Raw genomic sequence first — 55,489 nt, 5'->3', positions numbered from 1 at the left:
CAGCTCAAAGCCCCTGTGGAGCCTTTAGCCTGCGGGATATGTCAGATTCGCTCACGTTCGCGAACCTCCTCGACGACGCGGCTCTGCTCTCCCTGGAGCACCAGTTGCACCTTGAAGAGGTCCTCGCCGACCATAACTGGAACGTCGACCTCCAGAGGCGGCACTTCGAGTTCGCCACCCCCGGCCGCACGATCGTCTGCACCCGCTTCCACCTGCTCGGCAGCGCCGCCCCCGGCCCGGGCTCGTGGTTGTGGGCCTGGGCGAACCCATCCGGCTTCCCCGAGGAGCTCACCGAGGCGTCCGCGCGGCTGCGCGACTTCGGCCAGCAGTACGGCATCCCCGAACTGGCCTCCGCCGAAGTCCCGTTCAGGGCCCTGCCCGGCTCCCCGTCGGAGCCGCACCTGGCCGCCGGGCTCATCACGGAGGCGGCCAAGGCCGTGACCGGTGGCTGGACGTCGTACAACGGCGACGCCGGCGGCGGCACCCGCGCGGCGTTCCTGGTGGAGCACCCGGACTTCCAGCTCCCGCCGCCCGAGCCGGCCCGCGTCATGCGCGTCATCCAGCAGGCCCTCACCGGCCTGCTCCTGACCGACCACCGGCGCGCCCTGTCCAGCTACGCCGCCAAACGCGGCCTCGGCGCGACATTCGACCGCGATCACGCCCGGCTCACGGGGCCGGGCTTCGAGGCCATGATCGAGTTCGACGAGTACGGCCGGGTGGCCGGCATCAAGGCGAGCCTGTCTGGCGGGTAAATCATCAGAGGTTCGCGTCCCGGCCCTGGACGAGATCCGGGGCGCAACGCAAGATCCTCACATTGAGACTGCCTCCCGGCTTCGACCCCGCGAACGCGCGGTCGACGCCGACGCTCGGGCTCGGGGCTCCCGTCCCGAGCCCCATGCGAGAGGGCTTCCAACGGGACGGCACGCCCGGTCGTTGACCGCATCTGGGCCGAGCACGCCGGCCAGTGGCAGCGTCCGGATGTGCCACACCGGCCGGCGGCCGTACCCGGGCCGACGAAACTCGGCCGCCGGACCGGCAGCGGCGCCCGGAACCGGGTGTTGGAGCCGCCGTGCATGGCCACGCCCTCATGCGGAGGAATCACCCGAGGCCGCGCCACCCACCCGCGTCAGAAACGTTCCACGGCGGCTATTCCGCGTACGGCTGATCCGCACCCTGAGCGCTGTAGCCGAGACTCCAGACGTACCCGTCCAGGTCCGCGAAGGAGCCACCATACCCACCCCACGGCAAAGCGCCCGCAGGGTTGAGAATCGTGGCGCCCGCCTTCCCGGCCTCCGCCATGATCTCGTCGACCCGCGCCTCACTACGGACGACGTAGGTAAGGACCATCCCGCTGAAGCCGCTGCCCTCGGGGCTCGTACCCACCTGGTCGGCCAGGCCGTCGCGGCCGTAGAAGCCGACGAGCGAGCCCCCGTCCGGCTCGAAGAACACCGAGACGCCGTAGTCGTCCTTGACCTTCCACCCGAGCCCCTCGATGTAGAACCGCTTGGCCCGGTCCAGGTCCCGGACGCCGAGGAGGATCGAGCTCACGTGCGCTTTCATTCTGTGTCTCCCTGTGTACGTACTGTCTGAGCCGGCCAGGCCGCCTGTCACATTGCCGTGAGTGCGCCGGTCAATTGATATGACCGCCGAAATGGAGGAATGTGACACATGGCCGAGCAAGACTGGGTGAGCGAGCGGTTCGCCGAGCACCAAGACCGCTTGCACGCGGTGGCCTACCGGATGCTCGGTTCACCCGGTGAGGCCGAGGACGCGGTGCAGGAGGCGTGGCTGCGGGTCACCCGCGCCGACACCGGCCAGGTGGAGAATCCGGGCGGGTGGCTGACCACGGTCGTCGCCCGGGTCTGCCTGAACATGCTCGAAGCCCGCAGGAACCGGCACGAGGAGCCGGCCGGCGCGCTGCCGCCCGAACCGGCCGTGCCGCACGCGAGCATCCGCCCCACCGGCCAGGCCGGTCCCGAGGACGAGGCGCTGCTGGCCGATTCGGTCGGTGTCGCGCTGATGGTGGTACTGGACGAGCTGACTCCCGCCGAACGGCTCGCGTTCGTCCTGCACGACGTCTTCGCCGTGTCGTTCGGCGAGATCGGCACCGTCATCGACCGCTCACCGGCGGCGGCCCGGCAACTCGCCAGCCGGGCCCGGCGCCGGGTACAGGGAGCGGCCGAGGCCTCCGATGCCGCACGATCGCGCAAGCGGGAGATCGTCGCCGCCTTCCTGGCCGCCTCCCGCAACGGGGATTTCGCCGCCCTGCTCGACCTGCTCGATCCGGACGCCGTGTTCGGCGAGGTTCACGGCGGCCACGCGGTGGCGACGTTCTTCTCCGGACGCGCCCAAGCCGCCCGGCTCGCCCTGGTCGACGGCGTTCCGGCGGCCGTCTGGGTCCACCACGGCCGGCCGAAGGCCGTCTTCAGGTTCGCCATCAGCGACGAGAAGATCACCGGCATCGTCATCGACACCGACCCGGAGGGGCTCCGCGACCTCGACATCGTCTATCTTCCCCGCCGGCGGCAAGGAGCGGCATCGACCGGCACGGATCTCAGGCTCTCGTCCTGCACTCTCGCCGTCCACGATCTCGACGAGGCGCTTGGTTTCTACCGTGACGTGCTCGGTTTCGAGGTACGCGATGACGTCGCGTACGAGGGGACGCGGTGGGTGAGCGTCGGCCCGCCGTCACAGCCGCACGTACGGATCCTCCTCGAATCGCCCGGCGCGGACCCGGGCGTCTCGCCGGCCGACCGGCGGTCGATCGCGGACCTGATGGCCAAGGGCCTGCTCGACCGTCTCGTCTTCGTCACCGACGACTGCGACGCCATCTTCGAGCACATCGAGGCCACGGGCGCCGAAGTGATGCAGGAGCCGATCAACCGGTCCGGCGGCGTCCGCGACTGCGCCTTTCTCGACCCCTCCGGCAACATGGTGCGATTCACCCAGCGCAGCCGATAGTCGGGCTGTCACATTTCTCCGTTTCGGCGGTCATATCCATTGACTCGGAAAACCCCGAAATCATCAGGAGAGAATGGTGACACTGCAGGTGAACGCCATCATGCTCGGCGTCAAGGACCTGGCCCGCGCCAAGAAGTTCTATGCCGAGGGCCTGGGCTGCGAGATCGACAAGGACACCCGTCATTTCGTCTCGCTCCGCCTGGGAGCGGGATTTCCGCAATTGGCGCTCTACGAATGGGAGGCGGCGGCTCAGGACGCCGGCGTCTCCCCGGAGGGATCCGGCTTCCGCGGCGCCTCATTCCACATCCACCCCGACTCGCGGGAGGCGGTGGACGAGATCATGCGCGGTGCGGTGGCCGCCGGCGGCAGCGTGGTCAAGGAGGCGGCTCCCGCCCAGTGGGGCGGCTACTTCGGCTACTTCAGCGACCCGGACGGCTACCTGTGGAAAGTCGCCACCTACGCCGCCTGACCCACGTACCTCATTTCTCGAAAGTTCGTGAAAGTTCTTGGAAGGACAGACGTATGCCCGCCCGAGTTTGGCCACGGCGCTTGATGACCGCCGTGTACTGGTTCCTGGCCTTGCAGTTCGCGCTGGGCGCCATCACCAAGTACTGGCCCGGCGAAACGTTCTTCGGCCCGCCCTATTCGGTGCAGTTCGTCGAATGGGGTTACCCGTCCTGGATGCGCTTCGTCATCGGCACGCTGGAAGGCGTCAGCGCCGTCCTGCTGGTGATCCCCAGAAGACGAACCCGTTTCCTGGGCGCCACCATGCTGGCGTTCGTACTCACCGGAGCGGTCACCACGCACATCATCAACCACGACGTGTTGAGTGAAAGCTGGGCCGCGCCGACGCACCTCGTCATCGCCTGCGTCATCGCGCTGGCCAACTGGCCCGCCGACTGGCGAGACCTCCTGCGGGCCGCCACCCCGCGCGCCGCGACCGACGGAGTGCCCCGCCCGGTCCGGCGCTGAGTACCCGTGCTCGCGTCAGCGGCGACAATAGAGCCGTGCAGGACTTATCGACCAAAGCCATCCTGGGGCGTGCGACCCTCGTCGGGTTGGTGACGGCCATCCTCCCGGCCGCCATCTGGGCGAAGACGCAAGGGGAAGACCTCGACGGGGCCGACCTCCAGCCGCCCTTGTTCCTCCTGGCGATAGTCCTGAGCACGGTGGGCGCGCGGCTGGCCGGGCTGCCCCGCTGGGGCGGGGCCGGTCTGGTCGGGGGCTCGGCGACCTGGTTGCTCATTGCCGCCCTCGCGGTCTGGGTGCCGGTGCCGGATTCGGAGCTGCTCGGCCCTCTACCGGCCCTTGTCGTCCCGGTCTACGTGGTCGGTGGTGCCGTCGGCTTCGCCCTGTCGGCGTGGTCGTTCATGGCGCCCCTTCGCTGGTGGGCGGTGGCCCTGGCCGTGGTCGTGCCCCTTGGGCCCTGGGGCGCGGCGCAGTACAAGCCGCAGATCCTGGCCTGGCTCGAAATCCGCAGCTTCGATAGGTCCGGCGTGCCGCTGATCGCCCCAGTGATCGAGGGCTACGAGCTGGTCCACGTGGATCTCAATCCCGCCGGGCAGAACGAGCCGGAACCGTCCACCTGGCTGGAGTACTGGCGGGACGCCACGCCGAAGCGGGAATTCTCCGAGATCCAGGTCACGGTCTGGCCCGCCGCGGCCGGTAAGCCGCGGGATTCCTGCCTGGCGGTCACCGAGAACCTCGGAGTTCCGCTGCGCTGCAAATCGCTCCCGGGCGACCGGTGGGTCCGGACCGGCGCCGGTTCCTCGTGGGTCACCGTCTTCGCCAGGTCGGGCGACGCGCTGGTCATGCTCAACGGTTCGAGTGTCGCCGAGGCCGACCTGGTGGCGGTGCTGTCCACCTTCCGTCCCATCTCGGCCGCCGAACTTGCCATGGCCACGTGACCAGGCTCGGTGATTCCGCGGTGGGCCGGTTGCGTCACCTGGCCTCCCGGCTGCCGATCGAACGTGATCGGCACCATCCAACTGGCAGGAACGTCTTACGCGCCAACCCGGTGATCGTTTCCGGTCACTGGGCGCCCGGTATGGGGGGTGTTACCTCGTCATGTCTCGGGAGAGCGGGAGAGGGCTGGAAGCCCTCTCACCCGGGGCTCGGGACGGGAGCCCCGAGCCCGATGGGCACGCCCGAGCGTCAGCGAGGACCGCAGAACGAGTCAGGTGCCGACGGGTTCGGCGCGGAGGCGGGCCGAGTGTTTGACCAGGGCGATCAGGACCTCTCTGCTCGACTCCCGCTTCCTGGCGTCGCACATGATGATCGGTATCGACGGGTTGAGCTGCAGGGCCAGGCGGACCTCGTCCAGTTCGAACGTGGGTGAGCCCTCGAAGCAGTTCACCGCCACCACGAACGGCGTACCCCGTCGTTCGAAGTAGTCCACCGAGGGAAAGCAGTCCGCCAGCCGGCGCGTGTCGGCGAGGATGACGGCGCCCAGGGAGCCCTCGGCCAGTTCGTCCCACACGAACCAGAACCGTTCCTGGCCGGGCGTGCCGAACAGGTACAGGACGTAGTCGGTGCCCAGGGTGATCCGGCCGAAGTCCATGGCGACGGTGGTGGTCCGTTTGGCCTCCACCGACGAGATGTCGTCGACGCCGATCCCGCGGTCGGTCAGCACCTCCTCGGTACGCAGGGGCCGGGTCTCGGAGACCGCTCCCACCATCGTCGTCTTGCCCGCGCCGAACCCGCCGGCGACCAGGATTTTGATCGCCGTCGGCAGGCGGGGGCGCTCAGAGCGAGCGAAGACCATCGAGCACCGCCCTGTACATCTTTATGTCGTGCATGTCCACCTCGGATTGTGGTTCCTGGGCAGAGACGAGTTCGCGGTCGAACAGGTCGCCGAGCAGTACCCGGATCGTGCCGGCCGGCAGGTCCAGGTAGGCGGCGATCTCGGCGACGGACTTGGGTTCGCGGCAGAGCTGGATGATCCGCAGGTGCTCCGGGTCCAGCCCGGCGTCCGGGCCCGGTGGCGGGCCCACCGCCAACGCCATGGAGATCAGGTCGAACCTGCCGTGGGCAGGCTGGGTACGGCCACGGGTCACGACATAGGGCCGGATGATCTCCGGATCCACCCAGTGTTCGTCCGTGGGCTCGTCGGCCCCTCTCACCGGTCGCTCCTCGCGACGGCCTCGGTGTTGCGGGCGCCGGAGGTGAGGTATTGGCCCACCCGGGCGACCATCATGGCCATCTCGTACGCGATCAGCCCGATATCGGCGTTCTGCGCGCACAGGACGGCCAGGCAGGCCCGCTCCCCGGCGTTGGTCACGATGAGGAACTGGTTCTTCCACTCCACGACCGTCTGCCGCACCGGGCCGCCGGAAATGTGCTCCGAAATGCCCTTGGCCAGGCTCTGCAACCCGGAGGCCACCGCGGAAAGGTGCTCTCCGTCGGTCCGCTGCAACCCGCCGGACGAGGCCATCAGCAAGCCGTCCGACGACAGCACGATGGCGTGGTCGGCCTCTTTGACCCGGCCGACAAGGTCATCGAGCAGCCAGTTGAGGTCGGTGCCTGAGGTGGGGGTCATGCCTCGCCTCCCGATTGCTCGTCCAGCATCTTGGCCGCTTCGGTGCGGCCGAGCCGGGTGCCTGACTGCAGAGATCCCATCATCGCGCGGATCTCCTCCGGCGAGCGCTCGTCATCGTCCTCCTCGAGGTCGGGCTGCGTGGGCATGTCGTCACGCAGCGCTGGCGCCAGATTGGCCTGGGGCACGCGAAGCGGCAGCCCTGAGGGTGTGAATTCGGCCACGGGTTGCTGCTCCGGTCCGGCCGGGGTTTCGGTTGGTGGTTCCGGGGCGGGCTCGGGGGCCCGCACAGGAGTGGGTATGCGCGTCGGTCCTGACAGCGGGGTGGGCGCCGGAACCGGGGTGGGGCGGGCGGGCTTGAGCGTGCGCACGTTCTCGGCCGTGGCGGGGCGCGTCGCCGTGGCGACGGCCGTGGGCCTGCGCGGCAGCCGTTCCCTGGTGTCGCCGTCCTGCGGCTCGGGCGTGGGGTCGAGCTGGACGAGCTCCTGCGGCAGCAGGACCACGACCGTCGTGCCGCCGTACGGGGACGGCTTGAGCACCACCTGGATCTCGTGCCGCCTGGCGAGCTGGCTGACCACGTAGAGCCCCAGGCGGGCGGTGCCGGTGATGCGGAACTCGGGCGGGTCCGCGATGCGCTCGTTGGCCGCGTCGAGGTCTTCGGGCTTCATGCCCAGGCCGCGGTCCTCGATCTCGATCACGTACCCGTTGGCCACGAGCTGGCCGCTGACCTGCACGTTCGTGTAGGGCGGGGAGAACGACACGGCGTTCTCGATCAGCTCGGCGAGCAGGTGGATGACGTCACCGACGGCGCGGCCGACGAGCACGACGTCGCCCATCGGCATGAGCGTGACGCGCGTGTAGTCCTCGACCTCGGCCAGCGCGCCGCGGACCACGTCCACCATGGGGACGGAGCGGCGCCACGTACGGGCGGGGGAGGAGCCGGACAGCACGATGAGATTCTCGGCGTTGCGCCGCATGCGGATGGCGAGGTGGTCGAGCCGGAAGAGCTCCTTCAGCTCCTCGGGGTCGGTCTCGCGGCGCTCCATGACGTCGAGGACGGTGAGCTGCCGGTGCACCAGGCCCTGCGTCCGGCGCGCCAGGCTGAGCAGGATGTCGCGGATGCTGCGGCGCAGCTCCGCCTGCTCGGCGGCGACGCTGATCGCGGTGCGCTGCACGGTGTTGAACGCCGTGCCCACCTGGCCGATCTCGTCCTCGCCGAAGTCGAGGTCGGGCACCTCCTTGGCCAGGTTCACCTCTTCGCCGCGGCCGATGCGTTCGACGACGCCGGGCAGGCGGTCGTCCGACAGTTCGTGGGCCGCGTCGCGCAGCTTCTTCAGCTGGGCGAGCAACTGCCTGGTCGTGGTGACGGACAGCACGATCGAGGCGATGACGGCCACCAGGCCGAGTCCGCCGGCCAGGACGAGGCGGCTGATGACGCCGACGGCGCCGGGGATGGCCCGGTCGACCAGCCGGTCACCGCCGTCGAGGATGAGCTTCTCCAGCGAGGCGCGGGCGGGCTCGGTGACGGCGCGCCACTCGGCGCTGGTCACGGCGGGCATGACGCCGACGTCCGACTGCTGCGCGAGCCGCTGCTCCACCGTGCGCAACTGCTGCACCGCGCGGCTCTTGGCCCAGGTCTGGTACGCGACCGCGTCCTCGGGCACGAGGTGGGCCGCCGCCTTCTCCAGCGAGATCCGGTAGAAGCCGGTCAACTGCACGAACTGGGTGTGCTCGGCCCGCGTGAACCCGCCTTTGGCCAGCGCGCCGGCGACGAGGGCGTCCTCGCGGGCCAGGTATTCGCTCGCCTGGCTGATCGACACCATGGTGCGGGCGTCCCTGGCGATCTCCTTGTCGTCCAGCGAGGCCACGGATTCGAACATGCGGTAGAGCGAGTCGACGATCTTGTTGTACGCGTCGGCGGCCTGGGCGCGGTCGAGCCGGCCGCTGTCGATCGTCTTGCGGGCCGCGCGGAGTCCCTTGGAGGTTTCGAGCGCCTCGTCGATGCGGCGCGTCAGCGGGCCGTCGGCCGCGAGCCGGACGCTGGCGCTCGTCGCGGACTCGGCGAGGACGGCCTGTGCCGCGTCGGTCTTGACCCGCTGGTCGCGCAGGGTCTTGTCGGGCAGCCGGGCGGAGCCGCCCAGGGCCTCCACCGTGAGCCGGCGCTCGCGCTGGAGCTCCGCGAGGAACACCTCGCTGGGCTGCACCGCGCCGCTGTCGACCGTGGTGGCTCCCACCAGGTTCACGCCCTCGCGCAGGGTGACCCAGGCGGCGAAACCCCACAGTGCGACCAGTGACACCAGCAGGGCTGTCACCTTTGCCCGCACGCTCGAGTTGCGCAAACGCATATTTAACCGTCCAGGTCAGAGAGGTGCGTTAAGTCGGATGTCAAGACCTACGCGGATATTTCTAGGATTCGGCACCCCGGACACCCTAGCAATGCCGCAAAGCCTGCTCAAGGAGGGTAAATCATAATACGTGGCATTAAGTCCCAATTTACCGGGATTCGATTACCCGTGTCCCCAGGTGCAGCGCCGCCAGGATCGCGGCACGTACGATCGCTATAGGAGTGTAAAGGTCCTTGTCATGCCACAGTGACGGATAATCCGACATTTCGCCCGTATGCTGCAAAGACTCATGCCCTCGGGCCGCCGCCCGCTCGTACCGTTCACCGACCGTGCGCCCCCGCGCCCGCTCGGGCAGCAGCAGCGTCTGCATCGCGTACGCGGTCTCCTCCAGCGTGCCCTCCCAGCGCCCCCACGATCCGTCGGCGCGCTGCGTGTCCAGCACCCACTCGCGCGCCCTGGCCACGGCCCCGGCGTGCTCGGGGCCGCCGTGCTCGCCGAGCGCGAGCACGCAGCTCAGCGTGGCGTAGTACGGCGAGGCGTGCCACCGGTCCTCCCAGCTCCCGCCGGGCTGCTGCCGCTCGGCCAGCAGATCGGCCAGCCGGGTCCTGATCTGCCGGTACGCGCCCGCCCTGGCCGGGCCGGTGGCCGCGTACGAGCCGAACGCGTCGAGGACGTGGGCGTTCACGCTGATGGAGAAGCCGTCCTCGCCCTGCCACGTACAGAAATGTGTGCCCGTGTCGAACGCCAGCAGGCTCTCCGGATCGCGCGCCATCCCGTGCAGCGCCAGCGCGTGCAGCGCGACCGCGGTGGTGTCGGCGTCCGCGGGCAGGCCGGGGCCCGCCGGGGTGCCGCCCGGGCCGATCGCCGCCCTGAGGTCGGCCACCATCTCCGGCGGCACCTCGACGGGGATGCCCGCCCGCGCCAGCCAGGTCAGCACCCAGCCGCGTTCGAACACGGTGATGGGCAGGCCCACGGGGACCGGGCCGCCGTACCGGCTGACGACGGCCTCCAGATGGCTGCGCGCGAAGTCCGCCTCCAGCGTCGCGCCGTTGGCGAGCCAGGCGGCGGTCGCGGCGGGCGAGGCGCCGATGGTGCCGATCACCGTCGGGCGGACGGAACGCGCGCCGCCCGCCGCCAGGCCCGTCACCTCCAGCGCGTGCAGCAGCTTCTCCGGCAGGTCCGCGCCGGTCTCCAGCGCGTGGCGGACCCGTTCGACGCGGCTGTAGTCGAGGCCGGACGGCAAGGGGAGCGGCGCGGCCGCGCCGTGGGCGTTGATGAGGGTGACCAGCGCGGGGACGATCAGGTCGACGGCCGGCATGTCGGGCAGGTCGGCCACCCGGGGCAGGCACAGGTGCAGCGCGGCCAGCCCCCTCCGCGCCGCCTCCGCCGCTCGTTCCACGACATCCGCGGGCAAGTCACCCGCCGCGACGGTGAGCAGGGCCTCCGTGGCGCTGAGCGCCGGGACCAGCCCGTAGCCGTCGGGCGCGCCCCACGAGCCGTCCGGCCGCTGGGTGCGCAGCAGGTAGTCGACCCGCTCGCGGTGCCCCGTCAGCCATGGCGCCAGGGTGACGAGCCGCCCCGTCTCGTAGACCGACGCGGACACCTGCCCCCACGGCTTGAACATCAGCGTGGCCACCAGGCTGCCGGCCTCGCGGGTGACGTTCACAGTTCTCCCCAATAGTCGGAAACGCCGTAGAAGCCGGTGTTGAAGCCCAGTTGCCGCTCCAGGTACAGCGCCGTCCTGGGAGCCGTTTCCCGTAACGGGACGATCAGCGCGGCGGCCGCACGGGCGTGCCGCTCCATGCGCTCGGTCACCTCGGTCCGCCCCGCGCCCAGCGTCAGGGCGTTGGCGTCGCCCCAGCGCGCCTCCCGGTCGGAGGTCGTCAGGTCGTTCAGCAGCCGCAGGTAGCGCTGCACCTCGTCGTCCGCCTCGCGGACCAGGCCCGGGTCGGCGCCGGTGGCCAGCCAGTGCGAGAGGTTGACGAAGGCGGAGCCGCAACTGTCGGCGTTGGCAAGGTATTCGTCCAGCCCTGGGGTGGCCCCGGACTCGCGCCAGGCCCACTCCCGCTCCATTGCGGTCAGCATGCGTTCGAGCCGGTCGCACCACCGGGGGTCGCCGCCCAGGTCGTCGCGGAGCTCGGCGAGGAACGCGGTGAGCGGGCCGTCCGGGTCGTCTCCCCGGGCCACGGCCACGCAGCCGGCGACCAGCGCGGTCACCTCGTCCCGCGACGTGGCGACGTGGTCGATGAGCAGGTCGGCCGCGAACACCCACAGCCCGGCCCGGTTGACCGCCCGCAGCTCCCGCGCCGTGGCCCAGGGCGAGCCGAACGCCCCGACCAGGCCCAGCGAGTGGAAGAAGCCGGCGTCGAAGGGCTTGGCGGGGAACAGCCCGGGATACCGGGCGGCGTGCCGGGCCAGGTCACGGGCGCATTCGACACCCAGCGCGCAGGCCCTGCCGAGGTCCGCCGCCATGAGGACGCTCATCCGGACCTCGTGGGGACGAGCGTCATGGACAGTCCGGTGCCGGGCCGCAGCGTCGAGGCCAGCCGGGGGAGAACGGGGCCGTCGGCGTGCAGGACCGGCCGGTACCTGCTCAGGATCCCGGCGATCAGCAGCAGCGCCTCCATCTGGAACAGGCGCGGCCCCAGGCACGAGTGCGGTCCGGCCGCGAACGGGAAGTACGCGTACCGGTGCCGCCCGCGCCCGTTGCCCGCCGCGAACCGCTCGGGATCGAACTCCAGCGGCCGGTCCCAGAACTCGGGCAGCCGCTGCGTCAGGAACGGGCTCAGCACCACCGTGGACCCGGCCGGGATCCGTACCCCGCCGATCGTGTCGGCCTCTACCACCGTGCGGGGCAGGATCCAGCCGGGCGGGTAGAGGCGTACCAGCTCGTCCACGAACATCCGCAGATAGGCGAGCCGCGGCAGGTGGGCCATGGTGACCGGGCCGGGCCCGACCACCCGCTCGATCTCCTCGTACACCTTCGCGGCGATCTCCGGGTGCGCGTCCAGCGCCGGCCACACCCAGGTCAGCGCGGTGACGGAGGTCTCGGTGGCGGCGCCGTGGATGGCCACCATGTCGTCGCGGATGAGCCGTTCCGCGTCCGTTTCGCCGGCGCGGGCCTGGCAGAGCAGGGAGACGAGGTCGTTGGCGTGCCGGCCGCGCGCCTTGGCGTACCGGATGCGGGGGTAGACGACCTCGTCGATGGTCCTGATCGCCTGCCGGAAGGCGCTGTCGCCGGGCAGGGGGAAGCGCTGGGGTACGAAGGGGAGCAGCAGCCGGATGGAGCGGGCCGTCACGCCCGTGTCGTAGGCGGGGGCCAGCCGCTCGATGTCGGCGTCGGAGATCGTGGCGCCCAGGAACAGCCGCACGATCGTGGGGTGGACCAGGGCGGAGATGGTGTCGGCGACGTCGATGGGCCGGCCGGGCACCACGACGGTGTCGATGAGGTCGGTGACGATCTCGGCCATGCGCTCGGTCAGCGAGTCGACGTAGCGGGCGGTGAAGACCGGCTGCAGGATGCTCCGGCTCGCCGACCAGCCCGCGCCGTCCGACAGGATCCCCGTTCCGAGCAGCGGGCTCAGCGGGTCCCAGAACATGCCCGCGCGGATGTAGTTGGGCTGGTTCGTCTTGAGCACGTGCTGGACGTGGTCCGGGTGGGTGACCAGGTAGGGGCGGAACGGGCCCATGTTGAGCCTGACCAGCTCACCATTGGCCTGGTCGCTCGCCTCTTCGAAGGCGCGTAAGGGGACGCGGGCGTGCCTGGTCAGCGAACGGAGAAAGGGCTGTGTGCGGGCTCGACGGGTGGTCTCGTTGCCGAACGACACCAGACCTCCATCACATCCGTCTCACATGACGGACATTTCCTGACAAAAGTTAAGCTTTCCGTGGAGTATCACACGACTCTCCGTGTAAATTCAAGATCGTACTAACGTAGGAGAGCGCGCATGGACCTCGGCCACCCGGCTCCCGTACGGCCCGGCGGCGAGGCCATCGCCCGCGTCCGGAGACTCTTCGACCCCGCGCTCCGCGACGCCGTCTCCGTCCTGCACCCCTGGGGAGCGCGGATGGCGGCGTTCACTCTCGGGTGGTCCGACGTCGACGGACGGTCGCACGACGACGGCGGTGGCAAGGGCCTGCGGCCCGCGATCGCCCTGCTCAGCGCCGAGGCGGCCGGGGGAGAGGCCGAGCCGGCGCTGCCCGCCGCGGTGGCGGTGGAGCTCGTGCACGCCTTCTCGCTGGTGCACGACGACATCATCGACAACGACGAACGGCGCAGGCACCGCGACGCGCTCTGGAAGGCGTACGGCGTCGGGCCCGCGCTGCTGACCGGCGACGCGCTGCTGGCCCTGGCCGTCAGCCAGCTCGCCGCGCGGCCCGACGCGATGGGCTATCTGTCATCGGCCCTCGTCGAGCTCGTCCAGGGCCAGACCGCCGACATGGCCTTCGAGCACCGCTCGTGGGCCGGGCCCGACCGGGTCTCCACCGCCGAGTACGTCGAGATGGCCGCGGGCAAGACCGGCGGCCTGCTCGGGGCGGCCGCGGCGACGGGCGTCGTCATGGGCGGCGCCCCGGAGCTCGCCGACCGCATGTGGGAGATGGGACGAGATCTCGGCGTGGCGTTCCAGATCGTGGACGACATGCTGGGTGTCTGGGGCGATCCGCACGTCACGGGCAAGCCCGTGCACAACGACCTGCGCCGCGAGAAGAAGACGTTTCCCATCCTCGCCGCCCTGTCCGCGCGGTGCACGGCCGCCCGCGAGCTGTCGGCCATCCTCGTGTCAGGGGCGACGGACGACGACTCGGTACGGCGCGCCGCCCGCCTCGCGGAGGAGGCCGGCGGCCGGGCGGCGGCGCAGGCCCTGGCCGAGCGGCACCTGGCGGCGGCCATGGACGTCATGGACGCGCACCTGCCGGCCGCCGACGACCTCCGCGCGCTGTGCGACTCCCTGGTGCACCGGGTCAACTGACCCCGATGGCCTTCATGAGCATCGGGTACGCCCGGTGCAGCTCCCGCTGCCAGTACGTGTGATTGTGCCCGCCCCGGTAGAAGTGGGTCCGCACCGGAATGTCCAGCTCCTTCAGCCGCCCGGTGAACGCCCTGGCCGCGCGGTTCGCCAGGTCCTCCACCAGGTCGCCCTCACCGGCGGCCACGTACAGGTCGACGCCTTCGAGCCGGTCGGCCAGGTCGTAGGGGTTGTGCGCGCGCCAGACGTCGCGCTGCTCCTCGGGGTCGCCCCAGACGCGTTTCCAGTCGGTGCCGAAACAGCCGATCGTGGTCCCGGCCATCACGGCCTGCGGGACGCCGGGGGCCAGAATGTGCACGGCGCCGCTGAACGAGGCCGCCGCCTCGAAACGGCCCTTGGCCGCGTACAGCATGGCGCCCTGCCCGCCCATCGAGTAGCCCGCCACGGCGCGCCGGTCGCCCGCCCGGTAGCGGGATTCGAGCAGCGGCAGCAGCTCCTTCAGGTGGTAGGTCTCCCAGCGCGGCGGCCCGCCCGCGCCGCCGTTCCACCAGTCGGAGTAACCACCGCATTTGCCGCCGTCCGGCATCACGACGAGCACGCCGCTGTCGCGCGTGAGCGCCTCGACGTCGGTCTTCGCGGTCCAGGACGTCTGATCGTCCAGCCCGCCGTGCAGCAGCCACAACACCGGCCAGCCGGTACGCGACTCCCAGCCGCGCGGCAGCAGCAGGCGGACCTTCGTGGTGGCGCCGAGCGCGGCCGACCTGATCGTCAGCTCCATCCTGCGCTCGTCGAGCCGCCGCTCCGTCACCAGCGGGGACGACGGCCGGGGTTCCGGCCGGGGCTCATCGGGGGTATCGGGCAGGAGCACCACCACGCCGAGCACGAACAGCCCGCCGGCGACCAGCGCTCCGACCAGGCATCCAGGTAACCGGGGCCGCATCGAGCCTCCCTTTTGGCTGCGCGGATAATAGCGGGATGAGATCTATAGGCACCACGGACCTGTCCGTTTTCCCGATATCGCTCGGCACCAACGTCTTCGGCTGGACGGCCGACAAGGAGACCTCGTTCGCGGTCCTGGACGCCTACGTCGAAGGCGGCGGGAACTTCCTCGACACGGCGGACGTGTACCCGTACTGGGCGACCGGCGAGTCGACCTCCGAGACGATCATCGGCGAGTGGATGGCCGAGCGCGGCAACCGCGAGTCGCTCGTGCTGGCCACCAAGGTCGGCATGCTGGAGGGGCTGAAGGGGCTGGCCCCGGCGACGATCAAGACGGCGGTCGAAGACTCGCTGCGGCGGCTGCGTACCGACTACATCGACCTCTACTGGGCGCACGTGGACGACCACGACACGCCGCTGGTGGAGACGCTGACCGCGTTCGACGCGCTGGTCAAGGAGGGCAAGGTGCGTTACGTCGGCGCGTCCAACCATGGCGCGGCGCGGCTGGCGGAGGCGCTCAAGGTCTCCGACGACGAGGGGCTGGTCAGGTATGTGGCGTTGCAGCAGCCGTACAACCTGGTCGAGCGCGACTACGAGGGCGACCTGCGGGACGTGGTGGCCCGGGAGGGGCTGACCAGCACGCCGTACTTCGGGCTGGCGCGCGGGTTCCTGACCGGCAAATACGCGCCCGGCGTCACCGTGGACAGCCCTCGGGCGGGGATGGCGGCCACGTACCTGGAGACCGAGCGCGGGCCGAAGACGCTGGAGGCGCTGGCGAAGGTGGCGGCCGGCCACGAGGCCGCGCCGGCGGCCGTGGCGCTGGCCTGGCTCGCGGCCCAGCCGACGGTCACGGCGCCGATCGCGAGCGCGCGCAACGTGGAGCAGTTGCGGCCGCTGATGGAGGCTTCGGCGCTGACGCTCAGCGCCGAAGAGCTGAGCCTCCTGGACGAGGCTTCGTCCCTCTAGGTCAGGTTGTGTCCCTTGCACCACTCCTCGACGGTCCCGGACGCGCCCTCGGCCGCGCTCACCCAGTGCGGGTCGGCCTTGATCGCGTCCTGGACCGAGGAGTGGGAGGGGAACACCGCCGTGAGCCCGGTGATCCGGAAGATCTTCGTGATCCGGTCCGTGTTCATGACCAGCGCGAGCGAGCCGTCCTGCGAACGGAGCCGCTTCAGGCCCCCGACCAGCACGCCCAGGCCGGTGGAGTCGAGGAACTCCACGCTGCTCAGGTCGGCGACGACGTGCACCACGCCCTTGGCCGCGAGGTCGACGATCTGCTCGCGGAGCTTGGGGGCGGTGAACACGTCGACCTCTCCGCCGACTTTGATCACCGCGCAGTCGCCGGCCGGTCCGAGCACCTCAAGGACGATGTCCTGCATCTCGCGCCTCACCATCGGCCACATGTCATTGGCCATATTGACGGGGAAATCTGTACATTTACACTACTGCCCGGAGCGGCGGCTTGTCAATCGCTGACTGTCGGCGTCATTGTGGGGAATGACACGAGTGGGGGATGGGATGAGGGTCGAAGAGGCCATAGGGCGGCAGATCGCGCGTTTGCGGGCGGAGCGCCGGATGTCGCTGACCGAGCTGGGCGAGGCCCTGGGCGGCTACCTGGACCGGCCGTGGAGCCGTCAGGCCGTGCACCAGGCCGAGCGCGGCCAGCGCTCTTTCACGGCGGCCGAGCTGACCGCCCTCGCCCTGGTCTTGGACACCTCCGTGCCGGCGTTGTTCCGCGCCGAGGACGACCCGATCGAGCTGCCGGGGCGGGCGGTGCCACGTGAGGAATATCGGGGGATTCTGCTCAACCGGGAGCGGGACATGCCGCTCGACGGGGTGGAGGAGCTGATCGTGGCGTTGCACGACATCGGTGAGGTGCTCTCCAGGCCCGCCCTGGCCCGCCTGGCCAGAATCGGCCGCGTGGCGGAACAGGTGGCGGGCCCGGAGGGCTAATGTTCTGAGAGTACGTCGAGGTCGCGTGGGGTGAGAAACCACACCGCCAGCGCGCCCGCCAGCACCAGCGCGGCCCCCGCTCCGCCGGTCAGGACCAGCGAGTCCGTGAACGCCTGCCTGGCCTGCTCGGCCAGCTCTCCGGCGCCCAGCTCCCTGGCCGCGTCGAGCGCCCCGCCCAGACTCTCCTGTACGACGCCGGCCGCCGGACCGGAGTACTCCAGCTCCTGCCGGTAGACGGCCGCCGCGACGCTGCCCAGGACGGCCACGCCGAGCGCGCCGCCGAGCTCGTAACTGGTCTCCTCGAGGGCCGCCGCGCTGCCCGCCTTCGCGGCGGGCGTACCCGACATGATGGCGGCGGAGGCGATCGCCAGCGCGCCGTTCCCGGCGCCGATCAGCACCAGCGCGCCCGCCACCGGCCCGTAGCCCAGCGGGCTCGGCGCCAGATAGAGCAGCAGGAACCCCAGCCCCGTCAGGGCCAGGCCGCCCGCCAGCACCGCGCGGGCGCCGATTCGGGCCGCCAAACCCGGAGCCAGGGGAGAGGCGACGATGGCGGCCAGCGCGGCCGGCAGCAGGCGCACGCCCGTCTCCAGCGGCGCGTACCCCTGCACGAGCTGCATCCACTGGGCGAGCAGCAGCAGCACCGCGGCCATCGCGATCGAGGTGGTCAGCGCCGTGATCACGCCGGCCGTGAAGGGCGCGCTGCGGAACAGCCTGACCTCCAGCAGCGGATCCGGCCTGCGCAGGCACCGCACCACGAACCAGCCCAGCGTCGCCGCCGCCAGCATGGCCGCCAGCAGGGCGCCGGGGGAGGTCAGGCCGTACTTGCCGATGTTCTTGACCGCGTACAGCAGCGCCACCATGCCCGCCATCGACAGCACCGTGCCCAGGACGTCCCAGCGGCCGGGGTTCGGGTTTCTGGACTCCGGCAGCAGGAACAGCCCGGCGGCGATCGCGATCACCATGACGGGCACGTTCACCAGGAATGCCGCGTGCCAGCTGAAATGCTCCAGCAGGAACCCCGCCACGATCGGTCCCAGCGCGGCTCCGACGGCGGCCATCGCCGCCCACACGCCCAGCGCCTTCGCGCGCTCGCCGGGGTCGGTGAACAGGTTTCTGATCATGGACAGCGTGGACGGCATGATCATGGCGCCGCCCACCCCGAGCAGGGCCCGCACGGCGATGACCTCCAGCGGGCTCCCGGCCGCCAGCACCGCCATCGAGGCCACCCCGAACACCGCGAACCCGGCCATCAGCATGCGCTTGCGGCCCCACCGGTCGCCCAGGGCGCTCACGGTGACCAGCAGGCCGGACAGCACCAGCGCGTACGCGTCCACCATCCACAGCAGCTCGATCGAGCCGGGCCGCAGATCCTCGGAGATGGCCGGCAGGGCGACGTTCAGCACGGTCATGTCCATGACCACGACCAGCACGCTGGCCGACAGCACGGCCAGCCCCGCCCATCGCCGCCTCGCCGAGACGGGCGGTGTGGGTGTGTCGGTGATCGTCATGACGTCTCCCTTCTTTCCGCCGTGCCGTGCAGGAAGGTGTCCACGAACAGGCGGGCCACGTCGCGGCGGGCCACGTCGCCGCGTCGCAGGCTGTCTCGTACGCTGACGAGCAGGCCGAACACGACGTTGCCCACCCAGCGGACGGGCAGGTCGGAGCGGAGCAGGCCCGCGCGCTGGGCGGCGGCGTAGAAGGCGAACTCCCGCTCCTCCATGGCGTCGGCGCGGCGTTTCAGGTCGGGGTGGACCGCCATGGTGTGGTCGGTCAGGCCGAAGCCGTACTCGTCGGCCATGTCGGCGAACGCGGCCATCAACGAGGTCATGGCCCGCTCGATCGCCACGGGGTCGCCGGAGGCGGTCGCCTCGTCGAGGCCGCAGGCGATCTGGGCCCGCTCCCACTCGTCGTGGGCGAGGTGCGCGAGGGCCACCATCAGCTCTTCGCGGCTGCTGAAGTGGCGGTGCAGCGTGGCCCGGCTGATCCCCACCGCCTCGGCCAACTGGGCCATGGAGGCGACCGGGTTCTCATTGAGGTGCTGGATCGCCGCCTTCATGATCTGTTCGCGGCTCGTCATGCTGTACACCTTCGTATCGTATGAGACAACTTTGTCTCATACGATACACGAATGAGTCGCCCGTGCGTCGAGAGGGTTCTCTAGCCGGCCACCAGATCTACGCCGGCACCGTCGCGGAACTCGTCGCTCACGCGCTCGTCCAGCAGTTCGTCGAGGGCCGTGCGCAGGTGGCGCATCAGGCTCCACACGTCGTCCACGCGCTCGGGGCAGGCCACGATGCCGAAGTCGAGCATGCCGTCGTAGGAGAAGCAGGTGATGTTGACGCCGCCGCTCAGGTCGGTCAGGACGGACATCGGATAGTACGAGAGCACCCTGCCGCCGCACAGATACAGCGGGAACTGCGGGCCGGGGACATTGCTGATGATCAGGTTGATCGGCGGGCACGCCAGGCCCGCCAGCCGGAAGATCGCCGGCGTGGCCAGACTGGTGACCGGGGCGGGCAGCAGCGAGCACAGCTCGCTCAGCCAGGTCGCCGGGGCCAGCGCGAACCGCCGCTTGGCCTGGCCCATCACGTGGCCGACGGCCTGCAGGCGTTCCATGGGGTCGGGGATGTTCGTGGGCACGGGGGTGACCATGGCGGAGATCTGGTTGCCCACCAGGTCTTTGGCCTTCGCCGTACGGACTGCCACGGGAACGGCCACGATCAGCGGCTCCTCGGGCAGCGCGTCCCGCTCGCGCAACCACGAGCGCAGGGCGGAGGTGCACAGGGTCATGACGACGTCGTTGACACTCATGCCGTTGACCTTGGCGACGGCCTTGACGTCCTTGAGGGACAGCGACCCGAACGACAGGTGACGGCGGGCGCTGATGGGACCGTTGAACGGGGTGCGCGGGACGGCGAGACCGGGCAGTTCGGGACGCCGCTGCCGATCGCCGGCGACCACCCGGGCGGCCCTGGCGATCAGCTTCGCCCCGGGAAGGCCCGCTACCAGGGGGATGGCGTCCAGGTCACCGGCCGCGTTGACGACGGCCCGGACGACGCGCACGGGGTGGGTCACGCTCTGCACGGCGGCCCCGGCCAGCATCCCGATCAAGCCGGGCGCGGCCTCCTCGGGGTCGGCCCCCCTCTCGCACGGACGCCCCTCCTTCCCCCGCTGCCCACCATCCTCCCGACCCAAGCCCTTGGCTCCGCCCTCTGCCCCCACCTCACCCTCTGCCTCCGTCTTAACTGCCGCCCCAGCCGCGCCCTTTCCACACGCTCTGCCCCCAACGTCACCATTCCTCGTGCCGGCCGGGTTGAGATCGAGAAGAGTGGCAAGCGTCTCCGCCCCCGAGATGCCGTCGATGGCGGCGTGATGAACCTTCGTATAGACCGCCACCCGGCCGCCGGGCAGCCCATGGATCACATGCATCTCCCACAGCGGATGCGCCCGGTCGAGCCTGCGGGCGTGGATCTCCGCCACCGCCTCGGCGAGCTGCCAGTCGTTCCCGGGCGCGGGCAGCGTCAGCTCGAACAGGTGGTTGTCGATGTCGAAGCCCGGATCGGCCACCCAGTAGGGCCGGTCGAGCCCGAGCGGCACCTCCGCCAGTCGCAGGCTGAGAGCGGGCGACAGGTGGAGCCGCTCCAGCAGGAGAACCGCCAGCGCGTCCCGGTTGACCGAACCGTCCGCCGAGTCGAGGAGCGCCAGCCCGGCGACGTGCGCGGCGGTGGTCGCCGTCTCGACGTTGAGGAACTGGGCGTCGAGTGCGGTCAGCTGGCGCATCGGCTCTCCTTTTTTCCCGTGGTCTCGGCAGCATCACACGAGGGGATTTCCGGAAGGTTTCCGCGCGAGTCTTCCAGATGAATTCAGGCGTACCGTTCCGCCGATTAGAGAATGGCCAGCTCAGCCGGGATCGGTGACATTTGCCTATCCATTGACCACGTGAATGGGATGTTGCACGACCGCGTCGAAATGATATCCGAAGGGATGCCGGGGCGTGACCAGGGGCTGCGTGGCGCCGGTCTCGTCGGTGGCGCGTGCCATGAGGAAGCGCGGGCCCGTACGCCGGGGCGCCCATGCAATGTGCCATGGCAGCCACGCGCTGACCAGGTGCTGCCCGTGATGTTCGGCCGCGCGCCAGCTCATGCCCTCGTCGAAGCTGACCTCGACCCGGACGATCCTGCCCCGCCCCGACCACGACCGGCCGCGCAGAACGTGCGGCCCCATGACGGGCAGGCGCGCATTCCAGGCGAGCTCGAAAGCGCTCTTCACCGGTTGCGTCGTGACGTCGCGGTAAAAGACCGTGTTCCAGGGAGTGAAGAGCTCTCTCGTTGACACTTCAATGTCGCCGAGCCATTTGATCGACGCAATTCCCACCCATCCCGGCACCACCAGTCTCACCGGAAATCCATGGTCGGGCGGAAGCGGTTCGCCGTTCATTTCGTACGCGACCAGGACGTCGTCCATGGCCTTGGCGATCGGGAGCGGACGGCGTACGTGCCCGTAGCCCTCGAACGGCGCGTCGAGCCCGGTGGGCAGCACGTCCACGGCGCCCGGGAGCACACCGGCCTCCTTGAGCAGATACCGCAGCGGCACCCCACGCCACCGGGCCACCCCGATCGCACCCAGCCCCCATTGCGTACCGGGAGCGCCGTCGTGCTGCTGCGTCCGGTAGAACCGCCGCCCGTTCCCGGCGCACTCGATCGCCACATCGAACGTCCGCGACGGCATGGCCCGCAGATCCTCGTAACCGAACACGCGCGGACATCGCACCCCGTCACCGTGGATCCGCAGTTGCCAGGTGGTCACGTCGATGATGGGGGTGGTGGTGTGGTTCCGTACGAAGAACCGGTCGGCCGGGGTGTGGTACCCGAGCCCCGACATGGCTTCCCAGCGCATCTCGGCACTGTTGCCATGCACCCTGAACAGGTGATCGGGCAGCGGCTTGATGATCGTCGCCATGGCCTGCTTCATGGACATCACCTCCTAGTACCTATTTCCTACCTGTAAACCATTTAATCTCCTCCCACTGCCCCCGCGCACGCTTCCTTGCCGAAATCTGCAAGACCATCAAAGGAACGTTCCAACCTCAGTCCACCCCTACCCACCCCGCCCAACCACCCAACCGCCTGCCATCACCTCACCCACCGACCTGATCGGACGCCTGCTTCTTCCACCGACTGCCGCACCAAGCGAGAGCGCACCCCCAGTCGACCCTCCAACCGCGACCTCCAAGCCCATCGCCCCGACCAGCCGCAACCGCCGCTCACCGGCCCCGAACGGGTCCCGCTTCGCTAACCGATGCCGCACCAGGCGCGACCCCGCCACACACCACCCCCACCAACTGTGACCACCTCACCCACCGCCCCAAGCGGGTTGTCGAGGAGGAAGATGTGGGCTGTGGGTCTCGTGATCGGCTCGGATACCGGGGCGACCCTAACGCCGGTCCCTGCTGGAAGCACGCAGTGAGCGGTGAACTCACTGCTGAAGTGCGCGGCGGTGAGTAGCCAACTCATTGCTGGCGTGCACGGCGGTGGGTGATCAACTCGCTGCTGGAGGTGCAGTAGCGGATGGTCAACTCACTGCGCGGCAGAGGGTGGTCAACCGCTCGTTTGCTCGTGCCCGCGCCATTCCTGGTGGCCGTGGCGTCGCGATTTTGAAGTCCTGGAAAGTATTGCTCACCACGCTGCGCTGCTGCCCACACCATGACTGTGCTCGTGCAGGTGGTGACTATCGTGCCGGCGACCGGCGACCGGCGACCGGCGACCGGCGACCGGCGACCGGCGACCGGCGACCGGCGACCGGCGACCGGCGACCGGCGACCGGCGACCGGCAGTTCGCGGTTCGCGGCTCGTGGTTCGCGGTTCGCGGCTCGTGGCTATCGTGCTGGCGAGTGGCGAGTGGCGGGCGTTTAGTCATGTGGGGAGGCGTGGCCGCCCTCCGCGAGGCTCGGACGTGGGTGGGAGGGGCGTGATGATGCGGTCGAGGATGTGCTCCAGCCTGCACCGGTCACGGTGGTGGGTGGGAGTGGGGTTAGGAGAGGTGGACGATCGAGGAGAAGGGTTCGCCGGCGTTGAGGCGGTCGATCAGGGAGAGGAGGCCGGTGCGGCCCTGGTTGTCGCGGAGCCAGCGGGTCACCTGGCAGGCCGACTTGGCGTAGGTGTTCGTGTCCTTGCTTGCCGTGCTCAGCCACTGCTCCAGGGTCACTGGCAGCGGGTTTGTCGGGGCGGACAGGCAGCGGTCGGAAGCGGACTCGGGGGCGAGGTAGCGGGGGTCGTTGGCGACGACCACGGCCAGGCCCTCGTCGAACCATTGCGGGATCTCTGCGCCTGACGTCAGCCGGGTGTGGAGTTCGACGTGGGACATCTCGTGGGAGGCGATCGCCGCGTTGATGCCCTTGGGGGAGAGCATCACCGAGCGGTTGAGCACTGCTATGCCGCGTTCCTTTCCGCCGCCTATGCGGGTGTAGCAGGGCTCGGTCAGGCAGATTAAGAGGGTGGGGGAGCTGGCGCGGGAGCCGTAGAAGGCTGCGATCAGTTCGCGGGACTGCGTTACGGTCTGTCTGACCTGGGACTTTTGCTGGGCTGACAGGCCGTCCTCTGTGTAGACGCCCTCCTCCAGTTCGGTGAGGCCGTAGCAGCCGGGGCATGTGGTCGCGGCTATGGAGGGATATGCCACGGCGATCCCGGCGACGGTGGCGACCAGCAGGGCCGCCAGCACGGCGGTGATCCGTGCCCACAGTTTGCGTGATCTCGGTGGCTGCATGTTCGGGGGTCTCCTTGGGAGGTGGGTGGCGGGAACACTCTTTCGTATTGTTCGTTGGGGCACATCCACCCTGGGTTTGTCATTCTCGGGGTGGATGGGTGGGGCGTTCGTGTTGGCCCCGTGTGGGTTGATGCCCGTGTGCGTTGATGCCCGTGTGGGTTGATGTCCGGGTGCGGGGTGCGGGGTGCGGGGAGAGGGGAGAGGGGAGAGGGTCGTGGGTTCCGGGGAGTTCAAGGGCAATGGCGCGTCAATGGGTGGCTCTGGTGGGGTGCCGGGGGTCTATGGCAGGGCGGGGCAGGGCCAAGGGTGGGGCAACGTGTGAGGTTATGTGGCGTTAAGTCTGGATTTGGGAGCAGGGGCTTCTTCCCGATGTATGTTCCGCCGGAAGGGGATCTGCTCATGGGAGTCGCCACCACTGTCTCCGCCGCCGCGCTCACCCTCGCCGCTCTCACCCCGGCGAGCGCCCAAGCCGCCGCCCAAGCCACCGGCCTGGCTTTCGCCGGAACTACCAGCGCGGCTTCCGCCGGACCCACTGGCCTGGCCGCCGCTGGAGGTGTGATTCGAGCCTCCGCTGGAGTCGGTGGCCCGGCCGCTGATGCAGGTGTCGCCCAAGCCGCTGCCTCCATCTCCGCTGGAAGCGCCATCCGAGCCTCCGCTGGGGTCGGCGGTCCAGTCGGTGCTGAAGGCGCCGCTCAAGCCGCTGCCCTGATCTCCCCCGAAGGTGCCGTTCGAGCCTCTGCCGGCGTCAGTGGCCCGGCTTCCGCTGGAGGTGGCATCCGAGCCTTCGCCGGAGGCGCCGGTCCGGTTGCTGCCGGAGGTGCCGCCGAAGGCGGTGCCCTGTCCCCGACCTGCCGTTACGTTCTCGCGACGGATCACCCCGCCCCGGTCAGGGAAGGGCCGGGTAAGAAGTACGAGGCGGTGGGTGAGTTGCCCCCGTCCGACGAGCCGGTCCGTGCCACCTGTGCCTCCAGAGGTCGTGGGCCCGAGCACTGGGTGCGGCTCAAGAGCGGGGATCACAAGGGCCACTGGGTCTGGCGTGATCGGCTCCAGCCCTGGAGTGGGTGAGCGTCAGCGGCCCAGGAAGGCCAGAAGCCGGTCGAGGGGCCAGGTGTTGATGACGTCGTCGGTCGTCAGCCACGCCCGCTGCGCGATCCCCACCCCGAACCGCTGGTTGCTGAGGTGCGGGATCGCGTGCGAGTCGCTGTCGATCGAGAACTTGACCCCATGGTGCTTGGCCAGCCGCACCAGGTCGGATGGCAGGTCCGAGCGGTCGGGGAAGGAGTCGATCTCCATCGCGGTGCCCGTACGGGCGGCCGCGCGGAAGACGGCCTCCCAGTCGGCGTCCACGCCGTCGCGTTTGCCGATCTTGCGGGTGGTGGGGTGGCCGATGATGTCGACGTAGGGGTTCTCGCAGGCGGTGATGAAGCGGCGGGTCATCTCGTCGCGTGACATCCCGAAATGGGAGTGCACCGACGCCACGCACACGTCGAACTCCCGCAGGACCTCCCCGGGCCAGTCCACCGAGCCGTCGGGGGCGATGTTGAGCTCGGTGCCGTGCAGGAGGCGCATGTCGGGATATTTCCCTTGGAGCTTGGCCACCTGGGAACGCTGCTCCAGCGCCTTGTCCAGGGTCATGCGCTGCATCGCCAGATCGGGCGCGTGGTCGGTGACCGCGTAGTAGGCGTAGCCACGGGCATGCCCGGCGGCGACCATGTCCTCCAGCGAGGCGATGCCGTCCGTCAGGTCGGTGTGCGTGTGCAGGTCGCCCTTGAGGTCGGACAGCTCCACGAGCGTGGGCAACTCGCCCCGCAGCGCCGCCTTGACCTCTCCGCCGTCCTCACGCATCGGCGGCGGTACGTACTGCATGCCGAGAGCCGCGTAGATCTCCTCCTCGGACTCGGCGGCGATCACCCGATCACCCTCGAACAGCCCGTATTCGGACAGCTTCCAGCCCTTCTTCACCGCCATCTCCCTGATGGCGACGTTGTGCTCCTTGGAGCCGGTGAAGTATTGCATCGCCGCGCCCCACGACCCGGCCGGCACCACGCGCAGGTCCACCTGGATGCCGGACGTGGTGCGGATCGAGGTCTTCTTGTCGCCGGCGGCGATGACCTCGGCGACGTAGGGCTGGGCGCGGAAGTCTTCCATGATGGACTCGGGCGCCACCGCCAGGATGTCGATGTCGCCGATCGTGTCCTTCATCCGCCGCAGCGACCCCGCGTACGCCATCCGCTCGGCCCGCAGCGACCCCATCACCTGCTCGGCCAGCGACATGGCCACGCCGACGTGCACCCGGCGGCCGGCCTGTTCGAGCTGCTCGATGCCCTTGAGCAGGTTGGCCAGCGTCTTGGGGCCGAGGCCCTTGACGCCGTCGAGGCGGCCCGAGGTGATGGCCTCGCTCAGCGCCGTGGTGGAGTCGATGCCGTAGTCTTCGAACAGCATGATCGCCGTCTTCGGACCCAGCGTCGGCACGCGGGTCAGTCGGCGCACGCCCTCGGGCACCCGCCCGCGCAGGTCGTCGAGCTGGCGGAAGCTCCCGCGCTGCAGGAACTCCTCCATCTTCTTGGCGATCGCCTCACCCACGCCGGGCACGCCGCGCACGTCGACGATCGAGATGTCCTCGGGGAACCCGGCGATCGCCTTGGCCGCCTTCTGGTAGCTCCGCACCCGGAAGGCGTCGCCGCCGCAGAGCGCGAACAGCTCCGCGTATTCCTGCAGCGCCGCCGCCGCCTCCTCATTTGCCCGCATGCGAATACCTTAGGGTGTCGCTCCGACAATCCGGCCGACCGGCGGAGGTCGTCTCAAGAGGTCCAGGCCGTAAGAAGCGGAGGCCCTTAGAAGCGCACCTCGCGCGACCGGTACGGAGCCTCCAGGAAGGCCACCTCCTCCTCCGACAGCCGCACCGACACGGCCGCCACCGCGTCGTCCACGTGCCGGTCCTTGGTCGCCCCCACGATCGGCGCGGTGACCCCGGGCTTGTGGAGCAGCCAGGCCAGCGCCACCTGAGCGGCGGGCAGTTCGCGATCCTTGGCCACCTGCGCCACCCGGTCGAGGATGAGCTTGTCGTTCTCGGGGTCGTACAGGTGGTCGATCCGGTCGTCGGACCCGGCCCGGGTGGTCGTGGCGGCACTGCCCGCCCTGGCCAGCACGCCCCGCGCCAGCGGGCTCCACGGGATCACGCCCACCCCCTGGTCGGCGCAGAGCGGCAGCATTTCGCGCTCCTCCTCCCGGTAGAGGAGGTTGAGGTGGTTCTGCATCGAGACGAACCGCGTCCACCCGTTGGCCTCGGCCACGTGCTGCGCCTTGGCGAACTGCCAGGCCCACATGCTCGACGCCCCGATATAGCGGGCCTTGCCCGCCTTGACCACCTCGTGCAGTGCCTCCATGGTCTCCTCGATGGGGGTCTCGTCGTCCCATCGGTGGATCTGGTAGAGGTCGACGTGGTCGGTGCCCAGCCGCCGCAGAGAGGCGTCAATGGCGGCGTGTACGTGCTTGCGCGACAGGCCCCGCTCGTTGGGGCCCCGGCCCATCGGGAAGTAGACCTTGGTGGCCAGCACGTAGTCCTCGCGCCGGGGGAAGATCGCGCGTAGCGCGTCGCCGGTCACGACCTCGCTCTCGCCCTGGCTGTAGACGTCGGCGGTGTCGAAGAACGTCACGCCCGCGTCGGCGGCCCTGCGGATGATGGGCTCGGCCTGCTCCAGCGGCAGCGCCCACTTCTGCCTGCCGGGGTCGCCGTAGCTCATCATGCCCAGGCAGATCCGGGAGACCTTCAAGCCGGTGTTACCAAGTCGCATGTAATCCATGGCGTTCAGCTTATGAGGCGGCCCCTGGCTCGGTCGCGCCGCCCGTCTTGAGCCCCCGGGAGGAGGCACGACCGTGGTGCCGCATGTCAAGGGAGCCGGCATGGCGGCCCACGAAGGCCCACGAAGGCAGGGGCTGAGCCCGCAACCGCCCGGAGGTCCTGTTGACCATGGGGCCGACGGGGAGTCAGGGCTGTCCAAAAGCGGAAACGACCTTTACACGGCAGGGCCGATCGGGTCGATTAGAGGAACGTTGCAAAACGGGATGAGCTTTGGCAACGCGGTGATCCCGTCGATCCGAAGCACACCGGGGGTGAGGTGGAGGACACACGCCGTGGAGTGGTGTCTAGGGCGCGCGCGAAACTCGAAGGCTCCCCATGGGTGGGCGGCCTCGGTCTGGCGGCGGGGATCATCGGCCTGGCGGTGCCGGTGTCCGCCGGGCTGGTGGAGTCGGGGCGGGCGATCGAGGGCACGGTGACGCTGGTCGTCCTGCTGGCGCTGCACCTCAGGTTCGTCACGGAGCTGCCGAAGCGCCGGGCCGGGTCGTGGTGGATCGTGGCCGTGCAGGCGTGGCTGACGTACCTGCCGCTGACGGTGTTCGGGGCGGCGTGGACCCCCGTGTGCGGGCTGCTGGCCGGCGCGCTGCTGGTGATGGCGGGCCGGATCCGCTCGATCGTGCTGGCCCTGCTGGCGCTGGCGTGCGGTCCGGTGGTGCTGGCGGCGCCGGAGGCGTCGATGATCCATCCGCTCTGGGCGATCGCCGCCCCGCTGGTCGGCGCGGCCGAGTTCGCGGTGGTGACGCTCGCGAAGCGGGCCCGTGAGCTGACCGAGGCGCGTACCGAGGTCATGCGCAAGGCCGTCGCGCTCGAACGCCGCCGCTTCACCCGCGACCTGCACGACCTCGTCGGCCATCGGCTCACGGTGCTGGTGCTCAAGGTGCAGCTCCTGGAGCGGCTGGTGGAGGAGGGGGACGACAAGGCGCGCGCCGAGGTGACCGAGACGCTGCTCCTGCTGCGCGATCTGTCCGCCGACGTCCGCGCGGTGGCGCACGGCCTGCGCAGCTCCTCGCTGGCGCCGGAGCTCGGCTCGGCCCGCTCGCTCCTGGAGTCGGTACGCGTCCGCTGCCAGATCAAGGTCTCCTGCCGCGACCTGCCGGAGGAGGTGGAGGAGGCCCTCACCCACGCCCTGCGCGAGGGCGTCACGAACGTGCTGCGGCACGCCGAGGCCCGCCAGTGCTCCATCCACCTGGTCGAACGCGAGCGCCTGGTCCGCCTGACGATCAGGAACGACGGGGTACGCCCCCCGCGCCGCCCAGGCGACGCCGGCCAGGGCCTGCTCAACCTGGCCGAGCGCGTCTCGCCCCTCGGCGGCTGGCTGGAGGCCACCTCGTCGCGGACCGGTCAATTCACCTTCAGCGTGTACGTCCCACGAAAGAAATAAATGTCACCCCAACCATTGTGAGATCATCACAAATGAAAATTGAATAGCCATGTATGGTCCATGCGGTATGTGACTAGTGGCCCGGCCTCCGGCGCGGCAGAGTCAAGGGACACCGCCCAGGAGGTTCCCGCCAAATGGATAAGTACGAGCTCTACTGCCTTGTTGACCCGTGTTTCTACGACTCTCTAGAGCACAGCACGGCCGCTGACGCCGACTTTTCCATATTGCGCACCCCGTTGCCCGCAGGCTGGTCCAGCGCGCTGACCGACACCTGGTGTTATTTCGCGCCGGACAATGAGCCGCCACTTCCCGCACAGGGCTGGAAGATTCACGTGTCGGCCCGGGTGGAAGACGCGGAAAAGGCGATCGCGGCCGTATGGGACTACTGCCTGCCGCGCGGTATCGCCTTCAAGTTCCTGCGCGGTCTCCCCGTGCTCGTCATGGTGAACTCGAAGGCTGCCTCCCGCGCCTCCAGCGGCAAGTTGATCACCATCTACCCGAGGGACGAGGGCCAGCTCGAACTCGTGCTCAAAGAGCTCGACGAGCTCCTGCGCGACGTCCAGGGCCCGTACATCCTCAGCGACCTGCGCTACGGCGACGGCCCCCTGTTCGTCAGGTACGGCGGCTTCGCCGAACGGCACTGCCTGTCCGCCGCCGGCGAGCGGGTGCTGGCCATCGAGGACGGCACCGGCACGCTCATCCCCGACGTCCGGGGCGCCACGTTCTCGGTGCCGCCGTGGACGACGCTGCCCGCGTTCCTGGAGCCACAGCTCGCCGCCCGCAACGCGGTGACGATGGGCGGGCTGCCGTACGAGATCGAGAGTGTCCTGCACTTCTCCAACGGCGGCGGCGTCTACCTGGGCCGCGACCAGCGTACGGGGGAGCGCGTGGTGCTCAAGGAGGCCAGGCCGCACGCCGGGCTCGACGCGGCCGGACGCGACGCCGTCGCCCGCATCGAGCACGAGCGCGACATTCTCGACCGGCTGTCCGGCCTGCCCGCGGCGCCCGCGCTGCGCGACTACTTCACGCTGGGCGAGCACCACTTCCTCGTCATGGAGTTCGTGGACGGCGCGCCGCTCCAGCGGCGGCTCGTGCAGCGCTACCCGCTGACCCGCGCCACCTGCACCGAGCGGGACCTGGCCGAGTACACCGAGTGGGCGGTCGAGACGCTGGAGAGCGTCGCCCAGGCGATCGCCTCGCTGCACGAGCGCGGGGTCGTCTTCGGCGACCTGCATCCGGACAACATCCTGCTGGCCGACGACGGCCGGGTGGCCCTGATCGACTACGAGGTCGCCACGCTCGCCGGTGACCGGGCGCGCGCCGCGCTCGCCCACCCCGCCTTCGCCCCGCCGGCCGACCGGCAGGGCGTGGAGATCGACCGGTACGCGCTGGCCTGCCTGCGCCTGGGCCTGTTCGCGCCGCAGTGCACGATCATGCTGCCGCTGCACCGCGCGAAGGTCACGCACCTCGGCGAGATCGTCAAGGAGACGTTCCCCGTCCCCGCGACCCTGATCGACGACGCCGCCCGGACGATAGCGGGCCGACCGGAACAAGACGATGCCGCCCGGACGACAGCGGGCCGATCGGACCAAGACGAAGCCGCCCCGGTGCCCCTGCCGGGCACGGCGGACTGGCCGGAGCTGCGCGCGGCCATGGGCCGGGCGATCCAGGCCACCGCCACCCCCGACCGGGACGATCGGCTCTTCCCCGGTGACGTGGCCCAGTTCCAGCCCGGTGGCGGGCTCAACCTGGCCTACGGCGCGGCCGGCGTGCTCTTCGCCCTCGCCGGCGCGGGGCTGGGGCCCTTCCCCGACTACGAGCGCTGGCTGCGCGTGCGGGCGCTGCGGCCCGCTCAGGGGTCGGGCCTCGGTCTCTACGACGGCCTGCACGGCCTCGCCTACGTCCTGGACCTGCTCGGACACCACCAGGACGGCCACGACCTGGTCGAGATCTGCCTGCGCGAGAAGTGGGAGGCCCTGGAGTCGGCGCTGTTCTCCGGCCTGTCCGGCATCGGGCTCAACCTGCTCCACTTCGGCCGCACCGACCTGGCCCTGCGCGCGGTGGACATCTGCGCCGGGCGGCTCGGCGGCCAGATCTCCGACGTCAGCGGCGGCACCCATCCACGGGCCGGCCTGATGCACGGCTCGTCGGGACCCGCGCTGCTGTTCGTGCGCGCCTACGAGCACACCGGTGACCAGGCACTGCTCGACCTGGCGGCCGTGGCGCTGCGGCAGGACCTGAAGCGCTGCCGCCACTCCGAGGACGGCTCGCTCCAGGTGAACCAGGGCTGGCGGTTGCTGCCGTACCTGGACGAGGGGTCGGCCGGGATCGCCCTGGTGCTGGAGCGCTACCTGCGGCACCGGCACGACGAGGAGCTCGAGACGGCGCTGGCCGAGCTGCGGCTGGCCGGGCGCGCCGGGTTCTTCGTGCAGTCGGGCCTGTTCACCGGGCGCGCCGGCATGGTCGCGGCGTTCGGCGCCGGCGAGCCGGACCTGGTGAAGGGACTGAGGTGGCACGCGCTGCCGTACGGCGGGGGACTGGCGTTCCCCGGCGACCAGCTGCTGCGCCTCTCCATGGATTTCGCGACTGGAACGGCGGGCGTGCTCTTCGCCCTGAACGCGGTGCTGGGCGACCGGCCCTGCCGACTGCCGTTCCTGGAGGCCGCGCCCGAGCGGCCCGTCCGCACCTACACGATGGAAGGAGGTGTACGACATGGTACTTCTCGACCTGCAGGGTCTTGAGGCTCCCGCGGCCAGCGACGTGGCCAGCGGAGGCAGCACGCTCACGGTTCTCTCATGCCACTCCGGCAAGCCCAGCAACCTCAGTGTCGCTCTTTGCCACTGACGCGTGATACCTGGTCCCCGCGCCGTCCGCCATGGCGCGGGGACTTCACGACTTGTTCTTAGGAGGCGCCAGGTGCTGGCAGGAGACCGGCTCGTGATCGGCACGGTACGGCGCTGCGGCCCCTGGCCCGCCGTCCTGGCGGTCACCGCGGTCGTGGGAGCGATCGCCGAGCTGGCCGTCCCGTACCTGGTCGGCCGTACCGTCGACGCACTCGTCTCGCGCCAGCCAGGCGGCACACCCTGGCTGGCGCTGTGCGCGTGCGCCGTGGCCGCCGTCATGCTCTGCGAGAGCCTCGGCGTGTGGGCCCGCGGCGCGAGCGGCGCCTACGCCGCCGCCACCCTGCGCTCCGGCCTCCTGCGTCACCTCCTCGGCACGGGCCCCGCGGCCACCCGCCGTTTCCCCGAAGGCGAGCTCGTCACCCGAGCCGGCCTGAACGCCGAGGAGGTCGGCCGGGCGCCGGACACGGTGACCAGCGCGCTCGCCCTGCTCGTCCCCACGGCGGGCGCGCTGGTCGCGCTCACGCTCATCGCTCCCGTCCTGACGCTGACGCTCGGGGCGGGCATCGTGGTGATCCTGCTCGTCCTGCGCGCCTTCCTCCGTACGACGACCGTCATCGCCGGCGGCTACCAGGAGGTGCAGGGCGAGATCGCCGCCCGGCTGGTGGACGCCATGGACGGGGCCCGCACGATCGCCGCCGCCGGCACCGCGGGCCAGGAGGCGCGGCGCGTGCTGGCGCCGCTGCCCCGGCTGCGCGCGCACGGGATGGAGCTGTGGCGGGCCAACGCCTCGGCCGCGGTCCAGTCGGGGCTGGTCGTGCCGCTGCTGGAGGTCGCCGTGCTGATCGCCGGCGGTTTCATGCTGGCGGCCGGCGACCTGACGATCGGCGAGCTGTACGCCGCCGCCCGCTACGCCGTGCTCGGCGCCTCGCTCAGCACGGCGCTCGGCTACATCGGCGGCCTGGCCAGGGCGCGGGCCGCCGCCGCGCGGGTGGCCGAGGTCCTCGACCTGACGCCGGTCCCGCACGGCACCCGCGGACTCCCGCCCGGTCCCGGCACGGTCGAGTTCCGCGGCGTGACCGTCAACGGCCTCACCGTCGGCGACCTGACCCTGCCCGGCGGCTCCGTGACCGCCGTGGTCGGCCGGTCCGGAGCGGGCAAGTCCCTGCTCGCCGCCCTGACGGGCCGCCTGACCGATCCCGAGCGCGGCACCGTCCTGCTCGACGGTGTCCCGCTCGCGGAGCTGTCGCGACAAGAGCTGAGAACGGCCATCGGGTACGCCTTCGAACGCCCGGTCCTCGTCGGCGAGACGATCGGCGACACCATCGGCGCCACCCCGGAGGAGGCCGCCGGGGCCGCGTGCGCGGACACGTTCATCCGCCGGCTGCCGCTCGGCTACGACACACCCCTGACCGAAGCGCCCATGTCGGGCGGCGAACGGCAGCGGATCGGCCTGGCCAGGGCGTTCGCGCAGGGCGAGCGGCTGCTGGTCCTCGACGACGCCACCTCCAGCCTCGACACCGTCACCGAACGCCAGGTCGGCCGCGCCCTCACCACCGACCCCCAGGGCCGCACGCGCCTGATCGCCGCCCACCGGCTCACCACGGCCGCCCACGCCGACCAGGTCGTCTGGCTGGAGGACGGCCGGGTACGCGGCCGCGGCCCGCACCACGAGCTCTGGCGGGACCCGGCCTACCGCGCGGTCTTCCAGGGGGCCACACCATGAACCGGACCTGGGCGGCGGTGAAGAAGGCGCTGGTGCGCGACCCGCGCCGGCTCGTCAGGCTGGGCCTGTGGTCGCTGCTGGAGGCGGCGCCCGCGTTCCTCATCGGGCACGCCGTCGCCCGCGCCATCGAGGACGGCTTCGCCCGCGCCGAGCCCGCGATCGGGCTGGGCTGGCTGGCCGCGCTCGGCGTCACCTGGCTGGCGGGCGCGGTGGCCGCGCGGCAGGTCGTGCTGGCCGTGGCGGCGGTCGCGGAGCCGTTCAGGGACGACCTCCTGGCGCACGTCGTCGAGGGGGCCGTGCGCGACGAGCCGGCCACCCGTCGCGACAGCGCCGCCGTGGCCCGGGCGGGGCTCCAGGTCGAGCTGGCCAGGGACGCCTTCGCCGCCGTGGTCACCACCGTCAGGGGGTTCGTGTTCACGGTGGTCAGCGTGGTGCTCGGGCTGCTGACGCTGGCGCCGCAGACGCTGGTGCTGGTGCTGCCGCCGTTCGTGGCCGGGCTGGCGCTGTTCCTGACGTCGCTGCCGTCGCTGGCGCGGCGCCAGCGGGCGTTCCTCGTCGCCGACGAACGCCTGGCCGAGGCCATGACCGACATGGCGGGCGGGCTGCGCGACATCGAGGCGTGCGGCTTGAGCGAGCGCGTGGCCGCGCGGCTGGGCCGGCAGGTCGGCGAGCAGGCCGGCGCCGCCCGCGCGCTGGCCAGGGTGACCGCCGCCCGCACCGCCGCGCTGGCCGTCGGCGGCTGGCTGCCCGTCGTCCTCGTGCTGGCCGGAACGCCGTGGCTGCTGGACGGCGGCGTCGGCGCCGGGGTGATCGTCGGCACGCTCGCGTACGTCACGCAGTCCCTCGCGCCCGCGCTCGGCGGCCTCGTGCAGGGGCTGGGCGTCAGCGGCATCAGGCTGGCCGCCTCGCTCGGCCGCATCCTGTCGTCGGCGCCGCCCGCCGGGCAGGCTCGGGCCAGGATCCGGCCTCCGAGCCTGGAGGTACGGCTCGACGCCGTCACCTTCGCCTACGGCCCCGCCTCCGCGCCCGTCGTGGACGGCCTGGACCTCGTCGTCCCCGAAGGCGACCACCTGGCGGTCGTGGGGCCCAGCGGCGCGGGCAAGTCCACGCTCGCGGCCCTGGTCAGCGGCATGCTGCGGCCGGGCAGCGGCCAGGCGCTCATCGGCGGCGTCCCCGCCGACCAGGTCGACCCCGCCGCCCGCGTGCTCATCCCCCAGGAGGCGTACGTCTTCCACGGCACCCTCCTGGAGAACCTCGCCTACCTCAGAGAAGACGCTCCCAGACCCGCACTGGACGCCGCCGTCGAGGAGGTCGGAGCCACCGCGCTGGTGACCGAACTCGGCGGATATGACGCCCGGCTCGACCCGGCCGCGCTCTCCGCCGGGCAGCGGCAGCTCATCGCCCTCGTCCGCGCCTACCTCGCCCCCGCCTCGCTGACCATCCTGGACGAGGCCACCTGCCATCTCGACCCCGCCGCCGAGGCCCGGGCGGAGGGCGCCTTCGCGCGCCGCGGCGGCACGCTCATCGTGGTCGCCCACCGCCTCACCTCCGCCCTGCGCGCCCGTCGCATCCTGCTCATGGACGGCGCCCAGACCCTGATCGGCACCCACGACGAGCTGGTCAGGGGCGCTCCGCTCTACGCCGACCTGGCCGGCCACTGGCATCCGGAGCCCGTTTCATGAAATTTCCAGACAACTATCCGCCCGCTGAGCGACTCCCCCTCATCGACCGCCGCCACGGCCACGACGTCGAGGACCCGTACCGCTGGCTGGAGGACCCCGCCGACCCCCGCACGGAAACATGGCTGAAGGCGCAGGACCGGTTATGGCAGGACGGCGCCGCCCGGCTGCCCGGGCGTGAGCGGTTCCTGGCACGGCTCACCGAGCTCAGGGACACGGGGCTGGTCACCGCGCCGGTGTGGCGCGGTGAGAAGCGCTTCCACCTGCGCCAGTCCACCTCCCAGGAGCATCCGGTGCTCTACTGCGACGACCGCGTCGTGCTCGACCCCATGGAGCTCGACCCCACCGGGCTCACGACGCTCGACGACTGGCAGCCGGACCTGGAGGGGCGACGGCTGGCGTACCAGATCTCGCGCAGCGGCGACGAGAAGGCGTGCCTGTACGTCAGGGAGCTCGGCACCGGGACCGTCATCGACGGGCCCATCGGCGGCTGCCGCTACTCCGCGGTCGCCTGGCTGCCCGGCGGCGAGGCGTTCTATTACGTGCGCTTCCAGCAGGGCGTGCACCTGCACCGGATCGGCGACCCCGACGACATCCCGATCTTCACCAGGGGCCGGATCTCGTACGGGGTCCAGATCAGCCCCGACGGCCGCTGGCTGACGATCTCCGCGGGCGGCCCGTCGGGCAACTCGCTCTGGCTGGCCGACCTGGCGCACGGCGATCCGGCCGAGCCGCGGCCGCGTCCCGTACAGGAGGGCGCGCACGCCCGCACCGCCGGCGCGGTGGCCTGCGATGGCCGCCTGTACCTGCTCACCGACCGCGACGCCCCGCGCCGCAGGCTGTGCGTGGCCGACCCCGAGGCGCCCACCGCCTGGCGGGAGCTGATCCCGGAGGACCGGGAGGCGGTGCTGGGGGCGTTCACGCTGCTCGACGGGGACCGGCTGCTCGTCTCCAGGACGCGGCACGCGGTCGGCGAGATCGCCGTGCACCACGCCCGCACCGGCGAGCGCCTGGGCACGGTGCCCCTGCCGGGCAGCGGCTCGATCGCCTCGCTCACCTCACGTCCTGACGGCGGCCCCGAGGCGTGGTTCGCCTACACCGACGCCGTCACCCCCGCCGAGATCTGGCGCTACGACGCCCGCTCCGACACCACCACGCTCTGGTCGTCCGCGCCGGGCCGCGTCTCGCTGCCCGCCGTGGACAGCCACCACATCGAGTACGCCTCCGCCGACGGCACCCCCATCCGCATGGTCGTCGTGGCCAAACCAGGACAGGACGGCCCAAGGCCGACGATCCTCAGCGGGTACGGCGGCTTCGGCATCCCCCTCATGCCCGGCTACGCCGCCGACTCCCTGGCCTGGGTGGAGGCGGGCGGCGTGCTGGCCATCGCGAACCTGCGGGGCGGCGGCGAGGAGGGCGAGGGCTGGCACCGGGACGGCATGCTGGACCGCAAGCAGAACGTGTTCGACGACTTCGTGGCCGCCGCCGAGAAGCTGATCGCCGACGGCTGGACGGCTCCCGGGCGGCTCGGCATCTGGGGAGAGTCGAACGGCGGCCTGCTCGTCGGCGCGGTGCTCACCCAGCGGCCCGACCTGTTCGCCGCGGCCGTGTGCTCGGCGGGGCTGCTCGACATGGCCCGCTACCACCTCAGCGGCCTCGGCCCCGCCTGGACCGGCGAGTACGGCGACCCCGACGACGCCGAGCAGCTCGGCTGGCTGCTCGGCTACTCGCCCTACCACCACGTCGAGCGGGGCGTGGACTACCCGGCCACGCTGTTCACCGTCTCGGCGGCGGACACCCGGGTGGACCCGATGCACGCGCGTAAGATGTGCGCCGCGCTGCAGTGGGCGACGGCGGGCGACCGGCCGGTGCTGCTGCGGCACGAGCCGGACGTGGGCCACGGCGCGCGGGCGGTCAGCCGGTCCGTCGGCCTGGCGGCCGACGTCCTGGCCTTCCTCGCCGCCCACACGGGGCCGGGCTCAGATCCAGCCTGACTCCCTCGCGATGCGGATGGCGTCGATCCTGCTGCGCGCGCCCAGCTTGGCCGTGGTCTTGGACAGGTAGTTGCGCACGGTCCCCTCGGCCAGGTAGAGCGATGCGGCGATCTCCCCGATCGACGCCCCGTCCGCCGCGGCCCCGATCACGTCCAGCTCGCGCGGCGTCAGCGGAGCCTCCGCCGGGCGCATGGCGGCGATGGCCAGCTCGGAGTCGATGACCCGCTCGCCCTCGGCCACCCGGCGGATCGCGTCCGCCAGCCGGCCCGGCGGCGAGTCCTTGGCCATGAAGCCTCGCACGTGCGCGTCGAGCGCCCGCTTGAGCAGCCCCGGCGTGCCGACACCGGTCAGGATGAGCACCCCGCAGCCGGGCATCTCATCGTGTAACTCCCCGGCGGCGGTGAGACCGTCTTTTCCGGGCAGCGCGATGTCGATCACCGCGACGTCGGGGTGGCAGGCGCTGGCGGCGGACAGGATGCGGTCGCCTCTCTCGACCTCGGCCACCACCTCGATGTCCTGCTCATAGGCCAGCAGCGCTACGAGCGCTCCGCGTACCAGATTCATGTCCTCTGCGAGCAACGTACGAATCACCATGCGTCCTTGCGGTCGACAGTGCTGGCAACGTCGGCGGGCTCCTTAATCCTGCCGTATTGACCTCATGCTGAAAAGTCCTTGAATTTCGGACGGAAAAGCGTACTCGGCCGGAGAGGCGGCGTCCTATCCAGTGCCCTAAAGGTGGGGCATGCTAACGCTCATGAATCCCCGCGTACCGCCCCTTCCCCCGGATGAATGGGACGACTTCATCAAGGCCAATCCGTACAACGTGTTCGCCACCCTGGCCCGTCACCCCGTCCTGTACCGGGAGTGGCGGCGTTTCGGCGGTGCGCTGCTGAACGGCACACTGCCCGCGCGCGACCGGGAGCTGGCCATTCTGCGCACGGCCCACCATTGCGGCAGCGCCTACGAGTGGGCCCATCACACCCGCCTGGGCCTCGCGGCCGGCCTCACCGAGCAGGAGATCGAGTCCGTACGCCAGGCTGACGCCCTCTGGTCGGTCGAGGACCGGCTCGTGCTGCAGGTGGCCGACGACCTCCACTACGCCGGCGACTTGACCGACGCGACCTGGGCGGCGCTCTGCGACCGCTACGACGAGGTCGGCCGGATGGAGCTGGTCATGCTCGTCGCCCACTACGCCATGCTGGCGCTCGTGCTCAGGACGCTCAGAGTGCAGATCGAGGAGTGATCATCGTGACGCCCGGCACCGAGCCGATCGAGGCCAGCGCCTTGCCCGCGTCCGCGAGCCCGATGGTGCGGGTGACGAGCTGGTCGGGGTGCAGGATGCCGGCCCTGATCATCTCCAGCATCGGCGGGTAGGCGTGCGCGGCCATGCCGTGGCTGCCCAGCAGCCGCAGCTCGTGGCCGATCACCCGGTCCATCGGCACCGGCGTCGCACCGCCGGGCAGCAGGCCCACCTGCACGTGGCGGCCCCGGCGGCGCAGGCTCTCGATCGAGGCCGCGCATGTGCCGGGGCTGCCCAGCGCGTCGATGGACACGTGCGCGCCACCCCTGGTCAGCTCTCTGACCTGGGCCGCCGCGTCGCCCGCCGAGCCGTTGACGAAGTGGGTGGCGCCCGCCACCTCGGCCAGGTGGAGGGCGTCGGTGCTGATGTCGATCGCCACCACCCGGGCGCCGGCCGCCGTCGCGATCATCACTGCGGACAGCCCCACGCCGCCACAGCCGTGCACGGCCACCCACTCGCCGGGACGCACCTCGCCCACCTGCGCCACGGCGCGGAACGCGGTGGCGAAGCGGCAGCCGAGCCCGGCCGCGGTCGCGTAGGCCATGTCCTCGGGGACGGCGATCAGGTTGACGTCGGCGTGGTCGATGGCCACGAATTCGGCGAACGAGCCCCAATGGGTGAAGCCCGGCTGCGTCTGACGCTCGCACACCTGCTGCTCGCCGGTGGCGCACGACGGGCAGGAGCCGCAGGCGCAGACGAAGGGAAGGGTGACGCGCGCTCCCGGCAGCCAGCCGCGCACGTCGGAGCCGACGGCCTCGATCACGCCCGCCAGCTCGTGCCCCGGGACGTGTGGAAGTGCCCTGATATCGGGATCGTGCCCTTGCCAGCCGTGCCAGTCCGAACGACACAGCCCGGTCGCCTCGACTCTGATCACCGCTCCGTGCCGGGCGGGGGAGGGGTCGGGCAGCTCACGCACATCGAGCTCACCACCGAAGATGTCAAAGGCAACCGCACGCATCTCATGAGCTTAGAGTCAATTGCCGCAGCTCGCGCAAGGCCCGGTGCGAGTCGGACCCGGGTTCGGTGGTGTAGAGCACGAGACGCAGGTCGTCGCGGTCGGGCACCGGCATCACCTGGCAGATCGTGTCGATCGGGCCGACCAGGGGATGGTTGACCCGTTTGCGCTGCTCCCTGCGTACCTCGACCTCGTGCCGGGCCCACAGCTCGGCGAAGTGCGGGCTGAGCCCGAGCATCTCGGTGACCAGCGCCTGCAGCCCCTTGTCGTCCGGGTAGCGGCCGGCCGCCACCCGCAGGTCGGCGACCGAGGCGCGGGCGAAGCGGCCCTTCTCCTCGTCGCCGAGGTGCTCGGCGATGTTGGGCGACATGAAGACCCAGCGGAGCACGTTGCGCTCTTTCGGCGTCTGGCCGTCCAGATCGCCCATCAGCGCGCTGGCCAGGGGGTTCCAGGCGCGGATGTCGTAGCGGGCGTCGAGCACGTAGGCCGGGATCTCCTCCATGAAGGAGATCAGGTGCAGCAGGCTGTCCGGGATGTCCTCCCTGATCCGCGGCGTGTCCATGGGCTGGCCCGCCAGGCGCAGCAGGTGGGCGCGCTCGTCCGTGGTCAGCATGAGCGCCCTGCCCAGCGCGTTGAGCACCTGCCTCGACGGGTGCGGGCCCCGGCCCTGTTCCAGCCGGATGTAGTAGTCGATCGACATGCCCGCGAGCTGCGCGACCTCCTGCCGGCGCAGGCCGGGCGTGCGGCGGCGCTCGCCGCTCGGCAGGCCCACCTCGGCCGGGGCGACGCGGGCACGTCTGTCGCGAAGGAATGCGGCCAGTTCGTCGCGGTTCATACCTTCCATCATCGGTGACGCTGGCCGTCCTCTGGGTGGTACCGCTGGTCCCAGCATCCGCGGGTCTCTCCCGTACGTCTCTGACCTGCGCGAACGTGAAGACATGACGAAGATCGCCCTTATCACGGGGGCCAACAAGGGAATCGGCTATGAGGCCGCGCGGCTGCTGGCCGGGCAGGGCGTCACCACGATCGTGGGAGCCCGCGACGAGGAGCGCGGCCGGGCCGCCGCCGAGCGCCTCGGGCAGCCGTACGTACGCCTCGACGTGACCGACGAGGGGAGCGCCACGGCCGCCGCGAAGTGGATCGAGAGCGAGTACGGCCGGCTCGACGTCCTGGTCAACAACGCCGGCATCAGCGGCGACCACACCGCGCTCGTCCCCAGTGCCACCACGACGGCGCAGGTCAGGGAGGTCTACGAGACGAACGTCTTCGGCGTCGTCACCGTGACCAACGCCATGCTGCCGCTGCTGCGCCGCTCGGAGTCCGGCCGGATCGTGAACATGTCGAGCGAGCTCGGCTCGCTGAGCCTGGCCCTGGACAAGGAGAGCCCGTTCTGGCCGGTCAACCTGATGGCCTATAACTCCTCGAAGTCCGCGCTCAACATGATCACCGTCAGCTACGCCAAGGAGCTGATCGACACCTCGATCAAGGTGAACGCCGCCTGCCCGGGCTACTGCGCCACCGACCTCAACGATCACTCGGGGTTCCGTACCGCCGAGCAGGGCGCGGCCATCGTCGTACGGCTGGCGACGCTGGACGCCGACGGTCCCACCGGGGCCTATCTCCACGATGACGGCACCATCGACTGGTGAGGTGTCAACCTTGGCGAAACGGACAGAAGGGGGTGATGGGTAGGGATCTGGATAAGGAACGATTTACCGAGGCAGAGTTCGCCCGCTTCGGCGAGCGCGCCAAGGAGCAGCTCGCCGTGCTGCGCGAGCTGCTCGATACCCCCGGCTTCGGCCAGGGGCCGATCACGATCGGGGCCGAGCTGGAATTGTTCCTGATCGACGAGGAGGGGCGGCCGCTGCCGCGCAACAGCGAGGTCCAGGAGGCCCTCGACGACCCTCGCGTCGTGCTGGAGCTGGGCCGCTACAACATCGAGGTGAACCTGACCCCGACGCCCCTGGCCGGCACGCCCTTCGAGGTGCTGAGCGGGGAGGTCCAGGAGACGGTCAGCGCGGTGGACCGGGCGGTGGAGGGCGGCGGCGCGGTGCCGATCGGCATTCTGCCCACGCTCGACACCGAGGACTTCACCGTGGGCGCGATCAGTGACCAGAACCGTTACCGGGCGATGAGCAGGGGCATCAGGCGGCTGCGGCTGGAGCCGTTCCTGGTCAAGATCGACGACCTGGAGTTGTCCGTCGAGGACGTGATCCTGGAGAGTGCCAACACCTCCTGGCAGGTGCACATGCGCACGCCGCCGGACCGTTTCGCCCGCCTGTTCAACGCCGCCCAGCTCGCCACCGGGCCGGTGCTGGCCGCGTGCGGCAACTCGCCGTTCTTCCTCGGCCGCGAGCTGTGGGAGGAGACCAGGATCGCGCTGATGGAGGAGGCCGCCGACGACCGGGACGTGCAGCGGCGCGAGCGCAGGGACGGGCGCGTCACGTTCGGCTCCGACTGGGTGTACGAAGGGGCCCACGAGCTGTTCGAGCGGTACGTGAACGACTACGACCCCATCCTGCCCGACCTCACCGAGGGGGCGGAGCGGCACGAAGTGCCCGAGCTGCGGCTGCACCAGGGCACGATCTGGCAGTGGAACCGCCCCGTCTACGACCCGGCCGACGGCGGCCACCTGCGGATCGAGCTGCGCGCCCTGCCCGCGGGCCCGTCCTGCGCGGACATGGCGGCCAACACGGCCTTCCTGCTCGGGCTCACGCTGTCGCAGGCCGAGCGCGACCTGACCGGATACCGGTTCGCGGAGGCGTACCAGAACTTCTACCGCGCGGCCATGCACGGGCTGGACGCCAAGCTCTCCTGGCCCGGCAGGGACGGCGAGTTCGAGGCCGCCGACCTGGTGCTGTCGCTGCTGCCCGAGGCGCGGGCGGGGCTGCTCGGAGCGGGGGTGGCGGTCCACGACGCCGATCGCGCGCTGGGGGTCATGGAGCAGCGGGTACGGCTGCGGCGTACCGGATCGGTGTGGCAGCGCGAGGCGCTGGCCCGCTTCGGCGGGGACCGGCGGCGGCTCGTCAGGCGCTACCGCGAGCTCGCGCTCTCTGGATTGCCCGTGCATTTGTGGGATTGACCGTCAACTTTGATCCTTCGCCGTCCGTCAAACTGGTCAAGAGACGGAAAAGGTGAGAAAGATATGGCGGCATCGGGGATGGTTCCCACCGAAAAAGCGCCTTACGCCCTGAACCGGGCGACGGGCGATCTGGCGGACGGGGCGGCCAAACTGGCGGAAGAGGTCGGCAGCACCGCCGTCGAGGCGGTGCTGGCGGCGGCCAACCGGACCATGAAGAGCAAGGGCGCCGGTGCGGCCATGGGCTCCATGAAGCCCAAGCCGGCGCTCTGGTACGCCTTCGACGACAAAGACCAGGACACCGCCGACTGGTATCCGCAGGGGCTCACCGGCAGCGAGGACTCCGACTCCATCGGGGTGCCGGCGTTCCTGGTGAGCTGGTATTTCAAGCCGGCGGCCGGCGAGCGGGGCATCAGGCTCTCCTTCGTCAGCCCCAAGACGCTGAAATACCGGCACGCACTGCTGGTGCTGGCCAAGCCCGACGGCTCGTACGGGCCGATCAACATCCACGCCGGCGGCATCGCCTGCCACGGCGACCTCCTCTACGTCGCCGACACCGAGAAGGGCCTGCGCGTCTTCGACCTGAACAAGGTGCTCGACCTGCGTACCGCCCAGAACGACCTGGGCGACGACCAGCGCGTCGGGCGGCACGGCGGCAAGCTGCACGCGTTCGGCTACCGCTACGTGATCCCGCAGACCGACGCGTGGGAGCTGGCCAAGGACGGGCCGAACTTCTCGTTCGTCTCGATCGACCGCAGCGGCGGCACGCCCAAGCTCGTCACCGGCGAATACCAGGAGAGCGCCCCCAACGGGTGGGTGGGGCGCTGGGACCTCGGCATGGCCGGTGGGGAGCCCGCCGACGCCTTCATTATGGGGCACCCCAAGATCCAGGGCGCGATGTCCTACTCCGGCAAGTGGTACCTGAGCCAGGCGGCCGGCTCAGGCGCCAACGGCAAGCTGCTGGTCTACAGCGGTGACCAGCTCCAGACCAGGCCGTTCCCGATCGGGCCCGAGGACCTGACCGTGCAGGACGGCAAGTTGTGGAGCGTCACCGAGTTCAGGGGCAAGCGCACCATCTTCGGCGTCAGCCTCTGAGGTTTTTTGCGGCGTCTCAGTCGCTGAGGTGTCGTTGGAGCACCTCCCGGTAGCGGCGGTCGAAGTCGTCGTAGCGCGTCCGCAGCTCCGCGCCCGGCCAGCCGGCCGGTAGCAGCTCCTCCGGCAGCAGCGGGTCGGCCAGCAGGTGGCGCAGCACCGCGGCCGACACCAGAAAGCCTTCGGCCAGCCCGTCGGCCCGGTCCAGGGCGCGTTCCAGCGCGCGGGCCTCGGTGGCCCAGCCGTCCAGGTCCCACAGCAGGGGAGTGGGGTCGTCGTGCGGGCGGCCGTCGATCAGCGTGCACTGCGCGGTGACGATCTCCGGCCACTCCCTCACCAGGTTGGCCGGGCGCAGCCAGGTGCCCTCGCGCAGCTCGGCCAGGCGCAGGGCGACCATCGTGTGCCGGAACGCGGCCCGGTCGGCGGGCGCGCGCCGCTCCGCCGTGACCACGGCCACCTCCCACGTGCCGTCCCACGGCCTGGTGTGCGGATCGCGGCTCTCGTCCTGCCTGGCCTGCCGCTCGACGAGCCGCGGCGACAGCGTGTAGCGGCCGTCCGCCTGCGTCAGGTCGCCGGCCGCCACCATCCGCGACAAGGCCACCCTCACCGTGCCCTCGGCGATCCCGAACAGCGCGCCGATGCGGACCAGGTGACGGGCCGGCAGGCGCGGCGGGTGGCTGCCGAGCAGCGCGCTGAGGACGGCCGACCGGGCACTCAAGGAACCATTACGCTCTTCCATCGCGTGTCGAGTATATGTAACACTCGCGGTATGGGCCGGTATCTCATCGAACCTTTCGACCGCAGCGACCGTTACGCCACCGAGCGCTATCAGGGCGCGGCCGGGCGCAACTGGTGGAGCTGCGACCCCACCCTGCGCCTGCTGATGCGGCGGCACCTGGGCGATGGCTTCGCCTGGGCCGAGCCGCGTCTCGACAGGCTGGGCGCGCTGATGGGCGGCCTCGTCGCCGAGTGCGCCGAGGAGACCGATCGGAACCCGCCGCGGCTGGAGAAGTACGACAAGTGGGGCAGGGACGTCAGCGAGGTCGTCATGCCGCCGTCGTTCCACACCGCGCGGCGGGCGCTCATGGAGGACAACTTCACCTCTCCGTCGTTCGCGGGGGAGGCGCGCGGGCAGGGGGCGAACCCGGCGGCGCTGGCCGCCGCGTGGACGTACCTGCTCGATCAGGCCGACATCGGGATGGGCTGCGCGCTCGGCACGGGCGGGGACATGGTGGTCTCCCTTGCCGAGAAGCACGCGCCCGAGGACGTACGCGATCGGGTTCGGGAGATCTTCGCCAACGGCTTCTATTCCGGCGAGGCCGCTCAGATGTTCACCGAGCGGACCGGTGGCTCCGACCTGGCCGCCCTCGAAGCCACGGCGGTGCCCGACGGTGACGCGTGGCTGCTGTCCGGGTTCAAGTGGTTCGCCTCCAACGCCAACGGCTCGGCGTTCGTGGTGCTGGCCAGGACGCCCGAGGGGGCCGTGGGGCCGTTCCTGGTGCTGTGGGAGCGCCGCGACGGCGGGCGCAACGGGGTGCGCATCCGGCGGCTCAAGGACAAGCTCGGCACCAGGTCCGTCGCGTCGGCCGAGGTGGAGTTCACCGAGGCGGAGGCGTTCCCGCTGATGGGGACCGGCTCGGGCGCCGGTTCCGGGCTCGGCACGATGATGAAGCTCACCAACGCCTCCCGGCTGGGCGTGGCCATGATGGGCCTCGGCGTGGCCAGGCGCGCGCTGGTGGAGTCGATCTGCTACGCCAGGGCGCGCGAGGCGTTCGGCCGGCCGCTCATCGAGCAGCCGCTCATGCGGCGCAAGCTCAGCGAGCTGATCGTCGAGGTCGAGGCCGCGCAGGCGATGCTGTTCGACGGGCACGTCGGCCCCCGGCTGCGCCTCGCGCCCGCGCTGATCAAACTGCGCGCCTCGCGGCTCGGTGTCACGGCGGCCAGCGACGCGATCGAGGTGCACGGCGGCAACGGCTACATCGAGCAGTGGCCGGTGGCCAGGCTGCTGCGCGACGCGCAGGTCAACCCGATCTGGGAGGGCGGCGACAACATCCTCTGCCTCGACGTGCGGCGGGCCATGCTCAAGGAGCAGGCCCACCTGCCCTTCCTCGACCACCTGCGCGGCCTGGCCACCTCCGGCCTGGTGCTCGGCCGCGTCGACGACCTGGCCAAGGCGATCACGGCCTGGTCCGCCCTGGAGTACTCCGTGGCCGAGGAACGCCTCTATCCGCTCGCCCAGTTCATGGCCGACGTCTATGCCGCCGCCCTGCTGGAGGACCAGGCCACCTGGGGTCTCGACGACGGGCGCAAGGCACTCGTGGCCCGTCTGTACGCCGAGTCCCACCTCGTGGACCACGGCCCGCTACGCGGCATCGACCGCACGACGGCGGAGCCGTTCGACGAACTGCTGGAGGGGGCGGTCACGCTCTGAGCCGACGGGCCGGCAAAACGTCGGCCGCGCCTGGCATGCTGCCCCAGACGGTCTGGGGGTGGGAAAATGATCAGAGAAGTGGACGGGGACCTGCTGGGTGACGACGCTCAGGCGCTCGTCAACGCGGTCAACCTGGCCGGTGTGATGGGCAAGGGGATCGCACTCCAGTTCAAGCGCGCCTTCCCGGAGGTCTTCACTGCGTACGCCGAAGCCTGCGCCCGTGGCGACCTCCGGCCCGGCAAGGTCTTCCCCGTACGGACCGCGGACCGCTGGGTCCTCAACTTCCCGACCAAGCGCCACTGGCGGCAACGTTCCCGCCTGGACGACATCGACGCCGGCCTCGACGACCTGGCCCGCCTCCTGGTCGAGCTCGACCTCCAGAGCGTCGCCGTGCCGCCCCTCGGCTGCGGTCACGGCGGGCTGCCCTGGTCGGCGGTGCACCCACTGATCCTGGACCGGCTCGGCCCCCTTGACCTGGACATCCGGCTCTACGGCCCAAGCCACCCGACGATGGACAGAGCCGCACCTGCCTGACCACTCCCTAGCCCAGTGAGGGACTTCCTCCCGGCACTGCGCGTGATCAAGGATGGCGTCGCATCGGTTCCTGTCATGATTCCCACAGACCCGGACGGAGCTCTTTCGTGAAGCCCTCAAGCGCCTGAAGGCGGTCACAGAAAGGATGGGCCGATGAGCCAGGCGATCACCTATGTCATCACCTACGAGAACGGGCGGTGGGTGTCGCGTTGTCCCACCGGGGAGACCGAGGGGGTCGGCGTGGCCGGATCCTTGTCGCAGATGGAGCGTGATCTGGCGGAGATCCACGCCTGGGCCTGGCCGGAGAACACCCCTGGTGTGGAGTTCGTCTTCGACCTGCCAGAAGAAGTGGCCGAGGTGGTGATCGAATACCGTCACGAAAGGAACTGGCCGAGACCCATGCCAAGCGCGCCGCGGAGCTGGCGGTCAAGGCCGCGAAGGTTCTCACGAGCCACTGGTCGGAGCCGGACACGGCACGGGTCATGGGCCTGTCCAAGCAGCGCGTCCACCAGTTGAAGGTCAGCGCCTGAGAGCGGCCGGGACTCGCGACGTTCCTCCGGGGCACCGCGTCGGCCGCTGGCCCGGAGCGCGGGCTGGACGTACGCTCGGCAGGTTCCCCGAGGAGAAGCCGCACGTTCCCCCGAGGAGGGTCGCATGACCGTACGCGTGGAGCGTCAGGGTCCCGTCGCCACCGTGGTGATCAGCAGGCCGGAGGCGCGCAACGCGGTCGATCGCAAGACGGCCGACGCGCTCACGGACGCGTTCCGTGAGTTCGAAAACTCCGACGCCGACGTGGCGGTGTTGTGGGGCGAGGGCGGCACGTTCTGCGCCGGTGCCGACCTCAAGTCGCTCGACAACCACGTCGGCGAGGAGGGCGACGGGCCCATGGGCCCGACCCGGATGCGCCTGACCAAGCCGGTCATCGCCGCCATAGCCGGGCACGCCGTCGCGGGCGGGCTGGAGCTCGCCCTCTGGTGCGACCTGCGGGTGGCCGAGCAGGACACGGTGTTCGGGGTGTTCTGCCGGCGGTGGGGGGTGCCGCTCATCGACGGCGGCACCGTACGGCTGCCGCGGCTGATCGGCTCGTCCAGGGCGATGGACATGATCCTCACCGGACGGGCGGTCGACGGGCCGGAGGCGTACGCGTGGGGGCTGGCCAACCGGCTCGTCCCCACCGGCACCGCCCGGCAGGAGGCCGAGTCGCTGGCCAGGGAGATCGCCAGGTTCCCGCAGACGTGCCTGCGCGGCGACCGGCTGTCGGCGCTGGAGCAGGGCGGGCTGGGGGAGGAGGAGGCGATGCGCAACGAGCTGCGGCACGGGCTGGTGTCGCTGCCCCACGCGTCCGACGGCGCGGCCCGGTTCGCGGACGGCGCGGGCCGCCATGGCACGTTCGGCGACTTCTGACCCCCGTTCCCAGCTCGGCCCCGGGGTTTGTCGGTCGACGCGCGTATCGTGACCTTCATGCCTGACATCGAGGCCGCCGGGCGCGAAGTGCGCGTCACCAGTCCTGACAAGGTGGTGTTCCCGCAGTCCGGGCACACCAAGCTCGACCTGATCCGCTACTACCAGGCGGTGGGCGAGGCGGCGCTGCGCGGCGCGTACGGGCGGCCGATGGTGCTCAAGCGGTTCGTGCACGGCATCGAGCAGGAGGCATTCTTCCAGAAGCGCGCCCCGGCCAAGCGGCCCGACTGGATCGAGGTGGCCGAGCTCAAATACCGGTCGGGGCTCAGTGCAGAAGAGGTGGTGTGCACGGACCTGGCGCAGCTCTTGTGGGTGGTCAACCTCGGCTGCGTCGACCTCAACCCGCACCCGGTGCGCGCCGACGACCTGTCCAGGCCCGACGAGCTCCGCATCGACCTCGACCCGGTGCCGGGCGTCGAGTGGGCCGACGTGCTGCGCACCGCGCAGGTGGCCCGTGAGGTGCTGGCCGACCACGGGCTGGTCGCCTGGCCCAAGACGTCCGGCTCGCGCGGTTTTCATGTCTATGCCCGGATCGAGCGCCGCTGGCCGTTCGCGAAGGTCCGCAAGGCCGCCGAGACGGTGGCCCGCGAGGTCGAGCGCCGCGCCCCCGACCTGGCCACCAGCCGCTGGTGGAAGGAGGAGCGGCACGGCGTGTTCGTCGACTTCAACCAGAACGCCTACGACCGCACGGTGGCCTCCGCCTACTCGGTCCGCGCCGTCCCCGATGCCCGCGTGTCCACCCCGCTGACCTGGGACGAGGTGCCCGGCTGCCACCCGGAGTCGTTCACCATCGACACCGTGCCGAAGCGGCTGGCCGAGCGCGGCGACCCGTGGGAGGACATGGACCTGCACGCCGGCTCCCTCGACGGCCTGCTGGAGCTGGCCGAGGAGCTCGGCCCGGCCCCCAAACCGCCGAAAGGCAGCGGGCGCCGGCAGCAGACGATGCCGCTGATCGAGATCGCCAAGGCCGAGCACAAGGACGAGGCGCTGGCCGGCCTCGATCGCTGGAAGTCCCGCCACCCGGAGGTCGCCGCCCGCCTCGAACCCGCCGACGTCCTGGTCGACGGGATGCGAGGGCGCAGCAGCGTCTGGTATCGGATCCGCGTCAACCTGCAACACGTGCCCGAAGCGGAGCGCCCCGCGCAGGAGCCCCTCGAGGTCGACTACGACCCCTGGGGCCGCACAGAGAGCTCGTGACGCCGATTACTCGAAGACGCGGACCCTGCGATCGAAGATCACGTCACGGATCGCCGGTCGGCGCACGCCCGACCCGCTCAGCGGCCGGAGATCAGGTTGGCCAGCCGGGCATACGGTGACGTGGTGGTGCCGCGGTCGTTCTCGTGGCGGTCGGCGGCCCGATACAGGGCGTAGATGAGCTGGACCCCGCTCCAGCGCAGCGGCTCCGGCTCCCACTGGCGGACCTGGCGGCCCACCCAGGGCAGGCCCGTCAGCGGGGTCTCCTGGCGTAGCACCAGGTCCCGCAGGGTGCGGCCGGCCAGGTTGGTCGTGGTGACGCCGCTGCCCACGTAGCCGCCCGCCCAGCCGAGGCCCGTCGCATGGTCCAGGTGCACGGTCGAGCACCAGTCGCGGGGCACGCCCAGCACCCCGCACCACGCGTGCTGGACTCGGGCGTCGGCGGCGGCCGGGAAGAGTTTGACCAGCATCCGCCACAGCGCCGCCACCGTCTGCGGCTGGGTGGCGCCCCGGCGGTCGGTACGCGACCCGAACCGATACGGCACCCCCCGCCCGCCGATCGCGATCCGGTCGTCGGCCGTGCGCTGCGCGTAGATGTAGGCGTGCGCCTCGTCCCCCAGCAGCTCGTTGCCCTGCCAGCCGATGTGCTTCCACACGTCGGCCGGCAGCGGTTCGGTGACGATCATGGAGCTGTTCATCGGCAGCCACTGCCGGTGCTGCCCGGCCAGGTTGGCGGTGAAACCCTCCGTGGCGCGGATGACGTAGTCGGCCGAGACGACGCCGCGCGTGGTGACCGCCGCCGCCTTGCCGCCCCGCCGGGGCAGGATCTCGGTGACGGTGGTGTCCTCGAAGACGTCCACGCCCAGCCGCTCCACGGCGGCGGCCAGCCCCACGGCCAGCTTGGCGGGCTGGACACGGGCACAGTGCGGCGAGTACGCCGCCTCCAGCGCCCCCGCGACATGCACCCGTTCGTGCTGCTCGTCGCGGTCGAGCAGGCGCAGGTCGTCCGGGCCGTACCCCCACGCGCGCAGATCGGCGACCTCCGCGCGCAGGCGCCGCCGCTGGGCCGGGTTCGTGGCGACGTGGATCAGGCCGCCCTTGTGCAGGCCGGCGTCGATGCCCTCCGCGCGGGTCACGGCGATGACCTCGTCCACGGCCTGGAACATCGCGTGCTGCAGGTCGATCATCGCCTGCCGCCCGCGCGCCTTGGCGTGTCTCTTGCGCGACCCGGCGAACTCGGCCGACAGCCACCCGCCGTTGCGCCCCGACGCGCCGAACCCGGCGAACTCCCTCTCCAGGATCGCGATCCGCAGGCCGGGATCGGCCCGCTTCAGGTAGTAGGCGGTCCAGAGGCCCGTGTAACCGCCGCCGACGATGGCGACGTCGTAGTCACGCGGCCCGGGCAGCGGCGCCCGCCGATCGGGCAGGCCGATCTGCCGATACCAGAAGGAGACGCCGCCGTTGGCGAAGTCCTTGCTCAGCGGTATGCCATATTTCACCAGACTCATTTTCTAGTAACACCCAAGCGCCAACAAGGCGGCGAAGTGTAATGAAATCGGGCATGGGACTAGCTTCGTGTCGGGCGCTCGTACCCCTCGTCGCCCCCGTATACCCGCAGGTCAGGATCCTGTTCCGGCTGGTTGGCGGGGCTGGTCGGCGAGGCGGTGTGCTCGCTGGCGAAGTCGTCGGACACGTCGGCCGGCGGCGGGAAGAGGTAGTCGTTCCAGGTGATCCGGCCTTTCGGCGAGGCGTCCGTGGTGAGGTCGCCGGCGCGCTGGGCCGCGTACACCCGGCCTGGATAGCGGACGGGCAGGCAGGGGCGGCGCAGGCCGCGCGCCCGCAGCCAGGTCTTGACCAGGTCGTCGGTGGTGATCACCTCGGGGCCGCCGAAGTCGATCTCACGGCCCGCCGGGCGCGCGCCCAGGAGTTCGGCCGCCCGGGCGGCGACCTCGCCCGTGTGCACCGGCTGCCAGGGCAGCGAGCGGTCCACGGGCAGCACGGGAAGCCCGGAGAAGTCTCGTATCCGCTGGTCGAGTGACTGGTGGAAGCGGGTGGAGCGGAGGATCGTCCAGCCCAGCCCGCTCTCGGTGACCAGGCGTTCGGCCTCCAGTTTGTACTTGAGGTAGTGGTAGGCGGCGCGGTCGGTCCCGACGACGGAGGTGAACAGCAGGTGCCGGATCCCGGCCTCGCGGGCGAACAGGATCAGCGTGCGGGTGCCGGGAATGTCCACGGCACCGACCCCCTTGCGGCCGCTGGTGGCCAGGTGCGCGACGGCGTCCACGCCGTCCAGCGCGTCCTCGAGCCCGTTGCCGGAGATGAGGTCGCCCCATCTCCAGTCGACGTTCCCGCGGCTCTCCCTCCTGGTACGGCTCAGCGCCCGCACCTCGTTCCCCGCCTTGAGCAGTGCGGGCACGAGGGCTCCGCCCAGCGTGCCGGTGGCTCCCGTGACCAGAATGCGCATACGGGTCCCCTACCCGTCTATTTCCAGAAATGTCAATGAATCCCACCTGGGCGTCTGCCCGCCGGACAGTGGGGTAGTGCCGCACCCATGGCACGCATCGCATCGGAAGTTCTGATCGAACGGCTCGCGGAATGGGGCGTGGACACCGTCTTCGGCCTGCCGGGCGACGGCATCAACGGCATCATGGAGGGGCTGCGCCGCCACCGCGACCGGGTGCGCTTCGTCCTCGTCCACCACGAGGAGGCCGCCGCCTTCATGGCCACCGGCTACGCCAAGGCCACCGGCCGGATCGGCGTGTGCCTGGCCACCTCGGGCCCCGGCGGCATCCACCTGCTCAACGGCCTCTACGACGCCAAGCTCGACCACGTGCCCGTGCTGGCGATCACGGGCATGCAGGAGACGTCCGTGCTGGGCACCGGCTACCAGCAGGAGGTCCACCTGGACAAGCTGTACGCCGACGTGGCCGAGTACAACATGCTGGTCACCAACCCGACGCAGCTTCCGTCGCTGGTCGACCTGGCGATCAGGACCTCCTACGCGCGGCGCGGGGTCTCCCATCTCACGCTGCCCAACGACATCCAGGTCGCCGAGGCGGGGGCGGACCCGTACAAGCACGTGGCCCCGGCCAGGGCGCCCCAGACGGCGCCCGTCTACCTGCGGCCGCCCGGCCTGCCTCGCCAGGAGGACGTCGAGTGGGCGGCCGAGGTGCTCAACCATGCCGAGCGCCCCGCGCTGCTCGTCGGACAGGGCGCGCTGCACGCGCGCCAGGAGGTGCTGGCGGTGGCCGAGGCGCTCGGGGCGCCGGTGGTCAAGACGCTGCTCGGCAAGGCGGTCGTCCCGGACGACTCGCCGTACACGACGGGCGGGATCGGGCTGCTCGGCACGCGGCCGAGCGAGGAGCTGATGGACGACATCGACGTGCTGCTCATGGTGGGCACGAACTTCCCGTACACGAAGTTCCTGCCGGAGCCGGGCAAGGCGCGGGTGGTGCAGTTCGAGGCGGACCCGACCAGGGCGGGCGCGCGGGTCCCGACCGACGTGCCGGTGGTGTGCGACGCGAAGGAGGGGCTGAAGGCGCTGCTGCCACTGCTGGCGAAGCGGGACGGAAACGCTCATTTGGCGAAATATCAGGAAAAAATGGTGAAGTGGCGGGGCGACATGGACGCCCTGGAGAACCCGGACCGGGACCCCATCGCGCCGCAGTACGCCATGTCCGTCGTCGATCGGCTGGCGGCCGACGACGCCATTCTGACCTGCGACAGCGGCACCATCGCCACCTGGGCGGCCCGGCACTGGACGATCCGTGGCGAGCGCGAGTTCTACCTGTCCGGCACGCTGGCCAGCATGGCGAACGGCCTCCCGTACGCGCTCGCCATGCAGCACGCCCACCCCGGCCGTCAGGTCATCGCGTACGTCGGCGACGGCGGCTTCGCGATGCTGATGGCCGAGTTCCTCACCGCCGCCCAGCACCGCCTGCCGGTCAAGGTGATCATCAACAACAACAACTCGCTCGGGCAGATCCTGTGGGAGCAGATGGTGCTCGGCTATCCGGAGCACGGCGTGCGGTTCGCCCAGCCCGAGGGCGACTTCTCGGCCTGGGCCAGGTCGTGCGGCGGGTTCGGGGCGAAGGTCACCAAGTCGGGCGACGTGGCCACGGCCGTCAGGCAGGCCCTCGACCACGACGGCCCGGCGCTGGTGGACGTGGACGTGAACCCCAACGAACCGCCCATGCCCGGCAAGGTCACCTACGACCAGGCCAAGAGCTTCGCCGCCGCGTTCCTCAAGGGCCAGCCGCACAAGGCCGCCATCGCCACCACGCTGTTCAAGGACCGGATCCAGAAACTAGGCGACTGAGGCGGGCGGCGGCGGTCAGCAGCGGCTCCACCAGGCGGGGCAGCTCGCGGGCGCGCCGGGAGGACACCACGAGGCCCAGCGCCGCCACGGGCCGCCCGTCCACCAGGACCGGCGCCGCGGCCGAGCAGGAGCCGAGCGTCATCTCCTCGTAGGTGAGGGCGTAGCCCTGGGCCCGGACCGCCGCCAGCTCCCTGGCCAGCCGGCCCGGCTCGGTGATGGTGTGCGGGGTGGGGCGTTCGAGCCGGCGGGCCAGGTAGGACTGCACGAACCAGTCCGGTTCGTACGCCAGCAGCGCCTTGCCCACCCCCGTCGGATGCATCGGCAGCCGGGCCCCGATCCGCGACACGATCGGCACCGCCCGCCTCCCGTGCACCTTGTCCACGTACAGGACCTCCAGCCCGTCACGCACCGCGAGGTGCACGTTCTCGCCCGTGCTCACGAACAGCTCCTGCAACCACGGATGCGCCAGCTCGCGCAGCCGGTTGGGCGCGAGCTGCCCCAGCTCCCACAGCCGCAGCCCCACCCTCAGCCGCCCGTCGGGCGCGCGGCTGAGCGCCTGCCACTCCTCCAGCTCGCCGACCAGCCGGTGCGCCGTGCTCAGCGGCACCCCGCTGCGCCGCGCCAGCTCGGTCAGCGTGAGCTGCGGATGCGCCGCGTCGAACGCGCCCAGCAGCGCCAGCACCTTGGACGTCACCGAGCGCCCCGGCTCACGGGCTCCGCCTGCCATGCGCACGATTCTTCCACTCAGTGGAAGTGGTGTCTCGGTGATTGCCGCCCCAGGCAGGATGCTTCCCTCATGCGAACTCAGGTCGGGATCATCGGGGCGGGCCCCGCGGGTCTGCTCTTGTCCCATTTGCTCCACCTGCGCGGCATCTCCTCCGTGGTGCTGGAGAAGCGCAGCCGCGACTACGTCGAGCGGCGCGTCCGGGCCGGCGTGCTGGAGCAGGGCACGGTGGACACGCTGGTCGAGGCGGGCGTCGGCGAACGGCTGCGGCGCGAGGGGCTGCCGCACCACGGCATCGAGCTCAGGTACGGCGGCGCGGGCCACCGCATCGCGTTCGAAAAGCTCGTCCCGGGCAGGTCCATCACCGTGTACGGCCAGCAGGAGGTCGTCAAGGATCTGATCGCGGCCAGGCTCGCGGCGGGCGGCGACGTGCGGTTCGAGGTCGAGGACGTGGCGGTGCACGGGCTGGAGGCGGAGCCGTACCTGACGTTCGGCGGCGAGCGGCTCGACTGCGACGTGATCGCCGGCTGCGACGGCTTCCACGGCGTGTCCAGGCCGTCCGTCCCCGAGGGCGTTCTAAGCGTTTTCGAGCGGGACTATCCCTTCGCCTGGCTGGGCATCCTGGCCCGGGTGGCGCCCTCGTCGGAGGAGCTGATCTACACCAGGACCGAGCGCGGCTTCGCCCTGCACAGCATGCGCTCACCCACCGTCAGCCGCTTCTACCTGCAGGTTCCCGCCGACGCCACGGTCGAGGAGTGGCCGGACGAGCGGATCTGGGCCGAGCTGAAGGCCCGGCTGGAGAGCGTGCCCGGCTTCACGCTGGCCACCGGCGAGATCATGGAGAAGGGCGTCACGCCCATGCGGGCCTTCGTCGTGGAGCCCATGCAGTACGGCCGCCTCTACCTGGCCGGGGACGCCGCCCACATCGTGCCGCCCACCGGCGCCAAGGGCCTCAACCTGGCCGTGGCCGACGTCCGCGTGCTCACCGACGCGCTCGCGGCCTACTTCGAGAACGGCTCGACCGCGCTGCTCGACGGCTACTCGGAGGCGTGCCTGAAGCGGGTGTGGCGGGCGCAGCACTTCTCGTGGTGGATGACGACGCTGCTGCACACGTTCGAGGACGACGACCCGTACGGGAGGCGGCTGCAACTGTCGTACCTGGACTACGTGACCTCGTCCGAGGCGGCGGCCACGACCCTGGCGGAGAACTACGTGGGAATGCCCTGATGGGCCGCTGACCTTGGAAGATGCTTTAAGGTTGCCGGGTGGTCTTTGACGAGGGATGGGCGGTTTCGCCCCTGCGATGGCTGATGAACGCACTGGGCGACGCCCAGCTCGCCAGAATGGGCCGCGACCCCGGCCTGGTCGCGGCGGTCGACCAGCACGCGGCCGTGCTCCGTGACGCGATCCCCCTCGATCGGGAGACGCTGGGCGACTACCTGCTGGGCTTTCTCGACGAGCTG

Annotated in this window: 48 protein-coding genes and 1 pseudogene (1 of these 49 only partly in view); 25 read left to right on the top strand and 24 right to left on the bottom strand. The window is 70.8% G+C overall.

The window, feature by feature from the left end; genetic code table 11:
* The first annotated feature begins 38 nt into the window (after positions 1-38).
* Positions 39-752, top strand: coding sequence for a DUF6882 domain-containing protein (locus tag C4V41_RS07485; RefSeq protein ID WP_103955029.1), 714 nt, complete (start codon positions 39-41; stop codon positions 750-752).
* Positions 753-1,146: 394 nt separating this feature from the next.
* Here C4V41_RS07485 and C4V41_RS07480 read toward each other — a convergent pair whose 3' ends face one another.
* Positions 1,147-1,560 (bottom strand): VOC family protein, encoded by a 414-nt coding sequence (locus C4V41_RS07480; RefSeq protein ID WP_103955028.1) that lies wholly within the window; start codon positions 1,558-1,560, stop codon positions 1,147-1,149.
* Between the two features lie 108 nt (positions 1,561-1,668).
* Here C4V41_RS07480 and C4V41_RS07475 point away from each other — a divergent pair, with 108 nt between their 5' ends.
* The 4 genes from C4V41_RS07475 to C4V41_RS07460 all read left to right on the top strand — a co-directional run bounded on the left by C4V41_RS07475 (position 1,669) and on the right by C4V41_RS07460 (position 4,868).
* The gene (locus C4V41_RS07475; protein ID WP_103955027.1) at positions 1,669-2,961 is read left to right on the top strand and encodes a sigma-70 family RNA polymerase sigma factor; all 1,293 of its coding nucleotides are present in this window, start codon (positions 1,669-1,671) and stop codon (positions 2,959-2,961) included.
* Between the two features lie 73 nt (positions 2,962-3,034).
* Entirely contained in the window at positions 3,035-3,430 is a 396-nt protein-coding gene (locus C4V41_RS07470) for a VOC family protein (RefSeq protein WP_200823814.1), read from the top strand.
* 53 nt (positions 3,431-3,483) lie between these two features.
* The gene (locus C4V41_RS07465) at positions 3,484-3,933 is read left to right on the top strand and encodes a DoxX family protein (RefSeq protein WP_200823813.1); all 450 of its coding nucleotides are present in this window, start codon (positions 3,484-3,486) and stop codon (positions 3,931-3,933) included.
* Between the two features lie 35 nt (positions 3,934-3,968).
* Entirely contained in the window at positions 3,969-4,868 is a 900-nt protein-coding gene (locus C4V41_RS07460; RefSeq protein ID WP_103955026.1) for a hypothetical protein, read from the top strand.
* A gap of 269 nt (positions 4,869-5,137) precedes the next feature.
* On the opposite strand, the gene C4V41_RS07455 is transcribed toward C4V41_RS07460, so the two are convergent.
* The 7 genes from C4V41_RS07455 to C4V41_RS07425 all read right to left on the bottom strand — a co-directional run bounded on the left by C4V41_RS07455 (position 5,138) and on the right by C4V41_RS07425 (position 12,668).
* The gene (locus tag C4V41_RS07455) at positions 5,138-5,725 is read right to left on the bottom strand and encodes a GTP-binding protein (protein WP_103955025.1); all 588 of its coding nucleotides are present in this window, start codon (positions 5,723-5,725) and stop codon (positions 5,138-5,140) included.
* The gene (locus tag C4V41_RS07450; RefSeq protein WP_103955024.1) at positions 5,706-6,083 is read right to left on the bottom strand and encodes a DUF742 domain-containing protein; all 378 of its coding nucleotides are present in this window, start codon (positions 6,081-6,083) and stop codon (positions 5,706-5,708) included. The genes C4V41_RS07455 and C4V41_RS07450 overlap by 20 nt, the downstream gene beginning before the upstream one ends.
* Positions 6,080-6,499, bottom strand: a complete 420-nt coding sequence (locus C4V41_RS07445) for a roadblock/LC7 domain-containing protein (RefSeq protein ID WP_103955023.1) — start codon at positions 6,497-6,499, stop codon at positions 6,080-6,082. Before C4V41_RS07445 ends, C4V41_RS07450 begins: the two co-directional genes overlap by 4 nt.
* A complete protein-coding gene (locus C4V41_RS07440; protein WP_235029960.1) occupies positions 6,496-8,793 on the bottom strand; it encodes a sensor histidine kinase in 2,298 nt (765 codons plus the stop codon). Before C4V41_RS07440 ends, C4V41_RS07445 begins: the two co-directional genes overlap by 4 nt.
* Before the next feature lie 196 nt (positions 8,794-8,989).
* Positions 8,990-10,507, bottom strand: a complete 1,518-nt coding sequence (locus tag C4V41_RS07435; protein ID WP_200823812.1) for a prenyltransferase/squalene oxidase repeat-containing protein — start codon at positions 10,505-10,507, stop codon at positions 8,990-8,992.
* Entirely contained in the window at positions 10,504-11,325 is an 822-nt protein-coding gene (locus C4V41_RS07430; RefSeq protein WP_103955021.1) for a terpene synthase family protein, read from the bottom strand. The genes C4V41_RS07435 and C4V41_RS07430 overlap by 4 nt, the downstream gene beginning before the upstream one ends.
* The gene (locus C4V41_RS07425) at positions 11,322-12,668 is read right to left on the bottom strand and encodes a cytochrome P450 (RefSeq protein WP_103955020.1); all 1,347 of its coding nucleotides are present in this window, start codon (positions 12,666-12,668) and stop codon (positions 11,322-11,324) included. Before C4V41_RS07425 ends, C4V41_RS07430 begins: the two co-directional genes overlap by 4 nt.
* A 120-nt stretch (positions 12,669-12,788) precedes the next feature.
* Between C4V41_RS07425 and C4V41_RS07420 the strand changes: the two genes are divergently transcribed.
* A complete protein-coding gene (locus tag C4V41_RS07420; protein WP_103955019.1) occupies positions 12,789-13,811 on the top strand; it encodes a polyprenyl synthetase family protein in 1,023 nt (340 codons plus the stop codon).
* Here C4V41_RS07420 and C4V41_RS07415 read toward each other — a convergent pair.
* Positions 13,804-14,748 carry an alpha/beta hydrolase gene (locus tag C4V41_RS07415; RefSeq protein WP_103955018.1) on the bottom strand — a complete coding sequence of 315 codons (945 nt, stop codon included), beginning with the start codon at positions 14,746-14,748 and terminating at the stop codon, positions 13,804-13,806. The genes C4V41_RS07420 and C4V41_RS07415 overlap by 8 nt on opposite strands.
* A 35-nt stretch (positions 14,749-14,783) precedes the next feature.
* On the opposite strand from C4V41_RS07415, the gene C4V41_RS07410 reads away from it, so the two are divergent.
* Positions 14,784-15,713, top strand: coding sequence for an aldo/keto reductase (locus C4V41_RS07410; RefSeq protein ID WP_103955017.1), 930 nt, complete (start codon positions 14,784-14,786; stop codon positions 15,711-15,713).
* 80 nt (positions 15,714-15,793) lie between these two features.
* Here the strand turns inward: C4V41_RS07410 and C4V41_RS07405 are convergent.
* Positions 15,794-16,126 (bottom strand): annotated as a pseudogene (locus tag C4V41_RS07405) (STAS domain-containing protein); the annotation flags it as partial.
* 139 nt (positions 16,127-16,265) lie between these two features.
* Here C4V41_RS07405 and C4V41_RS07400 point away from each other — a divergent pair.
* Entirely contained in the window at positions 16,266-16,700 is a 435-nt protein-coding gene (locus tag C4V41_RS07400; protein WP_160150210.1) for a helix-turn-helix domain-containing protein, read from the top strand.
* Here C4V41_RS07400 and C4V41_RS07395 read toward each other — a convergent pair.
* From C4V41_RS07395 to C4V41_RS07360, 7 genes are all read right to left on the bottom strand, one after another.
* A complete protein-coding gene (locus C4V41_RS07395) occupies positions 16,697-18,208 on the bottom strand; it encodes an MFS transporter (RefSeq protein WP_103955015.1) in 1,512 nt (503 codons plus the stop codon). The two genes, C4V41_RS07400 and C4V41_RS07395, sit on opposite strands and share 4 nt — an antisense overlap.
* Positions 18,205-18,777, bottom strand: a complete 573-nt coding sequence (locus C4V41_RS07390) for a TetR/AcrR family transcriptional regulator (protein ID WP_103955672.1) — start codon at positions 18,775-18,777, stop codon at positions 18,205-18,207. The genes C4V41_RS07395 and C4V41_RS07390 overlap by 4 nt, the downstream gene beginning before the upstream one ends.
* 80 nt (positions 18,778-18,857) lie before the next feature.
* Positions 18,858-20,480 (bottom strand): WS/DGAT/MGAT family O-acyltransferase, encoded by a 1,623-nt coding sequence (locus C4V41_RS07385; RefSeq protein WP_103955014.1) that lies wholly within the window; start codon positions 20,478-20,480, stop codon positions 18,858-18,860.
* A gap of 144 nt (positions 20,481-20,624) precedes the next feature.
* Entirely contained in the window at positions 20,625-21,671 is a 1,047-nt protein-coding gene (locus tag C4V41_RS07380) for a sulfite oxidase (RefSeq protein WP_103955671.1), read from the bottom strand.
* 1,059 nt (positions 21,672-22,730) lie between these two features.
* On the bottom strand, positions 22,731-23,462 hold the full coding sequence (locus C4V41_RS07370) for a hypothetical protein (protein ID WP_103955013.1): 732 nt from the start codon (positions 23,460-23,462) through the stop codon (positions 22,731-22,733).
* Between the two features lie 1,068 nt (positions 23,463-24,530).
* The gene (gene polX, locus C4V41_RS07365; protein ID WP_103955012.1) at positions 24,531-26,210 is read right to left on the bottom strand and encodes a DNA polymerase/3'-5' exonuclease PolX; all 1,680 of its coding nucleotides are present in this window, start codon (positions 26,208-26,210) and stop codon (positions 24,531-24,533) included.
* Positions 26,211-26,296: 86 nt separating this feature from the next.
* Positions 26,297-27,265 carry an aldo/keto reductase gene (locus tag C4V41_RS07360; RefSeq protein ID WP_103955011.1) on the bottom strand — a complete coding sequence of 323 codons (969 nt, stop codon included), beginning with the start codon at positions 27,263-27,265 and terminating at the stop codon, positions 26,297-26,299.
* A 339-nt stretch (positions 27,266-27,604) separates the two neighbouring features.
* Here C4V41_RS07360 and C4V41_RS07355 point away from each other — a divergent pair, with 339 nt between their 5' ends.
* The 6 genes from C4V41_RS07355 to C4V41_RS07330 all read left to right on the top strand — a co-directional run bounded on the left by C4V41_RS07355 (position 27,605) and on the right by C4V41_RS07330 (position 36,941).
* Positions 27,605-28,702 (top strand): sensor histidine kinase, encoded by a 1,098-nt coding sequence (locus C4V41_RS07355; protein ID WP_146103581.1) that lies wholly within the window; start codon positions 27,605-27,607, stop codon positions 28,700-28,702.
* A gap of 134 nt (positions 28,703-28,836) precedes the next feature.
* Complete coding sequence (gene lanKC, locus C4V41_RS07350; RefSeq protein WP_103955009.1) at positions 28,837-31,443, top strand: class III lanthionine synthetase LanKC; 2,607 nt, start codon at positions 28,837-28,839, stop codon at positions 31,441-31,443.
* Complete coding sequence (locus C4V41_RS07345) at positions 31,415-31,546, top strand: SapB/AmfS family lanthipeptide (RefSeq protein ID WP_103955008.1); 132 nt, start codon at positions 31,415-31,417, stop codon at positions 31,544-31,546. Before lanKC ends, C4V41_RS07345 begins: the two co-directional genes overlap by 29 nt.
* 72 nt (positions 31,547-31,618) lie before the next feature.
* Entirely contained in the window at positions 31,619-33,268 is a 1,650-nt protein-coding gene (locus C4V41_RS07340; RefSeq protein WP_103955007.1) for an ABC transporter ATP-binding protein, read from the top strand.
* On the top strand, positions 33,265-34,950 hold the full coding sequence (locus tag C4V41_RS07335; RefSeq protein WP_103955006.1) for an ATP-binding cassette domain-containing protein: 1,686 nt from the start codon (positions 33,265-33,267) through the stop codon (positions 34,948-34,950). Before C4V41_RS07340 ends, C4V41_RS07335 begins: the two co-directional genes overlap by 4 nt.
* Positions 34,947-36,941 (top strand): prolyl oligopeptidase family serine peptidase, encoded by a 1,995-nt coding sequence (locus C4V41_RS07330; RefSeq protein ID WP_103955005.1) that lies wholly within the window; start codon positions 34,947-34,949, stop codon positions 36,939-36,941. The genes C4V41_RS07335 and C4V41_RS07330 overlap by 4 nt, the downstream gene beginning before the upstream one ends.
* Here the strand turns inward: C4V41_RS07330 and C4V41_RS07325 are convergent.
* Positions 36,927-37,535, bottom strand: a complete 609-nt coding sequence (locus tag C4V41_RS07325; RefSeq protein WP_327536311.1) for a response regulator transcription factor — start codon at positions 37,533-37,535, stop codon at positions 36,927-36,929. The genes C4V41_RS07330 and C4V41_RS07325 overlap by 15 nt on opposite strands.
* Before the next feature lie 160 nt (positions 37,536-37,695).
* On the opposite strand from C4V41_RS07325, the gene C4V41_RS07320 reads away from it, so the two are divergent.
* A complete protein-coding gene (locus tag C4V41_RS07320) occupies positions 37,696-38,184 on the top strand; it encodes a carboxymuconolactone decarboxylase family protein (RefSeq protein ID WP_103955004.1) in 489 nt (162 codons plus the stop codon).
* Here the strand turns inward: C4V41_RS07320 and C4V41_RS07315 are convergent.
* Together C4V41_RS07315 and C4V41_RS07310 are read right to left on the bottom strand one after the other, a co-directional pair.
* Positions 38,162-39,199, bottom strand: a complete 1,038-nt coding sequence (locus C4V41_RS07315; RefSeq protein WP_103955003.1) for a zinc-dependent alcohol dehydrogenase family protein — start codon at positions 39,197-39,199, stop codon at positions 38,162-38,164. The two genes, C4V41_RS07320 and C4V41_RS07315, sit on opposite strands and share 23 nt — an antisense overlap.
* 1 nt (position 39,200) lies before the next feature.
* On the bottom strand, positions 39,201-40,031 hold the full coding sequence (locus C4V41_RS07310) for a helix-turn-helix transcriptional regulator (RefSeq protein WP_103955002.1): 831 nt from the start codon (positions 40,029-40,031) through the stop codon (positions 39,201-39,203).
* A 103-nt stretch (positions 40,032-40,134) separates the two neighbouring features.
* On the opposite strand from C4V41_RS07310, the gene C4V41_RS07305 reads away from it, so the two are divergent.
* From C4V41_RS07305 to C4V41_RS07295, 3 genes are all read left to right on the top strand, one after another.
* Positions 40,135-40,845, top strand: coding sequence for an SDR family oxidoreductase (locus tag C4V41_RS07305; protein WP_103955001.1), 711 nt, complete (start codon positions 40,135-40,137; stop codon positions 40,843-40,845).
* Between the two features lie 35 nt (positions 40,846-40,880).
* Positions 40,881-42,278, top strand: a complete 1,398-nt coding sequence (locus C4V41_RS07300; RefSeq protein ID WP_103955000.1) for a glutamate--cysteine ligase — start codon at positions 40,881-40,883, stop codon at positions 42,276-42,278.
* Between the two features lie 63 nt (positions 42,279-42,341).
* The gene (locus tag C4V41_RS07295; protein WP_146103580.1) at positions 42,342-43,370 is read left to right on the top strand and encodes a hypothetical protein; all 1,029 of its coding nucleotides are present in this window, start codon (positions 42,342-42,344) and stop codon (positions 43,368-43,370) included.
* Between the two features lie 16 nt (positions 43,371-43,386).
* Here the strand turns inward: C4V41_RS07295 and C4V41_RS07290 are convergent, their stop codons facing one another.
* Positions 43,387-44,085 (bottom strand): PaaX family transcriptional regulator C-terminal domain-containing protein, encoded by a 699-nt coding sequence (locus C4V41_RS07290; protein ID WP_235029959.1) that lies wholly within the window; start codon positions 44,083-44,085, stop codon positions 43,387-43,389.
* A gap of 51 nt (positions 44,086-44,136) precedes the next feature.
* Between C4V41_RS07290 and C4V41_RS07285 the strand changes: the two genes are divergently transcribed.
* From C4V41_RS07285 to ligD, 4 genes are all read left to right on the top strand, one after another.
* Positions 44,137-45,798 (top strand): acyl-CoA dehydrogenase family protein, encoded by a 1,662-nt coding sequence (locus C4V41_RS07285; protein WP_103954997.1) that lies wholly within the window; start codon positions 44,137-44,139, stop codon positions 45,796-45,798.
* 66 nt (positions 45,799-45,864) lie between these two features.
* Positions 45,865-46,332, top strand: coding sequence for a macro domain-containing protein (locus tag C4V41_RS07280; RefSeq protein ID WP_103954996.1), 468 nt, complete (start codon positions 45,865-45,867; stop codon positions 46,330-46,332).
* A 654-nt stretch (positions 46,333-46,986) separates the two neighbouring features.
* Positions 46,987-47,736 carry a crotonase/enoyl-CoA hydratase family protein gene (locus C4V41_RS07275; RefSeq protein WP_103954995.1) on the top strand — a complete coding sequence of 250 codons (750 nt, stop codon included), beginning with the start codon at positions 46,987-46,989 and terminating at the stop codon, positions 47,734-47,736.
* A 57-nt stretch (positions 47,737-47,793) separates the two neighbouring features.
* Positions 47,794-48,990, top strand: coding sequence for a non-homologous end-joining DNA ligase (gene ligD, locus C4V41_RS07270; RefSeq protein WP_103955669.1), 1,197 nt, complete (start codon positions 47,794-47,796; stop codon positions 48,988-48,990).
* A 77-nt stretch (positions 48,991-49,067) separates the two neighbouring features.
* On the opposite strand, the gene C4V41_RS07265 is transcribed toward ligD, so the two are convergent.
* Positions 49,068-50,486 (bottom strand): NAD(P)/FAD-dependent oxidoreductase, encoded by a 1,419-nt coding sequence (locus C4V41_RS07265; RefSeq protein WP_407669936.1) that lies wholly within the window; start codon positions 50,484-50,486, stop codon positions 49,068-49,070.
* 68 nt (positions 50,487-50,554) lie between these two features.
* The gene (locus C4V41_RS07260; RefSeq protein ID WP_103954993.1) at positions 50,555-51,448 is read right to left on the bottom strand and encodes an SDR family oxidoreductase; all 894 of its coding nucleotides are present in this window, start codon (positions 51,446-51,448) and stop codon (positions 50,555-50,557) included.
* Positions 51,449-51,535: 87 nt separating this feature from the next.
* Between C4V41_RS07260 and C4V41_RS07255 the strand changes: the two genes are divergently transcribed.
* A complete protein-coding gene (locus tag C4V41_RS07255) occupies positions 51,536-53,302 on the top strand; it encodes a thiamine pyrophosphate-dependent enzyme (RefSeq protein WP_103954992.1) in 1,767 nt (588 codons plus the stop codon).
* On the opposite strand, the gene C4V41_RS07250 is transcribed toward C4V41_RS07255, so the two are convergent.
* On the bottom strand, positions 53,271-54,029 hold the full coding sequence (locus C4V41_RS07250; RefSeq protein ID WP_103954991.1) for an IclR family transcriptional regulator: 759 nt from the start codon (positions 54,027-54,029) through the stop codon (positions 53,271-53,273). The two genes, C4V41_RS07255 and C4V41_RS07250, sit on opposite strands and share 32 nt — an antisense overlap.
* 69 nt (positions 54,030-54,098) lie before the next feature.
* On the opposite strand from C4V41_RS07250, the gene C4V41_RS07245 reads away from it, so the two are divergent.
* Together C4V41_RS07245 and C4V41_RS07240 are read left to right on the top strand one after the other, a co-directional pair.
* Complete coding sequence (locus tag C4V41_RS07245; RefSeq protein ID WP_103954990.1) at positions 54,099-55,253, top strand: 4-hydroxybenzoate 3-monooxygenase; 1,155 nt, start codon at positions 54,099-54,101, stop codon at positions 55,251-55,253.
* Between the two features lie 83 nt (positions 55,254-55,336).
* Positions 55,337-55,489: the 5' portion of a DUF6401 family natural product biosynthesis protein gene (locus tag C4V41_RS07240; RefSeq protein ID WP_103954989.1), read on the top strand. Its footprint extends 114 nt past the window's final position; the window shows 153 of its 267 coding nt (coding positions 1-153); it begins with the start codon at positions 55,337-55,339; its stop codon lies off the right edge, out of view.

The sequence above is a fragment of the Nonomuraea solani genome (assembly GCF_900108335.1).
Taxonomy (GTDB): domain Bacteria; phylum Actinomycetota; class Actinomycetes; order Streptosporangiales; family Streptosporangiaceae; genus Nonomuraea; species Nonomuraea solani.
The sequence above is the reverse complement of the archived record's forward strand: the minus strand, read 5'-3'. Positions and strand labels throughout refer to the sequence as shown.

What these genes read in the sequence shown, in the direction of transcription:
- C4V41_RS07485 (WP_103955029.1), top strand. Translation starts at nt 39, where the DNA reads ATGTCAGATTCGCTCACGTTCGCGAACCTCCTCGACGACGCGGCTCTG.
- C4V41_RS07480 (WP_103955028.1), bottom strand. Translation starts at nt 1,560, where the DNA reads ATGAAAGCGCACGTGAGCTCGATCCTCCTCGGCGTCCGGGACCTGGAC.
- C4V41_RS07475 (WP_103955027.1), top strand. Translation starts at nt 1,669, where the DNA reads ATGGCCGAGCAAGACTGGGTGAGCGAGCGGTTCGCCGAGCACCAAGAC.
- C4V41_RS07470 (WP_200823814.1), top strand. Translation starts at nt 3,035, where the DNA reads ATGGTGACACTGCAGGTGAACGCCATCATGCTCGGCGTCAAGGACCTG.
- C4V41_RS07465 (WP_200823813.1), top strand. Translation starts at nt 3,484, where the DNA reads ATGCCCGCCCGAGTTTGGCCACGGCGCTTGATGACCGCCGTGTACTGG.
- C4V41_RS07455 (WP_103955025.1), bottom strand. Translation starts at nt 5,725, where the DNA reads ATGGTCTTCGCTCGCTCTGAGCGCCCCCGCCTGCCGACGGCGATCAAA.
- C4V41_RS07445 (WP_103955023.1), bottom strand. Translation starts at nt 6,499, where the DNA reads ATGACCCCCACCTCAGGCACCGACCTCAACTGGCTGCTCGATGACCTT.
- C4V41_RS07430 (WP_103955021.1), bottom strand. Translation starts at nt 11,325, where the DNA reads ATGAGCGTCCTCATGGCGGCGGACCTCGGCAGGGCCTGCGCGCTGGGT.
- C4V41_RS07420 (WP_103955019.1), top strand. Translation starts at nt 12,789, where the DNA reads ATGGACCTCGGCCACCCGGCTCCCGTACGGCCCGGCGGCGAGGCCATC.
- C4V41_RS07415 (WP_103955018.1), bottom strand. Translation starts at nt 14,748, where the DNA reads ATGCGGCCCCGGTTACCTGGATGCCTGGTCGGAGCGCTGGTCGCCGGC.
- C4V41_RS07410 (WP_103955017.1), top strand. Translation starts at nt 14,784, where the DNA reads ATGAGATCTATAGGCACCACGGACCTGTCCGTTTTCCCGATATCGCTC.
- C4V41_RS07400 (WP_160150210.1), top strand. Translation starts at nt 16,266, where the DNA reads ATGAGGGTCGAAGAGGCCATAGGGCGGCAGATCGCGCGTTTGCGGGCG.
- C4V41_RS07395 (WP_103955015.1), bottom strand. Translation starts at nt 18,208, where the DNA reads ATGACGATCACCGACACACCCACACCGCCCGTCTCGGCGAGGCGGCGA.
- C4V41_RS07390 (WP_103955672.1), bottom strand. Translation starts at nt 18,777, where the DNA reads ATGACGAGCCGCGAACAGATCATGAAGGCGGCGATCCAGCACCTCAAT.
- C4V41_RS07385 (WP_103955014.1), bottom strand. Translation starts at nt 20,480, where the DNA reads ATGCGCCAGCTGACCGCACTCGACGCCCAGTTCCTCAACGTCGAGACG.
- C4V41_RS07380 (WP_103955671.1), bottom strand. Translation starts at nt 21,671, where the DNA reads ATGAAGCAGGCCATGGCGACGATCATCAAGCCGCTGCCCGATCACCTG.
- C4V41_RS07370 (WP_103955013.1), bottom strand. Translation starts at nt 23,462, where the DNA reads ATGCAGCCACCGAGATCACGCAAACTGTGGGCACGGATCACCGCCGTG.
- polX (WP_103955012.1), bottom strand. Translation starts at nt 26,210, where the DNA reads ATGCGGGCAAATGAGGAGGCGGCGGCGGCGCTGCAGGAATACGCGGAG.
- C4V41_RS07360 (WP_103955011.1), bottom strand. Translation starts at nt 27,265, where the DNA reads ATGGATTACATGCGACTTGGTAACACCGGCTTGAAGGTCTCCCGGATC.
- lanKC (WP_103955009.1), top strand. Translation starts at nt 28,837, where the DNA reads ATGGATAAGTACGAGCTCTACTGCCTTGTTGACCCGTGTTTCTACGAC.
- C4V41_RS07345 (WP_103955008.1), top strand. Translation starts at nt 31,415, where the DNA reads ATGGTACTTCTCGACCTGCAGGGTCTTGAGGCTCCCGCGGCCAGCGAC.
- C4V41_RS07335 (WP_103955006.1), top strand. Translation starts at nt 33,265, where the DNA reads ATGAACCGGACCTGGGCGGCGGTGAAGAAGGCGCTGGTGCGCGACCCG.
- C4V41_RS07330 (WP_103955005.1), top strand. Translation starts at nt 34,947, where the DNA reads ATGAAATTTCCAGACAACTATCCGCCCGCTGAGCGACTCCCCCTCATC.
- C4V41_RS07325 (WP_327536311.1), bottom strand. Translation starts at nt 37,535, where the DNA reads ATGGTGATTCGTACGTTGCTCGCAGAGGACATGAATCTGGTACGCGGA.
- C4V41_RS07320 (WP_103955004.1), top strand. Translation starts at nt 37,696, where the DNA reads ATGAATCCCCGCGTACCGCCCCTTCCCCCGGATGAATGGGACGACTTC.
- C4V41_RS07315 (WP_103955003.1), bottom strand. Translation starts at nt 39,199, where the DNA reads ATGCGTGCGGTTGCCTTTGACATCTTCGGTGGTGAGCTCGATGTGCGT.
- C4V41_RS07310 (WP_103955002.1), bottom strand. Translation starts at nt 40,031, where the DNA reads ATGAACCGCGACGAACTGGCCGCATTCCTTCGCGACAGACGTGCCCGC.
- C4V41_RS07305 (WP_103955001.1), top strand. Translation starts at nt 40,135, where the DNA reads ATGACGAAGATCGCCCTTATCACGGGGGCCAACAAGGGAATCGGCTAT.
- C4V41_RS07300 (WP_103955000.1), top strand. Translation starts at nt 40,881, where the DNA reads ATGGGTAGGGATCTGGATAAGGAACGATTTACCGAGGCAGAGTTCGCC.
- C4V41_RS07295 (WP_146103580.1), top strand. Translation starts at nt 42,342, where the DNA reads ATGGCGGCATCGGGGATGGTTCCCACCGAAAAAGCGCCTTACGCCCTG.
- C4V41_RS07285 (WP_103954997.1), top strand. Translation starts at nt 44,137, where the DNA reads ATGGGCCGGTATCTCATCGAACCTTTCGACCGCAGCGACCGTTACGCC.
- C4V41_RS07280 (WP_103954996.1), top strand. Translation starts at nt 45,865, where the DNA reads ATGATCAGAGAAGTGGACGGGGACCTGCTGGGTGACGACGCTCAGGCG.
- C4V41_RS07275 (WP_103954995.1), top strand. Translation starts at nt 46,987, where the DNA reads ATGACCGTACGCGTGGAGCGTCAGGGTCCCGTCGCCACCGTGGTGATC.
- ligD (WP_103955669.1), top strand. Translation starts at nt 47,794, where the DNA reads ATGCCTGACATCGAGGCCGCCGGGCGCGAAGTGCGCGTCACCAGTCCT.
- C4V41_RS07260 (WP_103954993.1), bottom strand. Translation starts at nt 51,448, where the DNA reads ATGCGCATTCTGGTCACGGGAGCCACCGGCACGCTGGGCGGAGCCCTC.
- C4V41_RS07255 (WP_103954992.1), top strand. Translation starts at nt 51,536, where the DNA reads ATGGCACGCATCGCATCGGAAGTTCTGATCGAACGGCTCGCGGAATGG.
- C4V41_RS07250 (WP_103954991.1), bottom strand. Translation starts at nt 54,029, where the DNA reads ATGGCAGGCGGAGCCCGTGAGCCGGGGCGCTCGGTGACGTCCAAGGTG.
- C4V41_RS07245 (WP_103954990.1), top strand. Translation starts at nt 54,099, where the DNA reads ATGCGAACTCAGGTCGGGATCATCGGGGCGGGCCCCGCGGGTCTGCTC.